This window comes from Streptomyces sp. NPDC002643 (assembly GCF_053592555.1).
Genome location: NZ_JBSFVY010000025.1, coordinates 57,108 through 114,778 on the forward strand (window position 1 = coordinate 57,108; position 57,671 = coordinate 114,778).

Genomic DNA, 57,671 nt, shown 5'->3' on the forward strand with positions numbered 1-57,671 from the left:
AAGGGCAAGGAGGCGAAGATAGCCACCCTCGACCTCGCGCCCGGCGTCTCCGTCGGCGTCCAGCGGCACGACGGCTTCCTGAAGGGCTTCGGCGCCACCGACGACGACGTACTGTGCGCCCAGGACACCGGCGGCGACCAGGCCAAGGGCCAGACGGCGATGGAGAACTGCCTCCAGAAGGAGCCGGACATCAACCTCGTCTACACCATCAATGAACCGGCCGCCCTCGGCGCGTACACCGCGCTCAAGGCCAAGGGCCGGGAGAAGGACGTCCTGATCGTCTCCGTCGACGGCGGCTGCACCGGCACCCAGGCCGTCAAGGACGGCAAGATCGCCGCGACCTCGCAGCAGTACCCGCTGAAGATGGCCGCCGAGGGCGTCAAGGCCGTCGTGACCTACGCCAAGGACGGCAAGAAGGCCTCCGGTTACACCGACACCGGCGTCACCCTGATCTCCGACAAGGCCGAGGACGGGGTCACCTCGAAGGACACCGCCTACGGCCTGGAGAACTGCTGGGGCTGAGCCGCTCGCGCACCAGCCACCGCCGCCCCTTGAAACCCCTCAGCGGGGCGGCCGGCCCTTCTCTCCGACCAAGGGCGGCCGCCTCCTCGTCCGCGTCTCCTCCGACAAGGACTTCGCTTGACCTCATCCCCTTCGTGAATGAAGGGGATTCCTTCCCTCGCGGGTTGGGCTTTCTGCTTCACAGCCCGCAGCCACCTGGGGTTACCAACAAGGGACGGTGTACCGCCCATGGTCTTACGCAAGCTCCACAGACCTGACTTCCCGCCAGCCCGGCGGTAGGCCCGCCGACTTGGTTGCCGCCAGCGGGCGCGACACAGCGTGGCGCATACCGGACGCCGCGTGTCCGGGGATGTTTCCACGCAAGGAGTTCTTGATGACTGCCACGTCCACGCCACCGTCCACAACCAAACCGTACGCCGAACTCAAAGCACCGACCACGGTCCGCAGACTGCTCACACAACCGACCACCGGCCCGCTGGCCGCTCTTCTCCTGGCCTGTGCGTTCTTCTCCCTGTCCACCGACCAGTTCCTCACCGGCGGGAACTTCTCCCTGATCATTCAGCAGGTCATGGTCGTCGGTACGCTCGCCATCGGGCAGACCCTGATCATCCTCACGGCGGGCATCGATCTGTCGTGCGGTGCCGTGATGGCGTTCGGCAGCATCGTGATCGCCAGGATGGCGGCCGAGGGTACGCTGCCGCCGCTGGTCGCGATCGCCCTGGGCCTGGTCGTCTGCGGTGGATTCGGGCTGCTCAACGGGGTGTTGGTGCAGAAGATCCCGCTGCCGCCGTTCATCGTCACCCTCGGCATGCTCAATGTGGCGTTCGCGCTGACCCACATCTACTCCGAGGAGCAGACGGTCACCAACCTGCCCGGCCCGCTGACCGCGCTCGGCCAGACCTTCCCGCTCGGCTACACCGACGTCACCTACGGCTCGCTGGTCACCATCGCCCTGTTCCTGCTGCTCGCCTACGCGCTGAGCAGCACCGGCTGGGGCCGGCACGTCTACGCGCTGGGCAACAGCCCGGAGGCGGCGCGGCTGAACGGTATCCGCACCTCCCGGCTGACCATCGGCGTCTACACGGTCGCCGGTCTGCTGTACGGCATCGCCGCTCTCCTCCTCATCTCCCGTACCGGCGTGGGTGATCCGCAGGCCGGGCAGACCGACAACCTCGACAGCATCACGGCCGTGGTCCTCGGCGGTACCAGCCTCTTCGGCGGGCGCGGTTCGGTCCTGGGCACCTTCATCGGTGTCCTGATCGTGGGTGTCTTCCGCAACGGCCTGCAGCTGATGGGTGTCGCCTCGATCTACCAGACCCTGATCACCGGTGTCCTGGTGATCCTCGCGGTGACCGTCGACCAGATCTCCCGGAAGAAGGCCCGATGACCACCACCGGCTCCCCCGCCTCCTCCACCCCCGGCTCCCCCACTCCCGTTCTGCAGGCCCGTGGTCTGGTCAAGCGCTACGGCCATGTGACCGCCATCGACGGCGCCGACTTCGATCTGATGCCGGGCGAGGTGCTGGCCGTCATCGGTGACAACGGCGCCGGCAAGACCAGCCTGATCAAGGCCCTCACCGGGGCGCTGGTCCCGGACGCGGGCGAGATACGTCTCAACGGCGAGCCCATCACCTTCTCCGGTCCGCAGAGCGCCCGCGCGCACGGCATCGAGACGGTGTACCAGGACCTCGCGGTGGCGGCCTCCATGGACATCGCCTCGAACATGTTCCTCGGCCGCGAGTTGCGCCGGCCCGGTGTCCTCGGTGATGTCTTCCGCATGTTGGACAAGAAGCGCATGCGTCAGGAGGCCGCCGAGCACATGGCCGACCTGAAGATCGGGCTCCGGTCACTGACCCAGTCGGTCGAGACCCTGTCCGGTGGGCAGCGGCAGGCGGTCGCGGTCGCCCGTGCCGTCGCCTGGGCGCGCAGCGTGGTCGTCATGGACGAGCCCACCGCCGCCCTCGGTGTGAAGGAGTCCGGCCAGGTGCTGGACCTGATCCGCCGGGTCCGGGACAAGGGCATGCCGGTGGTGCTGATCAGCCACAACATGCCGCATGTCTTCGAGATCGCCGACCGGATTCATGTCCACCGGCTGGGCAGGCGTGCCGCCGTGATCAAGCCCTCCGACTACTCCATGGCCGAGGTCGTCGCCATCATGACCGGCGCGCTCAGCGTGGACGCGGCCGGAGCTACTGTCGTAGCGGACTCGGAGGCGGCGAAGGCCGCCGGAGTACAGGCCACCTGACAGCACAACCCCGCTCTCACGTCTCCGGCCGAAGGCCGCGGCCGGAACGGAGAGCCCCGAGGAGACGGTTTCCTCCATGGCAGCGAACCGCCGCCCCACCCTGGCCGATGTCGCCCGAGAGGTCGGCGTCAGCGCCAAGACGGTCTCACGCGTCCTCAACGAGGACGGGCCCGTCTCGGCGCGGACGAGGGAACAGGTACTCGCCGCGGTGGCCGAGTTGGGCTTCCAGCCGAACCTCATGGCACGCAACATGCGCGTCGGTGGCCCCGACACCACCATCGGACTGGTCGTCCCCGACCTCGGCAACCCCTTCTTCGGAGCCGTGGCACGGGGCATCGAGGACAGCGTCCGCGAACGGGGGCTGACGCTGCTGATGGGCTCGTCCGCGGACGACCCCGACCGTGAGCGCGCCCTGACGGCCAAGTTCCTGGCCCGGCGCGTCAGCATCCTGATCGTCGTGCCGTCGGTCGGCGCCGACCACTCCCACCTCAAGTCGCACCGTACGGCGGGGCTGCCCGTCGTCTTCCTCGACCGGCCGGGCGTGGGGCTGTCCACGGACAGCATCGTCAGCTCCAACCGTGCGGGGGCCCGGGACGGCGTCGCCCATCTGATCGCCCACGGGCACCGCCGTATCGGCTTCGTCGGCGATCTGCCCGTGAATCTGTACACCCGCCGGGAGCGTCTCACCGGGTACCGCGCGGCTCTGCGGGACGCCGGCATTCCTTACGACCGGTCGCTGGTCGTCAGCGCACACGACCAGCGGGGCGCCGAGGCCGCGACGGCCGGGCTCCTCGAACTGCCCGATCCGCCCACGGCGTTGTTCGCGGGGAACAACATCATGGCCCTCGGTATCGTCGCCGAACTGGCCCGCGGCAAGCGCAAGGAGGTCGCCGTCGTGGCCTTCGACGACATCGCCCTCGCCGAGGCGCTGGAACCCGCCCTGACCGTCGTCGCCCAGAACCCCGAGGAGATCGGCCGCACCGCCGCGACCACCGCCCTGGCCCGCCTCGACGGCGACCGCTCCCGGACACGCACCCTCACCGTCCCGACCCGGCTGATCGTCCGGGGTTCGGGGGAGCAGACGGCGCCCGCGCCGTAGGCCGCCCGCCCGAGTCCGCGGTGGCTCAGCCGGCGAGTGAGGCGAAGCCGCCGACCAGGGACCCGTAGGCGACATGGGCCAGTACGGTGACGAGCGGTGTGCTCGGGCCGTAGTTGAGCATCAGGAAGCCCGGCGGTTCCAGCAGCGCGCTTCTGGGGGCGCTCGTCAACGGGCTGCCCATGCGGGGGTGGACGAGCGGTAGCAGCGTGTTGACCAGGGCGGTTCCGGCGAACAGGCCGTGCAGCAGGCCGAACAGCGCGCCGAGCCACCATCCGCCGCGGTCGATGGCCAGGAAGACGGCGTAGTAGACGAAGGCGAAGACCTGCCCGTTGACGAAGTGCATCAGGTAGCCGATCGCCTTGGCGCGGGCGCGGTCGGCCGTGACGGCCGTGCCGAGCAGGAACGGCAGGTCCATGCGGGTCAGGCCGAATTCGCCGGCCGCCCGTAGGACGGTGGTCAGCAGCAGCGTGCCGACGAACCCGCCCGCGGCGACGCCCGCCGGGTTCATGCGTGCGCCCCCGTGCGGGCCGCGTCGATGGCGCAGGCGGCGCTGATCAGCGCGAGATGGCTCAGGGCCTGGGGGAGATTGCCGAGGAAGGCGCCGGTGGCCGGGTCGATCTCCTCGCTGTACAGGCCGACGTCATTGGCGAGGCCGACCAGGTCGTCCATCAACCGCGTGGCGTCCTCGACCCGTCCGGTGCGGGCCAGGGCTTCCGCCAGCCAGAACGAGCAGGCGACGAACGCCCCTTCCGTACCGCTGACACCGTCGTGCCCGGCGTACCTCATGACGTACGGGCCGTGCCGCAGCCCGCGATCGACGGCGTCCACGGTGGCGCGGAGCCGCCGGTCGACCGCGTCACCGTCGCCGTGGCGATCACCGTCGCCGTGGCGATCACCGTAGCCGTGACGATCACCGTCGCCGTAGCCGTACAGCAGACCGAGCAGTACGGCGGCGTCCAGGTCGTCGCTTCCGGCGGACCGTACGTAGCTGTCGTGCTGCCGGGAGAAGCAGTGGCTCTCGATGAACTCGCGGACCGCTCGTCGGCCCTCGCGCCAGCGGGTGATGTGCCGGTCGGGGATCAGCCGCCGTTCGGCCAGGTCCACGGCCCTGTCGAGCGCCACCCAGCACATCATCTTGGACTGGGTGAAGTGGACGGGCGGGCTGCGCACCTCCCAGATGCCGGAGTCCGGTCGCCGCCAGGTCGCGCACACCAGGTCGGCCAGCTCCGCCACCCGGCGTGCGACATCGGCGTCCAGGCGCCCGGCGGCCCGTGCGTACAGCCAGGCCGTCTGCAGCAGTTCGCCGTAGGTGTCGAGTTGGATCTGCCCCACGGCCGCGTTGCCGATCCTGACCGGCCGGGAGCCGCGATAGCCCTCCCAGGGCAGGGTCCGCTCCGGGGTGCGGTGGCCGCCGTCCAGGCGGTAGAGGACGTGCAGGTCGGGGTGGGTGAGCTGGGAGGCGTGCATCAGCCACCAGAAGTAGGCATGGGCCTCGGCGGGGCAGCCGAGCTTCAGGAAGGCGGCCAGGGTGAAGGCGGCATCGCGCACCCAGGAGAAGCGGTAGTCCCAGTTGCGCTCGCCGCCGATCTCCTCCGGGAGCGAGGTCGTCACCGCGGCCGCGATGGCGCCCGAGGGGGCGTGGACCAGCAGCTTCAGCGCCAGCAGGCTGCGCGTCACCGCTTCCCCCCACTGCCCCTCGTACGGGCGGTCCCGTGCCCAGCTCCGCCAGGTCGCGCAGGTGTGGTCCAGGCGGGCCTCGCACTCGGAGCGGGAGGGCAGGACGAGCGGCTCCTGACCGGCGAACGGCATCGCGATCATCGCCCGGTGGCCGTGGGCGAGCTCGAAGTGGCCGCCGATGACATCACCGGCGCGGCCGTCGCTCCGGGGCTCTCGCGCGTCAGTGTCGCGGTGAGGTTCGCCCGCGTCACCGTCGTACTGGGGCTCGCCCGCGTCACCGTTGTACTGCGGCTCGCCCGCGTCCCATGCGCAGATCGCCAGTGCGTCCCGCCCGGCCGTCGCCACCGGGACGCCTGCGCGGCGGGTGAACCTGGTGCGTCGCGTGCCGTAGCCGAAGCGGGGGCGCACGCTCCACCTCATGGGCACGGTCCCGGCGAGCCCGTCCACGCGGCGCAGCAGTTCCCTCATCGGGGTGAGTACGGCGTCGTCGTACAGGCTGAGGGCGTCGGTGACCCGCACGGTGCCGTGACCGGTGACGAAGGTCGTCTCCAGCACGTTGGTGCCGGGCAGGTAGCGGCGTTCCGTGCGGTGGGGCACGGAGGGGTCGAGGGTGAACCGGCCGCCGTGGGCGGCGTCCAGCGCGGCGCCGAACACGGCGGGTGAGTCCAGATCGGGCAGTCCCAGCCAGTCCACCGATCCGTCGCGGGCGACCAGGGCGGCGGTGCGGCCGTCGCCGATCACCGCGTAGTCACGCAGGGGCACATACTCCCGCGCGGGTGCCCGGCCGGGCAGGGGGGCGGGGCCCGGAGGGGAGGCGTGGCCCTTGGCTGTTGCCATGACACCACCTTCCCACCGGGCCCGATACGTCACGACCGGTCCGTCGGACGCCGGCTCGGACGCCGCTTGCCGTGGTAGCGCTGGGCGAGCCGGGCGAGGGCGACCGCGCCGAGGAGCAGGCCGAAGTCGCGCAGCGCGATGTCGTAGTAATCGGGGATCGACAGCAGGTTGACGATGATGCCGGCCAGCCAGCCGGCCACCAGCCAGCCGCCGAAGCGCGGGGCGACGGCCACGACGACACCGGCCACGATCTCGATGACACCGACGGCGTACATCGCCGCCTGGGCGCTGCCCGGAACGATGTCGTCGATCCACGGGGCCAGGTAAGTGGGCCAGTCGACGAGCAGATTGGCGAACTTGTCCAGCCCGAACAGGATCGGCGCCACGGTGAACCCGGTGCGCAGGATGACGAACGCCTGGTAGCCGGGGTCGGTGAGCGCGGCCCGCCGACCGGTGGCGGACGGGGTGCTCGTGGGGGTTGTGGTTGCGGACGACATGACGCCCTTCCTTCTATTGACAACTCTCACTAACGATAGAAGCGCGGAATATCTCTTTAGTCAATGGCTCTGGGTTTTACACTGGTGTTCGTGGACCACCCGAACGAAGCACCCCACCCCGGCGTCTCCGCCGTCGCCGCCCTGGACGAGCCGACCCGCAGACGGCTCTACGACCACGTCGTGCGCCAGTCGGCCCCGGTCAGCCGTGACGAGGCGGCCGCGGCGCTCGGCCTCGCCCGGCAGACCGCGGCCTTCCATCTGGACCGCCTGGCCGACGAATCACTGCTGGACGTGGTCTACGAACGACGCAGCGGTCGCACCGGGCCGGGCGCGGGCAGACCGGCCAAGCTCTACAAGCGCTCCACCGAGCAGGTCACCGTCAACCTGCCCGAGCGCCACTACGAACTGGCCGGACGCCTCCTCGCGCAGGCCCTGGAAGAGTCCGAGGCCACGGGCGAGCCGGTGCGCCCGGTACTGCACCGCAAAGCCCATGAACTCGGCACGCGACTGGCCGACCAGGAGCGCACAGGGGTGTTCGGCCTGCTGGAGCGGCAGGGGTTCGAGCCCCGCCACGACGGCGGTGCCATCGTCCTGGGCAACTGCCCCTTCCACGCGCTCGCCCGCGAACACACCCAGACGGTGTGCGGCATGAACCTCCACCTGCTGCGGGGCGTGCTGGAAGGACTCGACGAAGCCGGCTTCCAGGCGTGCCTCGCACCCGAACCCGGCCGCTGCTGCGTCCGTCTGGAGCCGAAGGCGACCGCAGGTCCCTGATCGCTCGACGATCGTTCAACTGGCCATACTTGTATGGGTGGTTGGGGGCGCAACTCCTTCACATGCGTCACACTGCCTTCAAGGGTGTGCCATGGGGACGGGAGTGGTGGATGACCGGGTGGAGACGGGTCGTGGCCGGGGCGGTCGGGGGGCTGCTGCTGACGGGATGTACCGGCGGGTCCGGAGGCGGGGACGAGGATCAAGGGGACGCCGGGGACCGGAAGGGGAGCGCCGCTTCGGCCTCGGCCGATGCCTCCCCCGAGGCCTCGGCCGCGCCGTCGTCGTCCCCGTCGCCCGTCGATGAGCCGTACACACTGGCCGAGGACCGGGCGCCCCGGACACGGGCGGAGGCGGTCGCGTTCGTACGGGAGCTGGAGGTGCGGCCGGACTTCTTCGGCCCCGGGTATCGCAAACGCGACCCCTTCGAGAGCGATCCGGACCAGTGGGCCGTGCTCGGGGAGGACTGTCTGTGGCGGCGCGAGGCGCTGCCGGGGAGCGTACTGGCCAGCCTGACGCGGTCGATCGAGTTACCGGCGCGGGGGTCGACGGGGCCCGTGTCCGTGTCGTTGACCGTCACCGTCCACGAGGACGTGGCGGCGGCGCGGCGGGACATGGCCGGGGCGCTGGAGTCGGCGCTGCGCTGCCCCGAGCAGCGGCTGAACTCCACCGATGTCGTCCAGGGGTTGTACTCGCGGATCGACGCCTTCACCGACGCGCGGAACGCCGTCGCCGAGGACGATCTCACCGAGACCGGGGAGTGGGTCTCCGAGGCGGCGGGGGGCGCGGCGAAGGCGCTGCCCTTCGACTGGTTCAAGTTCCGGATCGGGCCGGTGACCGTGGGGGCCACGGCGCGGCACGGCGCGGGGCGGACCGAGGAGGAGGACGCCACCATCTCCTCGAACGTGACCAAGGGAGTGAGCTTCGTCGCCTCCGAGATCGACACCTGGGGTGAGGCCGGAGGTTCGGGTGGGTCCAGCGATGCCGGTGGGTCAGGTGGTACCGGTGAGGCGGACGGTGGGGACGAAGCCGGTGCGGACGAGGGGGCGGGGCAGTGAGCGAAGCGTTGTGGGCCTCCGATCCGTCCCGTGTCGCGGGGTTCCGGTTGCTGCGGAGGCTCGGGGCGGGCGGCATGGGCGTCGTCTATCTGGGCCGTACGGAGACGGGGGCGCTCGCCGCGGTCAAGGTGATCCGGGGTGAGAGCGCCCGGGACGAGGGGTTCCGGGCCCGGTTCGAGCGGGAGGTGGAGCTGGCCCGGCGGGTGGAGAGCCCCTGGGTGGTTCCCGTACTGGACGCGGACGCGGGCGCCCGTGAGCCGTGGTTGGCCACCGCGTACGTTCCCGGGCCGTCCGTCGCCGAGGCGGTCACCGCGCACGGGGCGTTGCCGGAGCGTGCCGTACGGATTCTCGGCCGGGCGCTGGCGGAGGCGCTGGACGCCGTGCACACCGCCGGGCTCGTCCATCGCGACGTCAAGCCCGGCAACGTCCTGCTCGCCCTCGACGGGCCCCGGCTCATCGACTTCGGCATCGCGCGCGCCGACGACGACACCGCGCTCACCGCGTCCGGGATGGTGATCGGCACGCCCGGCTTCCTGGCGCCGGAGCAGGCCGAGGGGCGGCCGGCGTCACCGGCGAGCGATGTGTTCGCGCTCGGCTGTGTGCTGGCGTACGCGTCCACCGGGGTCCCGCCCTTCGGTACGGGGACGCCGGACGCGCTGCTGTATCGGACCGTTCACGACGAGCCCGAACTCGGCGGTCTGGAGGGCGAGTCGAGGGATTTGGTGGAGCGCTGTCTGGCCAAGGAGCCCGAGGCTCGGCCCACGGCGGACGAGATACGCCGGCTGCCGGCCGGGGACGCGCCGGGCTCTCCGGGCCCCTCCGGTGCGCCGGACCCCTCCGGTGACTGGCTGCCGGACCCCGTCGCCGCGATGGTGGCCGCGCGCGCCGCCGAGGGACTCGCCCTGCCGGACATCGAGCCCACGGCTGTGGACCGGCAGGACGGGGACGGGCGGGACGGGGACGGGCAGGACGGAGAAGGGCGGGAGGACGGGGCTGGGGCTGGGGCTGGGCCCGGGGACGGAGACGAGGCCGGTGCCGGAGCCGGGCCACAGGATGAAGCCGGGCCGGTCGATGAGGCGGGCCGGGGGCTCGGGCGGCGGCGGTTGTTGCTCGCCGGGGGCGCGTTGTTGCTCGCCGGGGGCGGGGCCGGGGCGGCTGTGTGGGCGTCGTCCGGGGGCGAGGGTGAGGAGGCGGACGGGGGCGGCGGACGGCCGACGTATGTGCTCGGGGTGCACGCGACCTCCGGCGCGGCCGAGGTCACCGTCAGCCGGGCCGTCGAGCGGGCCGCGCGGCTGGCCGTCGCCGAGCACAACGCCTCGCCGAAGCGGTCGTACGACCTGAAGGTGAAGGTCCTCGCCGACCGGGGTGACCCGGACAGCGCGCGGGCGGTGGCCGAGGAGTTCACCGGTGACCGGGGGGTCGTCGCCGTGCTGGGGCCGGTCGCCGAGATCCCGATGCGGGCCGCCGCGCATGTCTACGGCACCGCCGGGCTGACCCATGTGTCCAGCACCACGGGCCAGCAGGACTACTTCGTGACGTCGCCGACGAGTTCGTTCCAGAGCGGCGCCCCGCACGCCGCCCTCGGCACCTGGATCGTGTTCCACGCCCTGGTGTCCGGCAAGGTGGCGCGGGCCGGTGTCGTGATCGACCGGGCCGGGGGCGGGACCGTGCAGGACCAGGGCGCGCCGCTGATCGGCGCATGGCGCGAGACCCTCGGGGCCGAGGTGGTCCCCCGTGTCGTCGCGGAGGAGACCGACGACCGCGCCGGGGCGGTGCGCGACCTCCTCGCCGCCGATGTCGGTGTCCTCGCCTACCTCGGCCCCCTGGACGCCACCGTCAGCACGGCCCGCGAACTGGCCGCCGCCGGTTTCACCGGGCCGCGCTGGATGCAGCACCAGTTGTACGGCTCGGACTTCCCCCGTCTCGCGGGGGCCGCGGGCGAGGGCTGGTACGTCGTCACCTCGGCCGTGGACGCCTCGGCGTTGACGACCGCGCCGGGCAGGAGCTTCACCGCCGCCTGGCGCGAGCGGTACGGCGAGGCCCCGGAACCGTACGCGGCGGAGGCGTACGACAGCGCGCGGATGCTGCTCGGCGAGTTCGGCCGTACGGTTCCGGCCAAGGGGCGGCGCCGGCCGGTGCGCACCGATCTCGCCGAGCGGCTGGCCGGGGCGACGTACAAGGGCATCGCCCGGACCTATGCCTTCGGCGACCTCCACCAGTACGAGCAGAGCGGGCCGGGCTGGACCGAGGCGACCTATGTCCACGAGGTACGGGACGGCCGCTTCGTGCAGCTGGGGTCGTTGGCGGACCTGGACGCGGAGGCGAAGGAGCGACAGGGTCAGCAGGGGTAGGCGCCGGCCGGACGGCCAAGGGCCCCGCCCCGCTCGTGCAGGCCGCGGCGACACCGGCATGGGCCAACGGGTGTGTGGAGGGAGGGTGGTGGGGTGGAGCGCTTGGCTGTGGTCGATCCGTCCGTGATCGGGGGGTATCGGCTGGCCGGACGGCTCGGCGCCGGGGGGATGGGGGTCGTGTATCTCGCGCGGTCGCCCCACGGGGCCTGGTGCGCGGTGAAGGTGATCCGGGCCGAGCATGCCGGTGATCCCGGGTTCCGGGCGCGGTTCCGGCGGGAGGCCGAGCTGGCGGCGCGGATCGGTGGGCGGTGGACCGTACCGGTGGTGGGGGCTGACGCCGAGGCCCGTTCGCCGTGGCTGGCCACCGCCTATGTGCCCGGTCCGTCGCTCGCCGAGGCCGTGGCGTCGCACGGGCCCTGGCCCGAGGGGCGGTTACGGGGGCTGGGGACGGCGTTGGCCGAGGCGTTGGAGGAGGTGCACGCGGCCGGGCTGGTGCACCGGGACGTCAAACCGGCGAACGTCCTGCTGGCCGTCGACGGGCCACGGCTCATCGACTTCGGTATCGCACGGGCGGTCGGCGCCACCGCGCTCACCACGGACGGCACGATCGTCGGCTCCCCCGGCTATCTCTCCCCCGAGCAGGCCCGGGGCCGTACGGTCGGTCCGCCCAGTGACGTCTTCTCCCTGGGCTGCGTCCTCGCCCACACCGCCACCGGCCGCCCCCCGTTCGGCTACGGCGGCGCCGCGGCCGTCCTCTACCGGACCGTGCACGACGAACCCGACCTGGACGGCGTACCGGACGGCCTCGACGAGACCGTACGGCGATGTCTGGCGAAGGAGGCGGAACGGCGGCCGAGCGCGCGGGAACTCCGGGAGGTGCTGGGGGAGTTCGTGGCGGAGGGCTGGTTGCCGGAGGGACTGCCCGCACTGGTCGCCGCCCGCGCCGCCCGCGTCCTGAACCTGCCGGTGCCCGATCCGACGGTCGTCGGCGGGGCGCCGCCGGTGGGCAGCGGGGCGGCGCCGGTGGACAGCGGGGCGGCGCCGGTGGACAGCGGGGCGGCGCCGGTGGGGGACGGGGCGGCGCTGCTCGGTACCGGAGCAGCGCCGGGCGGGGGCGGCGCGCGGCCGGGCGGGGCCGACGCTTCGCCGGTGCCGGTCGGTACGGCTCGTGTCGCCGCAGGCGCTTCCTCCACCGCCGACGAGGCGTCCCGCTCGGCCGCCGGGAGGCCGCCGTCCCCCGCCGGGCCCTCGTCCATGGCCGCCGGGGTGCCGCCCGACGCGGCCGAGCCCTCGTCCCGGCCCGCCGATCCTGCGCCCCGGCCCGGCGGGGCCTCTCCCAGGAGCGCCGGGGCATCCCGCCTGGGCACCGGGAGGTCGCCGTCCGCCCAAGGGGCCTCCCCCACCGCCGACCGGGTACCGCCCACCGCCGACGGGGTGTCACCCGGCGCCGCCACCCCCACCTCCCCTGCCGCTCCCACCCCCGTCGACCCCCCGACCTCCCCCACCCGGCGGCGGCTGCTGGTCGCGGGGGCCGTGGCCGGGGTGACGGCGGCGGGCGGGGCGGGAGCGTGGTGGCGGTGGGGAAGAGGGAAGGCGACCGCGAGTGCGGGGGGTGTGCGCCGGGCCCGGTATGTCGTCGCGTTGCTCGGCAGTCCGGGCGGGCCCTTCTTCGCGGACCATGAGCGCGGTGCCCGGCTCGCGGTGGAGGAGCACGGCGGGGACGACCGGCGCACGGTGGACCTCGTCCTGCGCACCGTCGACGACGGCGGCACCGAGGCGGGTTCCGCGAAGGCGGCGGCGCGGCTGGCCGCCGACCCGGATGTGTCCGTGGTGATCGCCACGGGGGCCAACGCGCCCGTCCTCGCGGCCCTGCCCCCGTGCACCGAGGCCCGGCTGACCGTACTGGTCACCCGCGCCGACGCCGAGGAGTTCAACAACGTCAACACCACCTCCGCGCTCGTACTGCGCTCCACCCGGACCCTCGGCCCGCCCGCCGTGCTGCGTCATCTGAACCGGGTCGTGAAACCCGCCCGTACGGTGGTCGTGCACGACCTGGCCGACGAGGCGGAGGGCCTGCCCACGGTCCGGATCGCCACCCTGTACGACGAACTCGACAGCGAGACGGCCGTGGAGGAGGTCGCCGCCGACGAGGACTTCACCGGGGTCGCACGCCGTATCGCCGCCCGCCCCCGCGACGCGGTCCTCTTCGCCGGGGTCACCCCCGAACGCGCCGCCGCCTGCGCCCGCGCGCTCCTGGACGCGGGCCATGAGGGCGCACGGGTGGGGGGTGAGCACATCCTGGGCACGCCGTTCCTCTCCGTCGGCGAGGGCTGGCGGATCGGTACCGGCTACACCGACGGCGACGCGGACCCCCGTACGAAGGAGTTCGCCGCCGCGTTCCGGACCCGGCACCGCCGTGCGCCCGGGCCCTGGGCGGCCGAGGCGTACGACGCCGTCCGGTTCGCCGCGGAGGGGCTCGCCTCCGTGGGCGACACCGGCCGCTCCGCCCTCCGCTCGGAACTCCTGCGCCGCCCCTGGCAGGGCATCACCCGCCGGATGGCCTTCGACGCCGCCTCGCAGTTCTTCCGGTCCCAGGAGGACGGCGGCGGCTTCCTCTTCCGGGTGGCGGACGGGGCGGCGCGGTTCGTCGCGCGGACGGACGACATCGGCGAGGAGAGCTGAGACCGCAGCACGGGAGACGGGTCAGGTCAGGTCAGGTCGGGCCGGGTCGGTTCGGGTCAGTTCGGTGTGCTCGCGGGTGCCGAAGCGGTGGAAGGTGGCGAGGGCCTGGGCGTGGGCCGTCGCGGCGGCGGCCGGGTCGCCTCGGCGGCGGTGGAGTTCGGCGAGGTCGCGGTCGGTGCGGGCCCGGAACAGTTCGAGGCGCAGGGCCGTCCAGCGGTCGCGCGCGCCGGTGAGATGGGTCAGGGCCGCGTCCAACTCGCCTGCCGCCAGGTGCAGTTCGCCGATGGTGCGGGTCACCAGGGCGACACCGAAGCGGTCGCCGAACGCGGTGCACACATCGAGCGCCTCGTGCAGGAGGGCGGCGGCCTCGTCGTACCGGTGCTGACGGACCCGGACCTTGCCGAGGCTCTGCATGCCGTAGGCGAGGAACTGGCGGTCCCCGTCGGCGTCGAAGACGGCGATCGCCTCGTGGGAGAGCCGCTCGGCGTCGTCGAGTTCGCCGCCGGCCCGGTGCACCATGGCGAGCGAGCGCAGGGTCTTGCCCTCGCCGCGCCGGTCACCGGCCCTGCGGTACGCGGCCAGCGCCGTCCGCAGGGCCGAGGCGGACTCGGTGAGGGCGCCGGTCTCGCGGTGGATGTAGCCGATGCCGTACGCGCATTCGGCGAGCCCGGCGGGGTCGTCCAGCCGGGAGCAGATGGCGTCGGCCTCTTCGAGGAGCTTCAGGGCCTCGCCGAAGCGGCCCTGCTCACGGTGGGCGGAGGCCTCTCCGATCAGACAGTCGGCCTGGCCGCGCGGGTCGTCCAGTGCGCGGAAGATCTCCAGCGCGGCACGGTGGTACTCGGCGGAGTCGTCCAACCGGTCCTGGTGGTACCGGAGTTGAGCGAGCCCGAGCAGGAGGCTCGCCTCCCCCGGCCGGTCGCCGGCCGCGCGTACGGCGCGGAGCGCGCAGTCGTGGGTACGCCACCACGCGTCGAAGGTGTTGCGGACCCGGAACCAGTGGAACAGGGCCGTGGTCAGCTCATGGGCGAGCCGGTGCAGCCCGAGCGAGCCCGCCTGTTCGACGGTGTGGACGAGCAGCCACTGCTCCTGGTCCAGCCAGGCGTGCGCGTCGACGGAGGGGGCGGGCTGGGCGAGCGGGTCGGAGTCGGGCGGGCCGGTGTCCGGGGCGGCGGCGGGGACGCCCTGGGGGCTCGGGCGCAGGGCGGCGATCGCGGTGAGCAGATGCCGGCCGAGTCGTTCCACGGTCCGGCGCTGGTCGTCCGGTGGTTCCTCCGCCTGGGCGCGTTCGCGGGCGAAGAGCTGGATGAGGTTGTGCGTGCCGTAGCGGACCTGGCCGTCGGGGCTGATCCCGACGGGGTCGACGAGTTGGGCGTCGGCGAGCTGTTCGGCGTAGTAGTCGGCCTTGGCGGCGGTGACGTCGAGGAGGGAGGCGAGCAGCCAGGGCGAGAACTGGGCCGGGCCGACCACGCCGAGGCGCCGGAAGACCAGGCGGATGGGGTCGGGCAGCCGGGAGTAGCTCAGTTGCAGGCTGGCCCGGACCTCCAGGTCTCCGGCGACGAGTTCGTCGAGGCGCCGGTGTTCGTCGCGCAGTCGTACGGCGAGGACGCTGAGCGGCCAACGCTGGCGGGCGGCGAGGCGGGCGCCGACCGTGCGCAGGGCCAGGGGGAGCCCGCCGCACAGGTCGACTATCTCGGCGGTGGCCTCCGGTTCGGCGGCGACCCGCTCGGTGCCGACCAGACGGGCCAGCAGGCGGGTCGCGTCGTCGGGTTCCAGGACGTCGAGGCCGAGGTTGCACTGGGATTCCAGGCCGACGAGGGCGGTGCGGCTGGTGACCAGGACCGCGCCGCCGCCGTGGGCCGGGAGCAGGGGGCGGACCTGGGCCTCGGTGGCGGCGTTGTCGAGGACGATCAGGATGCGGCGGCCGGTGATACGGCTGCGGAGCAGGTTGCTGCGCTCCTCCAGGGTGTCGGGGAGCCGGGAGGCGGGCTCGCCGAGGGCACGCAGGAAGGCGCCGAGGATGTCGTGGGTCTCGGCCGTGTCGGACTCGGCGTCCTTGCCTCGGAAGGCCGCGTACAGCTGGCCGCCGGGGAAGTCGTCCCGGGCGGCGTGCGCGACGACGTTGGCCAGGGCGGTCTTGCCGCTGCCCGCCTTGCCGGTGATGACACAGCACACGGCACGGTCGGCGCCCCGAACACCCTCCAGCGCGTGCCGCAACTCGGCCGTCTCCTTGTCCCGCCCGATCAACTCCCCGATCCTCGGAGGGAGTTGCCGGGGCGGCCCGTCGAGAGCCAGGGGCCAGGGGCCGACTCGGTCTTCCGCACCGGAGGTTCCCGCGACGCCGGGCCCGGCACCGGCTGCGAGTCCGGCCCCGAGTCCAGCTCCGATGCCGACCCCGGACCCGGACCCGGCTTCAGGCCCAGGCCCAACCCCAACCCCGGCACCGGCACCGGCACCGGCACCGGCACCGGCACCACCGACGTCTGCCCCTGCCGCCTGGCTCGGCGCCCCACGTACGGCTACTCCCTCTACTCCCTCGGACCGGCCCCCGGCCGCCGAGTCGATCCCGCCGACGGCCGCGCCTGGGGCTTCTCGCCCCGCCGAACTCATCGGGGCTCCCCCGGCCCGGCCCGCAGCCCCGCCTTCGAACCCTCCTCGCCCCGCCCCCTCGCCGTCAACGCCCCCCGGCCCGCGGCCCCCCACCGCCGCACCACCCCGGTCTGCGGCCTCTCCCTCGGCCCCGGCCATGGCTTCGCCCGTCGGGCCCGGTCTGGTCTCGGCCGCTCCCCCAGGTTCGCCGGCCCCCGGCCCGCCCCACGTCGTGGTCGTGAGGATCGGGCTCGGGGGTGGGGCGAGGGCCGGGTCGGCGTTGAGGATGGCCTGGTGGGTGCGGCGGAGTTCGGGGCCGGGCTCGACGCCGAGGTCGGAGCGGAGTACGTGGCGGGCCTGGCGGAACGCCTCCAGCGCGTCCGCCTGACGGCCGAGCCGGTAGAGGACGAGCATCTGGTGGACGCGCAGCGTCTCCCGCAGCGGGTGCGCGGCGACGAGCCCGGCCAGTTCGGCGGCGAGCGGCCCGACCCGGTTGAGCCTCAGATCCGCGCTGATCCGCTCCTCCAGGACGGTCAGCCGGTGCTCCTCCAGCCCGTCGGCGGCCTGCCGCAGCACCGGGGTGTCCAGCCCGTCGAGCGCGGGCCCGCGCCAGATGTCCAGCGCGGCCCGCAGCGTCTCGGCCGCCGGGCCGTGGTCACCGGCCGTCGCGGCCGCGCGGCCCTCCGCGGCCAGCGCCTCGAACCGGCCGATGTCGAGGTCCCCGGGCCGCACGTCGACGAGATAGCCGGGCGCACGGGTGACGATCACCTGCCGTCCGTCCACGTGCAGGACCCGGCGGAGGTTGGAGACATACGTCTGGAGCAGCCCCGAGGCGCTGGTGGGCGGATCGTCGCCCCACACGGCGTCGACGAGGTTCGCCGCCGAGACGACCCGGCCCGCCCGCAGCAGCCCGGCGGCGAGGAGGGCCATGGGCTTGCCCGCCGTGAGGCGGAGCTGCCGGCCGTCGAGCCACACTTCCGGCGAGCCGAGTAATCGGAACTCCACTGCATCCCCCGTGAACGCACCATGCCGAGCAGCGCTGAGGACCCAGTCTCCGGAAGCGACAGATGATTGGCAAGGTGTTGGCAAGGTGTTCGGGGCATGTCGGGAACAGCTGTCGACGGTCTGTCAAGTCCTCCGTCAAGTCCCTTGGGGCAAAGGGCCGTTGATCGCGGCAGGAGCACCCGTGACGACCGCCCAGTACCGGTCGCCGTACGACCAGTGCCACCACTCCGTGGGGTAGTTGACGAAGCCCCCGGCGGTCAGGGCGTCCACCAGGACGCGCCGGTGCGCCCGGCCCTCGGGGTGCACGTTCTCGGCGTCGGTGTAGCAGGCGCCGTCGCTCTCCTCCGGGGAGGCGTACACCTCGGTGCCCATCCAGCACAGTTCGCCGGCGGGGCCGCGCAGGGTCACGTCGACGGCGCCGCCGGTGGTGTGGGGCGCCACCTCGGGCGGCGCCGCGTACCGTACCGCCGCCTCACGCACCCTGCGCGCGGACCAGCCGGGGTGGAGTGCGTTGAGGTGGGCCACGTGCTCGTCGAAGTACCGCCGTTGCAGCTCCGGCGGCCGGTATCCCTCGACGACCACCAGCCGGTAGCCGCCGGGCAGGGCGCGGCACACGGTCCTCAGCCGCTCGCGCACACCCGTCCGCACCCGGGCGTACAGCCCGTCGGCGTCGGCCTGTCGGCCGTCGACCTCCAGCCATGGCTCGGCGCGCAGATCCACCAGGGGTTCACCGCGGTCCTCGACGGGCACCGCGTCCATCCGCTCGTCGTCGAGCAGCACCAAGGGGCTCACTTACGTCCTCTCGTTCGGTCGGGGGGTGTTCGGGGTCCGGTGCGGGACGCACCACGGGCAACGGTGTTCGGGGGCGCTTCACGATCGCTTCAGTTCCGCTGCAGCGGGGGGCTGAAGCCCCGCACGCCGGTTGGGTGAGGCCCCACACGCCGGACGGTGAGGCCCGCACGCCGGGCGGCGGGCCCTCCGGGAGAGGGCCCGCCGTCGTGGGGCGCGGTGTGCGGTTGCCGGTCGATCAGGGGGTGAGGGTGGCCTGGTGGAGGTCGCCGTTGGGGGTGGTCGCGGCGGCGATGCCGATGATGCTGCCGTTGCCGTCGGCGAGCCCGGCCCCGCTCCAGGAACCGTCCACGGCACGAAGGTTGTGGTACACCCGGCCGCCCGCCAACGTCACCATGTGCACCTCACCGTTCGGCCCACCGGCGACGGCGATGTCACCCACGGAACCGCCCCCGTCCACCAGCACCGCACCCGTCCACGAACCGTCCACGTGACGGGCGTTGAGGTAGACCCGGCCGGCGGTCAGCGTCAGCAGGTTCAGGTCACCGTTCGGGGTGGTCGCGGCGGCCACGCCGGTGATGCTGCCGTTGCCGTCGGCGAGCCCGGCCCCGCTCCAGGAACCGTCCACGGCACGGAGGTTGTGGTACACCCGGCCGCCCGCCAACGTCACCATGTGCACCTCACCGTTCGGCCCACCGGCGACGGCGATGTCACCCACGGAACCGCCCCCGTCCACCAGCACCGCACCGGTCCACGAACCGTCCGCATGACGGATGTTGAGGTACACGCGTCCGTTCAGCAGCGTGAGCACCTGGAGGTCGCCGTCGGGTGTGGTGGAGGCCGCCACCTTGGAGATGGCGCCGTTGCCGTCGACCAGGGAGGCACCGGTCCAGGAACCGTCCGCGTAGCGGAGGTTGTGGTACACGCGCCCGCCGGTCAGCGTCAGCACATGCAGATCGCCGTTGGGGGCGCCGGCCTCCGCCGTGTCGGCGATGGAGCCGTTGGGGTCGGCGACGCTCGCTCCGCTCCAGGAGCCGTCCGCGTAGCGGAGGTTGTGGAACACCCGGCCCGTCGTGGGTGTGGACGAGGTGCCGGACTCCAGCCCGGCCGGCTTCACATAGCCGGAGATCGCCAGGTCGTCGGTGCCGCCCACGGCGGTACGGGGGTTGATGGTGCGGCGGGCGACCTTGTCGCCGTAGTTGCCGTCGACGGTCGTGATGGTGCCGTTGTCGTGCACCGCCGTCACGATCGAGACATGCCCGCCGACGGCGTTGGCCGGGGCGCCGTAGACCACGATGTCGCCGGGCTCCGGGTTGCCCACGCCGCCCGAGGGCCTGGCGCTGAACTGGCCGCGCTGCTGGCCCCACAGCCCCACCCCACGGGCGACCGCGGTGGTCGGTACGTCGGCGACACCGGCGGTCCGCCACACCCATGAGGCGAAGTAGGCGCACCACGCGGTGGTGGTGCAGGGCCCGTACTTCGTGCACTGCCCGTTCGCCTCCGATGCGCCGACCTCCGCCTCGGCGACCGCGGCGATCTGGGTACGGGTGGCGGCGTGACCGGTACCGGCGCCCACCACGAGGGTGCCGGTGGCCACCGCCAGCACGACGGCGAGGCTGAGGACGAGTCGTACGGCCCTCAGGAGGAGCGGCGCGCCTGCCGTCAGGGGAACGGGCCCGCCGGCCGTCATGGGGACCGGGACGGACAGCACGCCACGGAAGCGGGACTCGGACGCGGACACGGATGCGGACTCGGACTCGGACGCGGGCACTGCTGCGGATGCGGGCTTCGGGCCCGTTGCTGTGGTCATGACCTCAGCCTCGAAGAGCGCCCTTCAGCGCGTCTTCAGCGGCGCTGCACCGCGCTTGAGGCCGTCTGCATGATTCCTGGAGGGGCCGCTGCCGGAGTGACCGGGGGTGGGCAGGGGCGGGCCGGGTCAAGCTCAGCGCCGTCGGGCCGGGCCGGGGTCAGTCGGCGCGGCGGCCCCGAGGTGGGGTGAAGACGTACAGGTCGAGGATCGGGGGCATGGGGGCGAGGCCCGGTCCCCCGGCGCGTACCCAGTCGACGACGTCCTCGATCGCGTCGGGGTCGTTGACGAGCCCGAGCCAGACGGGACGGCCCCCGGCCGCGCGCCCCCGCGCGGAGGGCTGTACGACGACCACGTTCGCCTGGTCGCAGACGTCCAGGCAGGTGGAGACCCGGGTGGGGACGGTCTGCCGGAGGCGTGCGGTCTGGGCGTCGTGATCGACACCGGGGATCTTGGGGGAGCCGCAACAGCAGTCCCGGCAGACGACGACACGGGAGGGGGCGGAGCCGGGAGCGGAACCGGTGGCGGGAGCACTGGGCCGACCATCCGCGTACCCGCTGAACACGCCGCCCCCCACTCCCTCGCACGACACCGGACGGTCTAGCCGCCCGAACGCCCCGACCGCCCGACGATCTTAGTCACCGGTGTCAGGGAAGCGGCTGCTCGGTCCAGATGGTCTTGCCGTCCGGGGTGTAGCGCGTGCCCCACCGTTCGGTGAGCTGGGCGACGAGGAACAGGCCCCGGCCTCCCTCGTCCTCGCTCCGGGCCCTGCGCAGCCTCGGTGAGGTACCGCTGCCGTCGAAGACCTCGCAGATCAGGGCGCGGTCGCGCAGCAGTCGGAGTTGGAGGGGGCCGGTGGCGTGGCGGATGGCGTTGGTGACGAGTTCGCTGGCGACGAGTTCGGTGGTGAAGGCGAGGTCGTGCAGACCCCACTCGGCCAGCTTCTCGGTGACCGCGACCCGGGCACGGGAGACCACGGCGGGATCGCTCGCGAGGTCCCACTGGGCGACCCGGTCGGACCCGATCACATGGGTGCGGGCGACCAGCAGGGCCACGTCGTCGGCGGGCCGGGCGGGCAGCAGCGCGTCGAGAACGGCCTCGCAGGTCTCCTCGGGTGCGCGGTCGGTGCGGGCGAGGACGGTACGGAGCAGGTCGAGCCCGGTGTCGATGTCGCGGTGCCGGTCCTCGATCAACCCATCGGTGTACAGCACGAGTTGGCTGCCCTCGGCCAGCTCCAGTTCGACCGTCTCGAAGGGCATGCCGCCGAGCCCGAGCGGCGGCCCCGAGGGCAGGTCGACGAAGTCCACGGTCCCGTCGGGCGCCACGATCGCGGGCAGCGGGTGCCCGGCGCGGGTGAGGGTGCAGCGCCGGGACACCGGGTCGTACACGGCGTAGAGGCAGGTCGCGCCGACGATGCCGGTGTCCTGGTGGGTGTTCTCCACGGCCCAGCCCTCGCCGCGGTCGAGTCGGCCGACCAGGTCGTCGAGGTGGGTGAGGAGGTCGTCCGGGGGCAGGTCGAGGGAGCAGAAGTTGTGGACGGCGGTACGCAGTCGGCCCATGGTGGCGGCGGCGTGCAGTCCGTGCCCGACGACATCGCCGACGACCAGGGCGACCCGGGCCCCGGACAGCGGGATCACATCGAACCAGTCGCCGCCGACCCCCGCCTGCGCCGGCAGATAGCGGTAGGCGACCTCGACCGCGCTCTGTTCGGGGCGGCCCCGGGGCAGGAGGCTGCGCTGCAGGGCGAGGGCGGTGTTGTGTTCGCGGGTGTAGCGGCGGGCGTTGTCGATGCAGATGGCGGCCCGGCCGACGAGTTCCTGGGCGAGGGAGAGGTCGTCGTCCTCGAAGGGGGCGGGCTGTTCGGAGCGGTAGAAGCTGACACAGCCGAGGGTGGTGCCGCGGGCCCTGAGCGGGAGCGTGATCAGGGAGTGGATACCGGCGGCGAGGGTCTGTTCCAGCCGGGAGGGGTCCTGGGCGAGCCAGCCGCCGGCCTCGGCGAGGACGGGTTCGAGGACGGGGCGTCCGGTCTCCAGGCTGCGGGCCTGGGGGGTGGTCGGCACGTACTCGACGGGGTCGCCGACCTCGTAGAGATGCGACTCCTCGTGCACGGCACCCAACGCCACCCGCCGCAGCGACATCCCGACGCCGAACCGCTCCGGCTCGTCCCCCCTCAGCACACAGTCCGGCAGATCCACCGCCGCGAAGTCCGCGAACCGGGGCACGGTCACCTCGGCCAGCTCCTCGGCCGTACGCGTCACGTCCAGCGTCGTCCCGACCCGCACACCGGCGTCGTGCAACAACTCCAGCCGCCGTCGCGCCAACACGGCCAACCGCCCGACCCCGGGCTCCCCGACCAGCAGCAGCCATCCATCGGCAGCGGAGTCGGAGCCGGGGGGCGGGGCACCGCCGGGCCCGTACGGGGTGGTCCGCCCCGGCGGGGGTGGCGCGGAGGGGACGTATGGGGCGTCCACGGGCGCGGGGGGCACGACGGTCTGAAGCAGCACAGCGGGGGAGGGGACGGGCTGGGTGGGGGGTTGGGGTTGGGTCGTGGGCGGCTGCTGGGTGGTGGAGGGTCGGTGAGGGGTGGTGGTGGAGGGTTGCCGCAGCGGTGTGGGGGGCCGCTCCGTGGTGGGGAGCCCCTCGGACGAGATGGGCGCGGCGGGCGGCACGGCCGACGTGGAGGGCACCGCCCCAGGCGTCCCCGGCCGCGCTCCGTCCGGCGGCCCGCCCGATGTCCTACTCGGTGTCCCGGCCGATGTCCCACTCGGCGTCCCCGCGACCCGCCCCGCCGTCCGCCCGGTCACCGAACCCACCGTCCGGCCGGTCGCGGCCCCCGGCCCCGTGGGCTGCCCGGTGCCCGGCAACGTCATGCTCGCCGTCGTCGTACTCGGCACCGCCGAGCCCGGCGTCGTCGTGCCCGTCAGTTCCGTGTGGCGTAGGTGCGGGCCGCCCAGGACGCGGGCCTCGACGACCACTCCCGTCTCCCCCGTGGCCGTCATCACCGGGCGGCGGAGGAGGGTGGCGGTGCGGCCGCCGGAGAGGGCGACCTCGTCGAGGGTGCGGTGCGGGGAGGCGATGAGTTCCTCGGCCTTCTCCCGCAGGACGGCGAGGTCGACGCGGCCGAGGGTGGAACCGTCGCCGGGAGGCCCGCCGCGCGCGGCGGACGGGTCCACGGGCTGGCGCGGCCAGACACCGGCGGCGGTCCCGGCGGTACGCGTCGGGTCGTACGCGGCGGCCCTGCGGTACGCGGCGAGCAGCGCCCGCTCCCGTTCCGTGGCCTGTTCCAGCAGCCCCGCCTCGATGTCGTGCGCGGCCTCCCGCACCAGCCGCACCATCCCGGGGTCACCGTCGTCCCGCAGACACGTGAGATCCAGTACGGCCTCGATCCGGCCGCTCAGCGGATTGCGTACGGGCGCCCCGGCACAGGCGAACGGGGAGAGGCAGTCGGCGAAGTGCTCACGGCCGAGGACGAAGACGGGCTGGCGCTCGGCGAGGGCGGTGCCGACGCCGTTGGTGCCGGCGGCGGCCTCGGAGGCGCAGAAGCCGGGGGCGAAGTTCACCTCGTCGAGACGGGCCAGAAGCCGTCGGTCGCCGCCGTGCCGCTGGACCATCCGGGCCTGTGCGTCGCAGAGCACGATGGTCATGCTGACGTGGGCGAGGGCGGCGGTGAGCCGGTCCAGCACCGGGTCGGCCGCGCGCAGGAAGGGGTCGTCCATCGCGAGGTCGGGGGCGTAGGGGATCAGCAGCCGATGCGGTTCGAGGCCTGCGGAACGGCACCGCTTCCAGGAGTCGAGTACCGGGTCCCGGACGTCGGAGTCGACCCGCGCACCGGCGAGAAAACGCTCATGGGCATCGACGAGACCGCCGATGTCGTCCCAGGCGACGGACAACGGGATCACTTCCCTCACCTGGAGATCGCCCCGTCGCGCACCGCCGCTCGGCCCGCCCCCGGGGCCATCTGCCAAGCGCTATCCACCGTAGACCTTGCGTGACTCGAATCACAACATGAGCCGCAGAAGCGTACTGGGGAGTACAAAGTACCTGCGTGTGCGCCTGACGGTGGCCCCGGCGGCGGGGGGAATTCGGTTCCGCCACACTTGCGCGTCACGTCGAGCGGGAACGGTCCTGTCGTCCCCCTCGTTCTTGTCTCGCCCTGCCTCCGCCGGTGCGGTCCCCCGCCGTACCGGCGCGACGCGGAAGGACGACGTGCCCCTTGTTCCCGCTCCCGCTCGACGCGCCGCCCCCCTCGCGGCCCACCGCTCCCACCGTCCCTGAGACGACCCCCACGGTCCCTGAGACGACCCCTGCCACCCCTGAGACCGCTCCGGCGCGCCGCCGAGCCCGGCTCCGCCTCGCTTCCGGCCGGTGGACCCGGCCCACGGCCGAGGCCGCCGGCCGACGGAGCCGATCGACGGCCGAGGAGCAGCGGTCCCCGCTCCCCGCCATCCCCCGACAGCCCCAGCCCCACACCGGCCCACAGCCCGCGGCCGCGGCGGGGCGGCACACCATGCCCACCCCCGAGCCGGAGACCAAGCGCCTCCACACCCCACCCCGGCTCCCGCTTCCCACCGAGGCACACCCCGAGAGCCTCAGCGCCGACCCACGGCCCGAGCGAACAGGCCCAGGCACCGCACCGCAGTCCGAGGACGCCAGTGCCGGTCGCCGGGCCGAGCAGACCCAGGCAGATCCTCGGGCCGAGCAAACCTGTGCCGGTCCGCAGACCGAGCAGACCCACGCCAATCCCCCGGCCGAGCGGACCTATGCCCATCCCCGGGCCGACCAGACCTGTGCCCATCCCCAGACCGACCAGACCTGTACCCAAGTCGCCGGTGGGCTTCGGCGGCTGCTCCCCGCCCCCGTGCGGCGGCTCCTCCCGGCCCCCTCCCCCGCCAACGCCCGTCGGATACGCCTCGCCATCAGCCTGTTGCCCTTGGCGTTCCTCGGTGTGTGGGCGGCGGTCGACTGGCGCACCGTCCACGAGGGGGCCCTCCACCTGGCCTCGGCCGACCCCCTGTGGCTGCTGGCCGGGGTCGTGTTCACCGCCCTGTGCTCGGTGTCCTGTGCGTTCATCCGGCAGGGCGCGGTGCCCGAGCGGCTGCCGCCGGGGCAGTTGCTGGCCACCCAGTTCGCGGCCGGTGCCGCGGGCCACGCGCTGCCGGGCAACATCGGCGCCCACGCCGTCGTCCTGCGCTTCCTGCGCGCACGGGGCATCCCCCTGGCCCGCTGCACCACCTCGCTCGCCCTGTACTCGGCGGTCAAACCGGTCGCCAAGACCCTGGTGATCCTCGCCTTCCTGATCGCCTTCCCGGGCACCCTCCGCCTCACCGAACTGCTCCCGAAGGGCGACACCCTCGCCCTGGTCGGCGCGATCACCGGCGTCAGCCTGGCCGCCCTGGTCACGCTGATCACGACCGTACGACCGCTGCGGCAGCCCCTGATCGGCGGACTGCGCACCGCGCTCACCGACACCCGGCTGGTGCACAGCCGCCCCGTCCGCGTGATCGCCCTGTGGGGCGGGGCCGCGGCCTTCCCGCTGTGCCAGGGCGCCGTCCTCGCCTCGGTCGGCTCCTCCCTCGGTCTGCCGCTGTCCTGGGTCCAGATGGTCTTCACGTATCTGGTCGCCAGTACCGCCGCCGGGGCGGTGCCCGCGCCGGGCGGCCTCGGCCCCATGGACGCGGCCCTCGTCTTCACCCTGGTCGCCTTCGGCGCCCCCGCCGCCCTCGCCACCACGACAGTCATCGGCTACCGCCTCCTGACCGTCTGGCTCCCCCTCCTGCCGGGAACGCTGGTGCTCTCGGCGTTGGTACGCGCGAAGGTGCTGTGAGGCCGCCGCAGACACCTGAAGCCGGAGCATGTCTCGGCTCCGTCTCGGAGCCACCGCGCCCCACGTGGTGCGCCCCCCGCGAGAGCGCACCCGCCCCACAGGCGTACCAGGGCTGTTGAACGGGAAACCATCTCTGCGAGCCGGCGGAGTCGGACGTGGCCGGTGCGCCGGGCGGGGCAGGGGGCTGGTTCATGTCGCACGCGGAGTCGGACTCGGACTCGTACTCGTACACGGCGGGGCGGCGGGTGGTCGTCACGGGGCTCGGCGCGGTGACACCGCTCGGCGTCGGGGTGAGTGCGCTGTGGCAGGGGCTGCTCGACGGCCGGTGCGGGATACGGGAGCTGGACGGGGAGGAGTTCGCGGAGTTACCCGTACGGGTCGCCGGAACGGTGCCCGGTGATCTCACCGACCTCCTCCCCCGCCCCCGTGCCCGGCGTATGAACCGCGCCGCCCGCTTCGCCGTCCTGGCCGCCCGCGAGGCATGGCGGGACGCCGGCCTCGCCCCCTCAGGCCCTGCCGCCGAGAGCGGACTGGCCCCCGAGCGGGTCGGGGTGTCCGCCGGAACCATCCTGGGCGACGCCTCCGTCCTGGTGGCCGGCGACCGGCAGTTGCGCGACCGGGGGCCCCGGGCCGTCTCCCCGCTCACCACCCCGATGTGCGTGCCCTCGCAAGCCGCCTCGCAGATCTCCCTCGACCTCGGGATCACCGGCGAGGCCCGTACCGTCACCAGCGCGTGCGCCTCAGGCACCGAGGCGATCGGCCAGGCCGTCGACCGCATCCGGTACGGCCGGATCGACGTGGCGCTCGCGGGCGGCGCCGAAGCGGTCGTCACGCCGGCGATCATGGCGTCCTTCGCCGCGATGCGGGCCCTGTCCCGGCACGAGCTGAACAGCACCGGGGAGAGCCCGTCCCGCCCCTTCGCCAAGGACCGGGACGGCTTCGTGAACGGCGAGGGCGCGGGGTTCCTGCTGCTGGAGGCGGAGGAGCACGCGCGGGCGCGGGGCGCCCGGGTGTACTGCGAGGCCGCCGGGTGGGGGCTGTCCGCCGACGCCCATCACATGGCTGCGCCCGATCCGTCCGGCGCGGGGGTGGCGCTGGCGCTGCGCCGGGCACTCAAGGACGCCGACGGCTCCCCGGCCGATGTCGTGCACGTCAACGCGCATGCCACCGCCACGGTCGACGGTGACGCCGCCGAGGCGAACGCGCTCGCCACGGTACTGGGCCGCCGGGTGCCGGTGACCGCGTTGAAGGGCGCACTGGGCCACCTCCAGGGAGCGGCGGGCGCGGTGGAGGCGATCGCCACGGCCCTCACCCTCCACCACCGTCTGATCCCACCCACGCTCGGCTGCGCCACCCCCGACACCCCCCTGAACATCGACCTCGTCACCCGAACCCCCCGCCCCCTCCCCACCCACGGCGACCTCGCCCTGAACAACTCCTTCGGCTTCGGCGGCCACAACGCGGTACTGACTCTCCGCCGAACGCGGTGAGCCCCGCCCGCCATCCCGCGCTCGGTTCGACACCGCCGACCACCACCGTGACACCGACCGATCGCCACACGGCCGACGCACCCCCACTCCTCCTCGTCCGCCCACCACGAAGACACTCGCCCGGCGAAAACGGCGCCTCGCCGCACGACCAGCCCCTCCCCACCCGGTCGCCCGCCCCACCCGGTCGTCCGCCGCGGCACCAGTCGGCCGCGGCCCATCGCTGAACCGGCCGGTCGTCGTAGGGCCGGGTCGTGGTCACGCCGTACGTTTGCGGGGCGTGGACTTCTTGGCCGTGGACTTCTTCGCGGTGCTCTTCTTCGCCGTCGACTTCTTCGCGGCCGTCTTCTTCTCCGTCGCCTTCTCCGTCGATCTCCCCGTCGCCTTCTCCGCCGATCGCGCCGTCGACTTCTTCGCGGAGGCGGCCGACGGGGCCGTGGCCTTCTTCGTCGCCGTGGACTTCTTGCCGGACGGCTGCTTGGGGGTGGAGCGGGACGACGGCATGGCGGTCACCTCGGCGGTCTCCTCGCCCCGGGATTCCTTGGCGTCCTTCACGCTCTTCTCCAGCGCCGCCATCAGATCCAGCACCTTGCCCCCGGCCGCCGGGGCGGGCGCGGACGGCGGCTCCTCGCCGGAGGCCTTCGCCGCGATCAGTTCCTCCACCGCCTCCCGGTAGTCGTCGTGGAGGGCTTCGAGGTCGACCTCGCCCAGCGTGTCCATGAGGGCGTCCGCGAGGTCCAGTTCCTTGTCGCGGACGGTGACACCGGTGTCCGGCGCGACCCCCTCGGGCTCCCGGATCTCGTCCGGCCACAGCAGCCCGTGCATGGCGAGGACATCGTCCACCACCCGGAGCATCCCCAGCCGCTCCCTCCCCCGCAGCGCGAACTTGCAGATGGCGACCTTCCCGCTGCGCTTCAACGCCTCCCTCAGCAGGGTGTACGGCTTGGCCGCCGGGACCCCGTTCGCCGCGAGGTAGTACGCGGCGTCCATCTGGAGCGGGTCCACCCGCTCGGCCGGCACGAACCCCTCGATCTCGATCGTCTTGGCCGTGGGGATCGGCAACGCGGCGAGATCGTCGTCCGTGATCGGGATCATCGTGCCGTCGGCGTCCTCGTACGCCTTCCCGATCTCCCCCTGTGTCACCTCGCGCTCCTCCAGCTCGCACACCTTGCGGTAGCGGATGCGCCCGCCGTCCTCCAGATGGATCTGGCGGAAGGACACGGAGTGGCTCTCGGTCGCGTTCACCAACTTGATCGGGATGCTGACCAGACCGAAGGAAATGGCACCGTTCCATATGGATCGCACAAGCAGCACACCTTTCCCGGACGATTTGCACCACTTCGTGCCATTCTCGTCCCATGACGCCGATCACGGAGGTCGAGGGCCACAGGGTCGCCCTGTCGAATCTGGAGAAGGTGCTCCACCCGGCGACCGGCTTCACCAAGGGCGAGCTGCTGCACTACTACGCCACGACCGCGAACGCCCTGCTGCCGCATCTGCGCGACCGGCCGGTGTCCTTCCTGCGCTACCCGGACGGCCCCGACGGCCAGGTCTTCTTCACCAAGAACGTGCCGCCCGGCACCCCCGACTGGGTCGCGACCGCCGAGGTACGCCGGATGGAGGGCCCCTCCCGGATGGTGCTGGTGCAGGACCTGGCGAGCCTGATGTGGGCCTCGAACCTGGTCGCCGAGTTCCACACCCCGCAGTGGACCGCGCACTCCCCCGAGGAGGCCGACCGGCTGGTCTTCGACCTGGACCCGGGGACCCCCGCGACCATCGTGGAGTGCTGCGAGGTCGCCCTCTGGCTGCGGGAACGGCTCGCGGCGGACGGCATCGAGGCGTACGCCAAGACCTCCGGCTCCAAGGGACTGCATCTGCTGGCGGCCGTAAGGGACGCCTCCTCCGAACGGGTGACCGAGTACGCCAAGGCGCTCGCCGTCGAGGCGGAAGAGGCCCTGCCCCGCCGAGTCGTCCACCGGATGACGCGCAGCCTCCGCCCCGGCAAGGTCTTCGTCGACTGGAGCCAGAACGCCGCCCGCAAGACCACGGCCACGCCCTACACCCTCCGGGCCCGCCCCGAACCCACGGTCTCCGCCCCGGTCACCTGGGACGAGGTCGAACAGTGCGCCTCACCTGCCCACCTCACCTTCCGCGCCCCCGACATCGCCCCCCGCCTCCAGGACTACGACGACCTCATGGCCCCCCTCCTGGACCCGGACGGCTCCCACCCGCTCCCCTGAGGCCACCCTCCTAAAGCCCCCCATGGACCGGCGCCCTACACCCGCGCCCACGTATGCCGGTCCCTCGCCACCGCGTACAGCGACTCCACGTCCGCCGTCTTCAGCACCCCACCCGCGCGGGCCAGTTCCGGCAGGTCCGCCTCCCGCAGCACCCGGCCCTCCCTCGGCGGCACGGTCACCCGTACATCCCCCGGCTCGGTGAGCACGAGGACGGGACGGACCTCGGCGGTCAGGGCGTACGAGGCCCGGTCGGCGTCGGCGCGCAGCCGGCGCAGAAGGGGACGCGGCTCATGACGGCCGACGGTGACCATGGGGTCGGAGACGGCGACGCGCTGCCGTCGGGCGTAGAGGGACCGTACGCAGTACAGGCCGCCGGGGCCGATCACCAAGTGGTGGATGCGGTCCCCGCCCGGCAGCGGCACGGAGTGCAGGGTGCGCCAGCCCGCGCCCTCCCACGCGTCGAGCGCCTCCCCCACGATCTGCTCGGCGGCCAGCGCACGCCGGCGCGGGTCCGGGCGGAGGCGGCGCTGCGGCCCGGGGTCGCGGTCGAGGGCGACGAGAAGTGCCTCGCCGGGGCGGTTGGGGGCGAGGTCGTCGTCGGGGTGGAGGCTCAGCCGGGCCAGTTCGGCGGCGGTCGGCACGGGCGGCGGGCCCACGGTGACGGGGCCGGTGAGAAAGGGGCGCAGGGCGGTGAGAACGTCGTCCCGCCGCTCCTCGCTCAGCAGGTTCACCCGGCCCGCCTCCCTGTCGTACCAGGCGACGTTCCGTCCGTCGGTCTCGCACACGTACAGGCGTTCCTGTCCGTGTCGCCAGGTCGGTATGACGCGCAGTCCGCTCATGCACCATCACCCCCGACCATGGGAACAGTTGGGGTGCTCCATCGGCAAGAAGCCCGTTACCTTTGAGGGGACGACCCGTCCTGAGGGGCTTGGGGAGGCCGCCGTTGCGGACGCGCAGGGAGCAACCCGATGTTCCGGCTCCGGCCGAGGCATGGAGCGAAATCGTGCCCGGTCTGTGGATGGGAGGGCACGCCTACCGGGGGAGGACCGGCGGCGGGGAGATCGAACTCGCCGTCGTACGCGATGAGTTCGACCTCGTCCTGACCCTGCTGCGGCTGCCCGGGTACGGGCCGGACGTCGGCGTCGAACACCATGTGTGGCCTATCCCTGACGGGCCGCTGGACGGTACGCAGGTGGCGGGTGTGATGCGGCTGGCCGAGGCGGCGTGCGACGCGCTGGAGGACGGCCGGAAGGTCCTCGTCCGCTGCTGCTCCGGGTACAACCGCTCGGGGCTGGTCGTGGCCCACGCCCTCGTGCGCGACGGCCACTCCCCCGAGGAGGCCATCGGGCTCATCCGCACCCGCCGCTCCCCCTGGGCCCTCCACAACGAACTCTTCGTGGACTACCTCCACACGGGCCTGCCCACGGTCCGCCTCCTGGAGGACCTGGCGGAACTCTCCGAGTAGGACCCCGACCACCGGGCGGGCCGCGTGCCGACCCTCCCGAGCCGCAAAAGGGAATTCCCCCCGAATAGGGTGTACGCGTTCACACCCGCCCCGCCCTGTCCTCAGGAGTCCCGTGGTGCCCAGCCGCCTCGTGCGCGCGGTCGTCGGCGTTCTGCTCGCCGTGGCCGTCGGGCTGCCGCTGGCGGGGTGCGGTGACTCCGGCGGCCCGGTGAGCGCGGGCGCGACCCCCACGGCGAGCGGCCCGACCCGGCTGTGGCCCGACCAGCCGGCCGCCTCCTCCCCGGCGTACGACTACGGCGAGGCCGAGACGGAGGTCGTCAAGGGCATCAAGGCGCCCGGCGACGACATCCACAAGGTGGACCCGGTGGCGGTCGTACGCACCGAGATCGCCGCCTATCCGAGCGTGTACGAGGGCTCGGAGTCCCTGTATCCGGGGACCGCGCGCCGTATGGCCGAGTGCGACCCGGGCGGCGACCGCGCCGAGTGCCCGGTGCTCAAGGCGTACTACCGGGACCTCACCGGTGACGGCCGTGACGACATGGTGCTCGGCTTCCGGCTACTGCCCGGCAACCAGACCGCGGTCCGGATGTACACCTTCCAGGAGGACCGGCTGGTGCAGGTGCTCTCCAGCGACGACGCGGTGATCGCCGTCGAACTGGCCGGCCGTACGGTCATCATCCGCTCCCCCGCCGGAATCGTCGGCTACGAGTACCGCACGCAGTGGACCTGGGACGAGGACCAGCTGGCCATGCTCCTCACCCGCGACGAGATCCTGCGCGTCAGCGCCTCGCCGTCACCATCGGCATCACCCTCCCCGTCGGCCCCGCCGTCACCGTCACCATCGGCCTCCCCCTCGTCCTCGTCCAGCGGCCCGAGGTGACCCAGTGGTGAGACTCCCCTCGAAACGGGCCGCGCTGCGGCGGTGGGCCGCCTCGCTCACCTGGAAGGCGCTGGCCTTCATCACGGTCATGTGCTGCGGTCTCGCCGCGCTGCTCGGCGCGCTCGTCCATGTCTCCGTCACCAACCAGACCGTCCACGACGCCCGCTCCCGCGCCCTCTCCCGGCTCGACGAGGCCGTACGGGCGTACGAGGAGGGCAGCCGGCTGGCACCCGACGCCGGGCTCGATCCGCCGGGGCTGCCGCGGGCGTTGCGGGAGCTGGCGGAGAGCGGGGAGCGGGGCACGATGGTCGCCGACGTCGACGGGAACCCCACGATGTGGGCCGCCGCCCCCGCCGACGGCGACCGGGCGATCGCCGTCCAGGTCGACTACGCGCAGAGCGCGTCCACGATCGAGGGGCTGGACCGGGCCATCCTCGGCTCCTCCGCGCTGGCGATCGGGGTGACCCTGGCGGTCGGGGCGATCGCCGTCACCGGGGTGACCCGACGGCTGCGGACGACCGCGCAGGTGGCCCGGCGGATCAGCGCGGGCGACCTCGACGCGCGCGTCGACGACCCCCGTACGACGGACCCCTCCCGGTACGGCGACGAGGTGGCCGCCGTGGCCGCCGCGCTCGACACGATGGCGTCCACGCTGCAGCGGAAGCTGCTGAGTGAGCAGCGGTTCACCGCGGATGTCGCGCATGAACTGCGGACTCCGCTCACCGGCTTGCACGCGGCGGCGGAGTTGCTGCCCTCGGGGCGGCCGACGGAGATGGTGCGGGACCGGGTCTCGGCGTTGCGGACGCTGACCGAGGATCTGCTGGAGATCTCCCGGCTCGACGCGGGAAGCGAGCGCGTGGAGTTGGAGGAGGTGTGGCTGGGGACGGTGGCGCGTCGCGTCGCCGCGTTCCTGGGGTCGGCGGCGGGGGGTGGGGCCGCCGGGACGGAGGTGCGGGTCGTCGAGGACGCGTATGTGGAGACGGACCGGCGGCGGCTGGAGCGGGTGTTGGGGAACCTGGTCGCCAACGCCCACAAGCATGGGGCGCCGCCGGTGGTGCTGACCGTGGAGGGGGCGGTGGTGACCGTGCGGGACCACGGGGGTGGGTATCCGGAGTATCTGGTGGCCGGGGGGCCGCAGAGGTTCCGAACGGAGGGCTCCGCCAAGGGGCATGGGTTGGGGTTGACCATCGCTGTGGGTCAGGCGGAGGTTTTGGGGGCGCGGTTGGAATTTGGGAACGCTCCCGAGGGGGGTGCATTGGCTGTGTTGCGACTGCCGGTGAGTGGGGGCTGGTCGCGCAGTTCCCCGCGCCCCTGAAAAGCAGGGGCTGCGCCCCGCTTTTCATCGGCCCACGCCCCGTGTGCTTTTCGGCCCGCAGGGCCATGCTTTTAGGGCCGCAGGCCCATGCTTTTAAGGGGCGCGGGGAACTGCGCGAGCAACCACGAACCACCCGCACCCGCCAACGCACCCGAACCCCCGAGCCATGAGGCGCCCCTCCTATGGCCCACCGCAACGGGCGTAGCCCACAACCTCCTCCTAGCGTGGCGAATAGTCAGCTTCGCCCCCTTTTATGGAGGAGCACCCTATGTCCCTGCGGATTCTGCTCACGCGGTTCGGTATAGCCGCTGCCGGTGGTGCGCTCTTGGCTCTCGCCGCCACCACGCCCGCCCTCGCCAACGACGACGACTTCCGGAACGATCCAGGCCGGCAGAACCAGATCGTGAAGGGGCAGGTCATCGCCCGATCCGGTCTGATCCTGCGCAGCGCCCCCAACCGGGGCGGTGCCGTGATCCGGGTCGCGCGTCAGGGCGAGATCGTCCGGATCTTCTGCCGGACGCCGGGCCAGAACATCGACGGCGACCGGAACTGGTATCTGCTCACCAACGGCACCTGGGCCTGGGGAGCGGCGCGCTACATCGTGGCCGAGACGACGCCACGCTGGTGCTGAGCTGAGCGAGAAGACCCACAAGACATCCTATTTGGGTAAGTTCCGGACATGAACACCGAGGTCGGAACGACCCTGGCGGCGGCTCCCTCGGACCCGTCCCCACCCGCCGTACGCCGCCTGCTCAGGCGCAGAGGCGTCGAGTTGACCCTCGTCGTCGTGGCCGTCCTGCTCTCCGTGTACGGCTACTGTGCCGTCGGCCTGGCGAAGCACGGCACCGTCCCGCCCGGCGCCGCCCACTACGGCGCCGGGCTCGGCGTGCTCGCGCTGGTGGCCCATCTCGCGGTGCGGCTGCGGGCGCCGTACGCCGATCCGCTGCTGCTGCCGATCGCCGTGCTGCTGAACGGGCTCGGTCTGGTCCTGATCCACCGGCTGGACCTGGAGACCCCGGGTGATCCGGCGGCGCCCACCCAGCTGAACTGGTCGACGCTCGGGGTGGCGCTGTCCATCGTCGTGGTCGTGCTGCTGCGGGACCACCGGGTGCTCCAGCGGTACGCGTATGTGTCGGGGGCGGGGGCGCTGGGGCTGCTGGCGCTGCCGATTCTCTTCCCGCCCGTCAACGGGGCCCGGATCTGGGTGCGGATCGCCGGGTTCTCGCTCCAGCCGGGCGAGTTCGCCAAGGTGCTGCTCGCTGTGTTCTTCGCCAGCTATCTCGCGGCCAACCGCAACGCGCTGGCGTACGCCGGGCGCCAGATCTGGCGGTTCAAGCGCCTCCAACTGCCCACCGGGCGCGTCCTCGGCCCGATCGTCACCATCTGGCTGCTGAGCGTCGGGGTGCTGGTCCTGGAACGGGACCTGGGGACCTCGCTGTTGTTCTTCGGGCTGTTCGTGATCCTGCTGTACGTGGCCACCGGCCGGACCGGCTGGATCGCGGTGGGGCTGCTGCTGGCCTGCGTGGGCGCGGTGGCCGTCGGCTGGCTGGAGCCGCATGTGCACAGCCGGGTCGAGGACTGGCTGCATCCGTTCGCGTCCATCGAGGCGGGGCAGGGGCCGGGCCAACTCGCCCAGTCCCTCTTCGCCTTCGCCGCCGGGGGGCTGCTCGGCACCGGGCTGGGCCTCGGCCACTCCATCCTCATCGGCTTCGCCGCCAAGTCGGACTTCATCCTCGCCACGGCCGGGGAGGAGCTGGGCCTCGCCGGTCTCGCCGCGCTCTTCCTGCTCTACGCCCTGCTGGTGGAGCGCGGCTACCGCACCGGGCTTGCCCTGCGCGACCCCTTCGGACGCCTCCTCGCCATCGGCCTCGCCTCGATCATCGCCCTCCAGGTCTTCGTGATCGCCGGCGGTGTCACCGGCCTGATCCCCCTCACCGGCATGGCCATGCCCTTCCTCGCCCAGGGCGGCTCCTCGGTCGTCACCAACTGGATCATCGTGGCCCTGCTGATGCGGCTGAGCGATTCGGCGCGGCGGCAGTACGAGACGTACGGGGACGGGGGCGGCCGGGTGGAGGCCGGTCCCGCCGCCGGTCCCAGCGCCGGGAGCGGCACGGGGCTCGGGAGGGGCGCGTGACCACGTACATCCGCCGGGCCGCCGCGCTGTGCGCCGTGCTGCTGGTCGCGCTCCTCGTCAACGCGACCCGCGTGCAGCTGTTCCAGTCCCGTACGTACGACGACAGCTCCGCCAACCGCCGCCCGGCGATCGCCCGTTGGGGCCAGCCGCGCGGGAACATCCTGGTCGGCGGCCGGCCGGTCACCGGCTCGAAGGACACCGGGGAGCAGCTGCGCTACGAACGCACGTACACGGACGGCCCGTTGTACGCGCCGGTCACGGGCTTCGCCTCGCAGAAGTACGGGTCGACGTTCCTGGAGCACGCGGCGGACCCGGTGCTCGACGGCAGCGACTCCGCCCTCGCCTTCCTTCCCCTCTGGAACGACCTCACCCGTGACCGCAACCCCGGCGGCGAGGTCGTCACCACCATCGACGCCGCCGCCCAGCGCGCCGCCTATCGGGGCCTCGGCGCACGCCGGGGCGCGGTCGCGGCGCTCGAACCGTCCACGGGGCGCGTCCTCGCTCTGGTCTCGCGCCCGTCGTACGACCCCGGGGTGCTGTCGGGCAACGGGCCGTCGGTGACGGAGGCGTGGACGCGGCTGAACGGGGACGAGGACAAGCCGATGCTCAACCGGGCGGTGCGGCAGACGTATCCGCCGGGGTCGACGTTCAAGGTGGTGACGACCGCCGCCGCGCTGGACGCCGGGCTGATCGACGATCTCGACGCCCCGACCCGCTCCCCCGACCCGTACACCCTGCCGGGCACCACGACCTCCCTGGCCAACGCGGTGGAGGGCTGCGAGAACGCCTCGCTGCGGCGCGCGTTCGAATGGTCCTGCAACACGGTCTTCGCCAAGCTGGGCGTACGGGTGGGCCTCGACGGGATGACGGACACGGCCCGCGCCTTCGGCTTCAACGACTCGACCCCGCGCATCCCCTTCTCGGTGGCCCCCAGCACCTTCGACGCGCGGATGGACCCGGCCCAGCTGGCGCTCTCCTCGATCGGCCAGTTCGACACCAGGGCGACCCCGCTGCAGATGGCGGTGGTCACGGCGGCGGTGGCGAACGGCGGCACGATCAGATCCCCCTACCTGGTGGAGCGCACCACGACCGCCTCCGGCCGCACCGTCTCCACGGGCGGCCCCCGCACCCTCCGCCGGGCCATGACCCCCGGCACCGCCCGGCTGCTCCGCGATCTGATGCGGGGCGTCGTGGAGCACGGCACCGGCACCAACGCCGCCATCCCCCGCACCACCGTCGGCGGCAAGACGGGCACCGCCCAACACGGCATCGGCAACTCCGGCACCCCCTACGCCTGGTTCATCGGCTGGGCCCAGTCGGCCGAGGCGCTGGAGCCGGAGGTGGCCGTGGCGGTGGTGGTGGAGGACACCGAGGCCCCCCGGGGCGACATCAGCGGGGGCGGCGACGCGGCACCGATCGCACGGGAGGTGATGGAGGCGGTGCTCAGGGGCCATGTCCCGTAGTCCATGACCACCAGGTGAGATACCCCGTGCCCCTCCCGCCCCGCCCGACCTATCGTTCGGTACATGAATCCCGCCACGGACGAACAGGCCCCCGAACTCCCCTACGAACTCGCCCAGGTCAACATCTCCCGGCTCAAGGCCCCGCTGGACTCACCCCTGTTGAAGGACTTCGTGGACGCCCTCGACCCGGTGAACGCGGTGGCCGACGCCGCCGACGGCTTCGTCTGGCGTCTGCAGAGCGAGTCCGGCAACGCCACCGACATCCCCGTCCTCGGCGACGACTGGCTGATCATCAACATGTCGGTGTGGCGGGACACCAACGCCCTCACGGCCTTCATGTACCAGGGGCAGCACCGGGAGTTGCTGTCCCGTAGACGGGAGTGGTTCGAGCGGTTGGCCGAGGCGGTCACCGCGTTGTGGTGGGTCCCCGCGGGCCACCGCCCCACGGTCGCCGAGGCGGAGGAACGCCTCCTGCACCTACGGGCCCACGGCCCGGCCCCGTACGCCTTCACCCTGCGGACGTCGTTCCCACCGGGCCCGGCGGAGCCGGTGACGGAGACGGAGCCGGTGACGGAGGCCGAGGCGGAGCCGGTTGTGGCGGGCGAGCCATTGGCCGACGCGCTCGGCTGACCGGCCGCCCCGCCCGCGCGGCCGAACCCGGCGAACCGGCGAACCAGCTCCCAAGGGCACACACCCAGGGGATTGACGGGCTTGCTGACAAGTAGTCTCATAACCGGTGACCGCCGGTGCTGCGTTTTCCCGGGGGATAACCCCCGGACCCCCAGCAGAAAAGAAGAACCATGACGACGGTGACCTCGACGTCCAAGAACTCCGAGATCTCCGAGACGGAGGTGCTGCGTGACGCGCTCGGGCTGCTCAAGGACCGGGAGCGGGTGGCCGAGCGGCTGCTCGTGTCCTCCGCGAAGCACTCCTTCGACCCGGACAAGGAGTTGGACTGGGACGCCCCCTTCGAGGAGGGGAAGTGGTTCTGGCCGCCGGAACTGGTGTCGCTGTACGGGACACCGCTGTGGCGGCGGATGCCCGAGGAGCAGCGGATCGCCCTCTCCCAGCACGAGGCGGCGGCGCTGGCCTCGCTCGGCATCTGGTTCGAGATCATCCTGATCCAGCTGCTCGTACGGCACATCTACGACCGGGCCGCGACCAGCGCGCATGTGCGGTACGCGCTCACCGAGATCGAGGACGAGTGCCGGCACTCGAAGATGTTCGCCCGGCTGATCGCCAAGGGCGGGACGCCGTACTACCCGGTGAGCCGTCTCCACCAGAACCTGGGCCGCGTCTTCAAGACGGTCTCCACCACCCCCGGCTCCTTCACGGCGACGCTGCTCGGCGAGGAGATCCTCGACTGGATGCAGCGGCTGGCCTTCCCCGACGAGCGCGTACAGCCCCTGATCCGGGGGGTCACCCGCATCCACGTCGTGGAGGAGGCCCGGCACGTCCGCTACGCCCGCGAGGAACTCCGCCGCCAGATGGTGACCGCGCCGCGCTGGTCCCGTGAGTTCACCCGGGTCACCTCCGGTGAGTTCGCCCGGGTCTTCTCCGTGGCCTTCATCAACCCCGAGGTCTACACGAACGTCGGCCTCGACCAGCGGGAGGCCCTCACCCAGGTCCACGCCAGCGGCCATCGCCGCGAGGTGATGCGGGGCGGTGCGAAGCGGTTGACGGATTTCCTGGATGACATCGGGGTCCTACGAGGTGTCGGCCGACGGCTTTGGCGGTCGTCGGGGTTGCTGTAGGGGGCCGCCGGGGCGCCTAATAGCTCGGGGGGATGGGGATTGGATGGCGACTGCGGGTGGTTTGTGGCTGGTCGCGCAGTTCCCCGCGCCCCTGAAAAGCAAGGGCTGCGCCCTGCTTTTCATCGCCGGGAGGCCGTTGCCCGAAACTTCGGGCCCGCCGGAGCTCGCTGAAAAAGCAGGGGCGCAGCCCCCCGCTTTTTCAGGGGCGCGGGGAACTGCGCGAACAACCCCCACCCACCCGCACCCGCCAAACCACCCCCCTCCCCCCGAGCTATTGGGCGCCCCGTCCCAGCCCGTAGGCTGAAAAACATGACCCCCGCCGCCCCAACCCCCACCTACCGCCGGCTCAGCGTCGAAGAGCGGCGCAGCCAGCTGCTGGACGCGGCCCTGGAGCTGTTCGCCCACCACGCCCCGGAGGACGTCTCGCTGGACGACGTCGCGGAGGCCGCCGGGGTCTCGCGGCCCCTCGTCTACCGCTACTTCCCCGGCGGCAAACAGCAGCTCTACGAGGCTGCCCTCCGCTCGGCCGCCGAAGAGCTGGAGCACTGCTTCGACGAACCCCCACAGGGCTCCCTCACCAGCCGCCTCTCCCGCGCCCTGGACCGCTACCTCACCTTCGTGGACGGCCACGACGCCGGCTTCAGCGCACTCCTCCAGGGCGGCAGCGTGGTGGAGACGTCCCGCGCGACCGCCATCGTGGACGGCGTACGACGGGCCGCCGCCGAGCACATCCTGCGGCACATGGAGGTCACGGACCCGGGCCCCCGCCTCCGGATGACCGTCCGCATGTGGATCACCTCGGTCGAGGCGGCGTCCTTGATCTGGCTGGACGAGGGCAAGCGGCCCGACGTCGCCGAGCTGCGCGACTGGCTGGTGGAGCAGTTCGCGGCGTGCCTGGTCGCCACCGCCGCCCGGGACGCCCAGACCGCCGAGGTCGTCCGACGCGCCCTCGCCCTGGAGACCCCCGACGGCGCCGTCGCCGGTCTGGCCCGCGCCGCCCTGCCCGTGCTCGGCGACACCGCCCACCTGCTGTGACACGGGTCCGCCCACGCCTGCCGTGCCACCGATCCGGCCCCCTGCTGTGACACTGGTCCGGTGAAAAGCCAAGACACCCCCTTCGAGGGCGGCCCCCTGGACGGTCGTGTCCTGCCCGTGCTGCTCGGCATCACCGGTCACCCCCCGAAGACGTACCGCGTCCCCGTGCCCGACCCGGCCGGCGGCCCTCCGACCGTGCTGGTGTACCGCAGGGTCGACGCGGGCCGGCGCGGGCCGCTGCACCAGCTGTGGAAGTACGAGTACGCCCCGGACGCCGACCCGAGCCGCCGCCCGAAGTGGCCGTGGTCGGGCCCGAAGAGGCAAGCCGCCACGCCGCCGGAGAAACCGCGCCCCACCGACGAGTGACCCCGGTGTGCCGGACGGACCGCCCGGCGCGCGCCCGCCTCCCGCTCCTCCCAGGCTGCCGGTGCGAGGTGGACGGCCCACCCGCGCACCGGAGGTGATGACATGTCAGGAAGGCTGCTGCGCCTGGTCTGTACGGCGACGGTGACGACCGCCGTGTTCCTCTCCCCCACGACCGCGCTCGCCGCGCCCCAGCCCCCCGATCCGGACCCCGCACGCATCGCACCGCCCCCCGACGCGCCCTCCCCCTCGTCCCCCATCCCCGACGCCCGCCCCCTCTCCGCCCTCCTCACCGACCTCCAACGCCTCTACCGCGAGACCGAGGAGGCCACCGAGGCGTACAACGCCACCGAGGAGAAGCTGAGGAAACAGCGCACGGTGGTCGCGAGGCTGGACAAGCGGCTGGCTCAGGCCCGGCTCTCCCTCCTCGACAGCCGGGGCGCCGCGGGCCGGCTGGCCCGTCAGCAGTACCAGAACAGCACCACCGAACTCTCCCCGTACGTACGTCTCCTCCTGGCCCGGGACCCGCACACCGCCCTGCGGCAGGGCCGTCTCATCGGCCAGGTGGCCCGGGAACGCGCCGAGACGGTGGCCCGGATGACCGGCACCGAGGAGGCGACGAACGCTCTGGCCCGCAGGGCCCGTGCCGCCCTGGACCGCCAACTCACCCTCACCGAACACCGCAAACGGGACCGCGACACCGTGCGTGACCGTCTGACCGAGGTGGAACGCCTGCTGGCCTCCCTCACCGCCGGCCAACTGGCCAGGATCGAGAAGCTGGAGCGGGACACGGCGGCCAAGGCCCAACGGAGCCTGGTCGCTTCGGGCGCCCTGAGCACCGACCGCCCCCCGAGCCGCGCCGGAGCCGCGGCCGTACGCTACGCGATGGCCCAGCTCGGCAAACCGTACGAGTGGGGCGCCGAGGGCCCCAAGTCATACGACTGCTCGGGCCTGACCTCGCGCGCCTGGACCAAGGCGGGCGTCCCCATCCCCCGCACCAGCCAACAACAGTGGACCCGCCTCCCCAGAGTCCCCCTGAGCCAACTCCGCCCCGGAGACCTGATCGTCTACTTCAAGAAGGCCACCCACATCGCCCTCTACGTGGGCGACGGCAAGGTGATCCAGGCCCCCAGACCAGGAACAAAAGTCAAGATCTCCCCCATGGCGGCCAACCCCATCCTGGGAGCGGTACGCCCAGACGCAGAAGCCAAGCCCTTGGAGAACTACACCCCGCCGGACCTCCTGTAATCAGGCCTCGGGACCAGCCAAGTCAGGGGCGCGGGGCTGCTTCGATGTGCGGCTCCGCCGCGTGGGCGCGACAAGCCACGACGAACCCGCAGCCTCGAACGCCCCCTCACCCCCTACGGCGCATAGGACCCAACAGCCTCAGAAATCCAGGCCGCAGTCGCCCCGGAGTCATAGAAGTACGCCTCAAAATCCCCCGGATCATCAAACCCATTGGCAAAACGATCCGCCACAACAGACAGCCCCTCAGCCGCCCCGAGCAACGACACAACATGCGAACCCGGCGGAGCCAACATCGTGTTGGTCCACTTCGTCACCGGCCCCGCCGTCTCCCAGAACCGCTCGAACGTCCGCCCCATCCACGCCTCGTCGAACTCCTTGTCCCCGTGTTCGACGATCGCGGACAGATACACGGCCGCGCACTTCGCGGCGGTGTTGGCCCCCTGCCCGGTCAACGGATCGTTCGCCACGACCACGTCACCGGCCCCGAGGGCGAGCCCTCCGCCGGGCAACTCGGCCACGGGGTGCCGTACGACCGGGGTGTACCGCCCCACGAGCGCGGCCCCGGGGTCCGTCGGCTCGACCCGGCGGGCCCGCTCGTACTCCCACGGCACATACCGTCGCATCAGCTCCAGCGTGACCGCCAAGTGCCCCTCGGCGTCCCGGACTTCACCGAACGCGTCGGCCGGGCCGCCGGGCAGCCCCAGCCAGAAGAGCGCGTCGGCCCGCCCGGAGGTCGTGAGGACCGGCTGCACGATGAGTTCGCCGACGCCGGGGACGAGGTTGCAGCGGGCCGCGTCGAACTCGGGGTGCTCGGGACGGGGGCCCAGACCGTGGACGTAGACGGCGGCCAGCGCCCGCTGCGGCGTCGTGTACGGGGAGCGGGAGGCGTCGCGGCGGAACATGTTCACCAGCTCGCCCTTGCCCGCGGTGACGACCACGAGGTCGTACATCCGCCAGAAGTAGTCGAGGTCGGAGACGGCGGCGCCGTGGATGACGAGCTGGCCGCCGCGCCGGGAGAAGGTGTCCAGCCAGCCCGCCATCTTCACCCGCTGGTCGACGGCCTGGGCGTAACCGTGGAGCCGGCCCACCCAGTCGATCTCGCGGCGGCCGTCGGGTCCGGCGACGGAGACTCCGACGCCCTCGATCCGGGGGGCCTGGGACTCCCAGAAGTTGAGGTCGAGGTCGCGCTCGTGGCGGAGGGCCGAGTCGAACATGCACTGGGTGGACATGATCCGGCCGGTGCGTATCTCGTCGGGCGTCCGGTTGGACATCAGCGTGACCTCGTACCCGCGCGCCTGGAGGCCCAGGGCGAGCTGGAGCCCGGACTGACCGGCTCCGACGACGAGTATCTTCCGCATCCGGGGTTCGTCTCCCACTTGGTCTTCGGTGCCCTCCGCGTCGCACCGGCCGGGACTGCCGGCCCGGCCCGGGCTACTCGGGGCTGAGGGATATCGCGTGCGCGCAGAGCGCCAACAGGGACTTCATGACCGAGGTGCGGTCGCGCGCGTCCATGATCATGACAGGTACATGGTCCGGTACGGACAGCGCGTCCCGTACGTCCTCGGTCTCGTAGGGCACGCTGCCGTCGAACTCGTTGACGGCGACCATGTACGGCAGGCCGCAGCTCTCGAAGTAGTCGAGGGCGGGGAAGCAGTCGGTGAGGCGGCGGGTGTCGGCGAGGACGACGGCGCCGATCGCGCCGCGCACCAGGTCGTCCCACATGAACCAGAACCGCTCCTGTCCGGGCGTGCCGAACAGATAGAGGACGAGGTCGTCGGCGAGGGTGATCCGGCCGTAGTCCATGGCCACGGTGGTGGTGTACTTCCCCGGCGTCGCGGAGAGGTCGTCCGTGGCGGCGCTGGCCTCGGTCATCAGCGCCTCGGTCTTCAGCGGGGTGATCTCGGAGACCGCGCCGACGAACGTGGTCTTGCCGACGCCGAAGCCGCCCGCGACCACGATCTTGGTGGCGATGGGCGCCCGGCTGAGATCGGTCTGCCAGGCCTGCAACTGCTCCTCGGACTCCGCCTCGATCCGGGGGTCCGAGCCGAACCGGGGGCTCGTGCCGCTACGCGGTTCACCCCCGACACGGGGCTCGGGCACGGTGGTGGCCAGACGGTCGAGCCCGTCGACACGAGGGGCGTCGCCCTTGACGCCCGGGGTGACGCCGGCCGAGGCGTCGGGGTCGACGCCTGCCGAGGCGGCGTCAGAGACGGCGGAGTCCACTCAGCACCCTTTCCAGCAGAGCACGGTCCGGCTGTCCCGGTCCGTGACCTGTTCCGTACACACGGATCTTTCCCTGGTCCGCGAGATCGCTGAGGAGGACGCGGACCACGCCGAGCGGCATCTTCAGCAGCGCGGCGATCTCCGCCACCGTCCGCATACGGCGGCAGAGTTCCACGATGGCCCGCATCTCGGGCATCACCTTGGAGTTGAGTGAACCTACCCCACCACTGGCCGAGTCGGTGGCACCCCCGGGCAACCGCGGCCTGTCGTGGGGGGTTTCGACGACGGCGACGAAGGTCTCCACGGCCAGGACATGCCCGAAGCGGGTGCGGCCGCCGGTGAGCGAGTAGGGGCGTACGCGGGCGGGCCTGCGGTCGCCGCCGCGCACGGGGAGTTTCTTCTGCGCGCCGCGCTGTATGCCGGGCCCCTTGGCGGCACCCGACTTGGGCGCGCGCGCCCGGGTCTTCTTGGGGCCGCTCATCGGCCGCTCCCGGCCGTCTCGGCCTCCCGGACGGCGCCGCCCTCCGCCTCCAGCGACTGGCGCAGCTCGCTGCGGAGTTCGGGGGTGAGGACATGTCCGGCGCGGCCGACGAAGAGGGCCATGTGGTAGGCGACCACGCTCATGTCGCAGTCCGGGGAGCCGTGGACGCCGAGCAGCGAGCCGTCGCTGATGGACATCACGAAGAGGCTGCCCTCGTCCATGGCGACCATCGTCTGCTTGACCCCGCCGAACTCCATCAGCTTGGCGGCGCCGATGGTGAGGCTGCCGATGCCGGAGACGATGGTGGCGAGGTCGGCGGAGGAGCCCCGCGGGCCCCGCGGCCGGTCGTCCTGGGCCTCGCGGGCCTCGGCGTTGCGGCCGGGGTCGGAGGAGAGCAGCAGCAGACCGTCGGAGGAGACCACCGCGACCGACAGCAGGCCCGGCACCTCCTCGACGAGGTTGGTCAGCAGCCAGTGCAGGTTGCGGGCTTCACTGCTCAGGCCGAAGGTCGTGGGCGCGGTCAACTGCTTGCCTCCTCGGAAGTGCCCCCCGTGGTGTCAACTGCCTCTGGTGCCTGTGGTGCCACACCGGGCGCCCTCATCTCGCCGGACTGCTCGGCGATCTCCGCCTCGACGTCCCGGCGCCCCTTGGCGGCCCCCTGGTGGAACCCGCCGAGCCTGCGCCGGAGTTCGTCGGCGTTCTTCACGCCTCCGGCGCGCTGCCGGGGTGCCGTGGGCGCGGGCGCGGTGATCCTCGGGGTGCGCTTGGGCAGCCCCTTGCCGGTGAGGCGCGGTGCCTCCTCGACCCCGGATGCCTGGGTCGGGAGCGCCGCGTCCCCCTCGTCGGCGGCGCGCTCATGGGTGTCGGGGCCGATGGCGTACGGGTCCTCGGGCTCGTCGTCGGCGGCGGTCTCCTCCACCGGCGCCGGGGCGAAGAGCTCCATGGTGGTCTCGGAGACGGACTCCACGGGTTCCTCACGCCCCGGCTCCGCCCCCTCGTCATGCCCTTCGTCGTGCCGTACGGGCGTGCCGGCGTCGAAGGCCGGTTCCCCATCGTCCATACGTACGACGCCGTCGTCCGCGCTCCCCGCGCGAACGGCCGTGTCCTGCGTGTCCTGCCTGTGCTGCGTTTCCTGCGTGTGCCGCGTGTCGTCGGGCGCGTCCGCGTTCCCCGCGCGTACGGCCGTGTCGGGGGCCTCCTCGTCCACGGCGGGTGTCGCCGCGTGTGTGTGGGTGTCGGTGGGTTCGGCCGTCCCCACGGCCTCGCGCGCCGACAGCATGCGTTCCGCCGCCTCGATCAGCGGGTCGCCGTCACCCTGCGCTTCGCGTACGGAGACCGTACGGGAGTGCAGGGCGCCGGAGTTGGCCTCGGCGTCGATGCCGGGCAGGGTGAGGTTCGGGGTGAGCCCGGCCGGGGTGCCCGCGGGCAGGTCCGGGGCCTGGGCCAGCAGTGCGGTGGGCAGCACGACGACGGCGGCGGTGCCGCCGGGGTGCTGCTCGCGCAGTTCGACGGTGGTGCCGAGGCGGTGGGCGAGGCGGGCCACGACATACAGGCCGAGGCCGAGACCCTCGCCGTCCTCCTGGTCGTAGGGGGCCTCGGGGTCGAAGTCGGTGATCCGGGCGTTGAGCCTCGCGATCCGCTCTGCGGGGATGCCGATGCCGCCGTCCTGGACGGACAGGGTGATCTCGCCGTTCTCCGTCAGCCGGCCGGTGACCTCGACGGACATCTCCGGCGGGGAGAACGAGGTGCCGTTCTCCATCAGTTCGGCGAGGAGATGGCTGAGGTCGTCGGCGGCGAACCCGGCGACATGGGCGTGCGGGGGCAGCGCGGCGATCCGGACGCGCTCGTACCGTTCGATCTCGCTGACGGCGGCGCGCACGACGTCGACCAGCGGGACGGGTCCCGCGTGGTGCTGGACATGCTCGTGCCCGGCGAGAACGAGCAGGTTCTCGCTGTGGCGGCGCATGACGGTGGCGAAGTGGTCGAGTTTGAAGAGGGTGGCGAGGCGGTCCGGGTCCTGCTCGCGCTCCTCCAGGGACTCGATGACGGCGAGCTGCCGCTCGACGAGACCGAGGGTGCGCAGCGCGAGGTTGACGAAGGTGGCGTGGACGCTGTGCTTGAGCTTGCCGAGGTGGGCGGTGGCCTCGGCAAGTTCGGCGCGGAGCCGGTCGCGGTCGTCGGCCATGGTCTGGCGCTGGCCGATGAGGTGCTTGCGGTCGCCCTCCAGGGGCGCGAGGCGCTCGTTGAGGGAGCGGGCGTGCGCGTGGAGCGCGTTGATGGAGCGTACGACCTGGGCGAACTCGTCGTCGCGGCCGGTGAACTTGATGGGGTCCTCGGCGAGCGGGTCCAGGGCGACCCGGGCGGAGCCGATGCGGACCACGGCGAGGGGGCGGGTGAGCGAGCGGGCCATGCCGGTGGCGACACCGACGGCGACCAGCATCAGAGCGCCGAGCAGGCCGATACGGATCTCCAGCGCGGTGACGTCGTCGTCGCGGAGCTGGGCGAGGTCCTTGGAGCGCCGGTCGTAGAGGGAGGACTCGGCGCCGCGCATCAGGTCGACCCGGGCGGAGAGGGCCGCATTGACCTTCTTGGCGCCGGTGCCGGCCTCGCCGTCGGCGAGGGTGGGCTGGTCGGTGAGATCGGCGAGGTACTCGTCGGCGGTGTCGGCCTCGGGGCCGGTGACGGTGGCGTCGTAGGAGGAGCGGGCGGCGGCCGGGGCGGTGTCGCGGAAGTCGGCGAGGGCGGCGGCGGAGCGGACCTGGGCCTGCTGGGCGGCGGCGGTGAGGGCGTCGCGCTGCTTCTTGTCGGCGGCGGTGATACCGGTCTGCGTGGTGGGCAGCCCGGTGATCGGGTCGGTGACGGTCTGCGTGGTCGTCGGGACGCTGAGCGCGGCGACGAGCAACCCTCGTACGGCGGCTGCCTGCTGGACGGCGGTGTCGAGTTCGGCGAGCGCGTGCGCGCCCGCGCCGGCGCGGGGCGGCAGCTGCTCGGCCAGTTCCTCGGCGAGGGCGTGGAGTTGGGTGACGACGGCGGTGTACGCCTCGTGCGCTTCGAGCGCGGTGCTCTCTCCGGAGAGCGCCGCTTCGCGTACGGCGGCGATGGACTCGGCGCTCTCGACGGTCTCGCGCATCGCGGCGGAGGTGTCGGAGTCGGCGCTCAACTCCTCGACCTGGAGGTCCACCCGGTCACTGTGCTGCTTGTCCGGCGTCCCCGACTTGGGCCGCCCGGCGGCGATGTAGGCCGTGACCGCGTCCCGCTCGTCCGCCAGCGCGTGCGCCAGCGTGAGCGTCTGCTCGGTGCGCTCGGCGAGCGTCACCAGGCTCTGGCTGTCGTGCAGTTGCTCGGAGGCCGCGAGGATCGAGGGTGCGCCGGCGCCCGCGATGGCGGCGGCCACCACGGCCACGGCGATGATGAGCCGGTTGCGGACATGTGCCTTGCGCCCGGTGCCGACGGTGGGAGCCCCCGGGTCCGCCGTCCCCTGCCGCTGGGTGGGGGAGGCTGCGGAGGCCTTCGAAGCTGCCTTCTTGGCCGTCTTCTTCTCTGCGCGCCGAGGCCGCGTCTTCTGCACCGGTGCTCGCATTCCTGACTCGTGTACCCATAAGCCCGGGTGACGTTCCGTCAACCATTCATGGCCGTCCCCCCGGTACGGCTCCCGACCCTCCCAGTGCCGGTGGGCAGTGGTCCCGCATCATCAGTCCCGCCACTCAAAGGAGTGAACATCGCCGGGGAGTTGGCGGGCAAGTTACTCCGGCGTGTGCCGATGCCCTGTGCGGCGGGCCGGTTGGACGTGGGCGACGCGCTTTGACAGTATTCGCCGCCGCGCCCCACCGCCCACGATCATTCCATGCCAAACCCGACGCCCGAGCTGAAGGGTCCGGTCCGTACGGCGACCATTGTCGGCCTTTCGTGGATCTTGCGCGGACCTCGTGCAAACTGGCCGAATGCGAACCGAAGTCGTATCGGAACCCGGTGACCCCGCCCGCCCCAACGAGGACTTCGCGTCGGTCGCGCTGCCCGCCGGTGGACAGGGCGGTGCCCTGGTCGTCCTCGACGGAGTGACCCCGCCGCCCACGGACTACGGCTGTCGACATTCGGTCGCCTGGTTCGTGTCCCGACTGGGCGGCACCCTGACCGAACTGTCCCTTTCCGAACGGGATTCCCCCCTCACGGAGGTCCTTTCCTCGGCCATTTCTCGTACCGCCGAATCCCACGCGCAAACCTGTGACCTTTCTCACCCGCGCACACCCCAGGCCACGGTGGTCCTCGCCCGCTGGTCCGAGGAGACCGTGGAGCATCTGGTCCTCTCGGACTCGGCCCTGCTGTTCGAGGCACCGGACGGCACGGTGACGGCCGTCCTGGACGACCGTCTCTCCCGTGTCCCGCGCGCCGCCCTGAGGTCGGCGGCCCTCACCGACGCGACCTTCCGCAACAAGGAGGGCGGCTTCTGGACGGCGGCGGCGGACCCGACGGTGACCGGCCGGGCCCTGGCGGGAACCGCCCCCCGCCACGAAGTGCACGCCCTGGCCGCCCTCACGGACGGCGCCACCCGCTGGGTCGAGAAGTTCCGCGAGGGCGACTGGACGGACTGCTTCACATTCATACGAAAGGAGGGCGCGTCGGCGCTGATCGGCCGGGTGCGCGACCTCGAACGCGCCGACGAGGAGCGGCGGTTCCTGGGCCGGGCGAAACGCCACGACGACGCGAGCGCGGTCTTCGTGGAGCCGTGACGCTTCACCTGCGATCGTCTTCGTGGCCCCTTCGGGCCGCTCCCCGTCGCCCTTCGCTTCAGCGCAGGAACGTCTCCCGCATGTGCTGGTCGATGCGCTTGGTCCAGGCGTCCTGGTCCAGTTCGGCGTAGGCGAACAGATGGGGTCCGGAGGCGCCGGTGATGAGGTCGAGGGAGTCGGGGCGGGCCACGAAAACGGACTCCAGCTGGAGGCCGTTGCCGTACTCGCGGGGGAACCAGGTCTCGATCTCCTGCCAGTAGTTCACCCGGGAGTTCTGCCCTCCCCTGGGCGTGCCCAGCTTCACCTCGGCCTCGTCGAAGCGGAAGCCGAGGTCGACGTACGCCTGCAGGATCGCGTCCTGGGCGGGCAGCGCGTACACCTGGAACTCGTCGAAGTCGCCCTTGTCGACGGAGTTGTCGATGGCCAGCTCGGTGCGTACGGCCACCCGGGCGCCGCGCAGCCGCCGGCCGCCGAGGACATGGGTGAGGGGCAGCTCCCAGGGCAGCCGCAGGGCGACCCGTTCCGTGCGCTCCTCGCCCGCGCGCAGGGTGAAGGGCCCGTCGACCGTGACCGTGACGATCGTCAGCGGATTGACCCAGCCGCTCTCGGTCTCCTCCCGGTCCTCCGCCCGCGTCACCACATCCAGCTTCAGCCGCTCGACCTCCACATCGGCGCCACCCCCGCGCAACCGCACGACGGCCTCCAGCACCTCCCCCGGCCGCACGACGGTGGCACCGAGCACCGTCTCCACCTCGGGCGCGTTGATACCGAGCGAACTCAAGAACTTACGGAACGCCATGAAGGCTTCCTCCCCGTGAGAGCCGATCGCCCCATCCGGTACTCGAACGATCTTTCGCGGCACCCTACGCTCACGCCGGCCGCCCCACACTGGCCCGATACCCCTCCCTCTGATCGCCCACAGCGAACGCCATACCCCCCTGGGAACATCCCGGGGCTCATCTGCATTGAGTCGGCATAGCTCAAGTTCGCTGCCGAGGGAGAGATCATGGCTTCGACGTCTGCACCGCTCACCCTGCCCGTACTGCCGCTCGACGACGAGGTCGTGCTGCCCGGCATGGTGGTGCCGCTGGACCTCAACGACACGGATGTACGGGCCGCGGTGGAGGCCGCGCAGGCGGCGTCGCGGGCGGAGCCCGGCAAGCCGCGGGTGCTGCTGGTGCCACGGATCGACGGGACCTACGCGAGTACGGGCGTGCTCGGCACCGTCGAGCAGGTCGGACGGCTCGCCGACGGCGACCCGGGCGCGCTGATCCGCGGCCATCGACGGGTGCGGATCGGCGCCGGTACGACCGGGCCGGGCGCGGCCCTGTGGGTCGAGGGCACCCGAGTGGAGGAGAGCCTGCCCGACCCGCTGCCGGGCCATGTCGCCGAGCTGGTCAAGGAGTACAAGGCCCTCGCCACCGCCTGGCTGCGCAAGCGCGGCGCCTGGCAGGTGGTCGACCGGGTGCAGGCCATCGACGACGTCTCCGCGCTCGCCGACAACTCCGGGTACTCCCCCTTCCTGACCACCGAGCAGAAGATCCGGCTCCTGGAGACCGGCGACCCGGTCGCCCGGCTGAAGCTCGCCACCCAGCAGCTGCGCGACCACCTCGCCGAACAGGACGTCGCCGAGACCATCGCCAAGGACGTCCAGGAGGGCGTCGACAAGCAGCAGCGCGAGTTCCTGCTGCGCCGCCAGCTCGAAGCCGTGCGCAAGGAGCTGCGCGAGCTGAACGGCGAGCAGGAGGGCGAGGAGTCCGACGACTACCGGGCCCGGGTCGAGGCCGCCGACCTGCCCGAGAAGGTCCGCGAGGCCGCACTCAAGGAGGTCGACAAGCTGGAGCGGTCCAGCGACCAGTCGCCGGAGGGCGGCTGGATTCGGACGTGGCTCGACACGGTGCTGGAGCTGCCGTGGAACGAGCGCACGGAGGACGAGTACGACATCCAGGGCGCCCAGCGCGTCCTCGACGCCGAGCACGCCGGTCTGGAGGACGTGAAGGAGCGGATCACCGAGTACCTGGCGGTGCGCAAGCGGCGCAGCGACCGGGGGCTGGGGGTCGTGGGCGGGCGGCGCGGAGGTGCCGTACTCGCCCTGGTCGGTCCGCCCGGCGTCGGCAAGACCTCGCTCGGCGAGTCCGTCGCGCACGCCATGGGGCGGAAGTTCGTCCGGGTCGCGCTCGGCGGCGTACGGGACGAGGCGGAGATCCGCGGCCACCGTCGTACGTACGTGGGCGCGCTGCCCGGCCGTATCGTGCGCGCGATCAAGGAGGCCGGGTCGATGAATCCGGTCGTCCTCCTCGACGAGATCGACAAGGTCGGGTCCGACTTCCGGGGCGACCCCGCCGCCGCGCTGCTCGAAGTCCTCGACCCCGCCCAGAACCACACCTTCCGGGACCACTACCTGGAGGTCGAACTGGACCTGAGCGACGTGGTGTTCCTCGCCACGGCGAACGTCCTGGAGGCCATCCCGGAGGCCCTGCTGGACCGGATGGAGCTGGTCCGCCTCGACGGCTACACCGAGGACGAGAAGGTCGTCATCGCCCGGGACCATCTGCTGCCGCGTCAGCTGGAGCGGGCGGGCCTGGACAAGGACGAGGTCACCCTCGACGAGGGCGCGCTGCGCAAGCTCGCCGGTGAGTACACACGCGAGGCGGGCGTCCGCAACCTGGAGCGTTCCATCGCGAGGCTGCTGCGCAAGGTGGCCGCCCAGCACGAACTGGGCGAACGGAAGCTGCCGTTCACCGTCACGGACGGCGATCTGCGCGGTCTCATCGGGCGCCCCCACCATGTGCCCGAGTCGGCCCAGGACCCGGCGGAGCGCCGTACGGCCGTCCCCGGTGTGGCCACCGGGCTCGCGGTGACCGGCGCGGGCGGTGACGTCCTGTACGTGGAGGCGTCGCTGGCCGACCCGGAGACGGGCGCGGCGGGCCTGACGCTCACCGGGCAGCTGGGCGATGTGATGAAGGAGAGCGCCCAGATCGCCCTGTCCTTCCTCCGCTCGCACGGCGCGGAACTGGAACTGCCGGTCGCCGATCTGAAGGACCGCGGAGTGCACATCCACTTCCCGGCGGGCGCGGTGCCGAAGGACGGCCCGAGCGCGGGCATCACGATGACGACGGCCCTGGCCTCGCTCCTCTCCGGCCGGCTGGTCCGCACGGATGTGGCCATGACCGGCGAGGTCTCGCTGACCGGACGCGTCCTGCCCATCGGCGGCGTCAAGCAGAAGCTCCTCGCCGCGCACCGGGCGGGCGTCACGACCGTGATCATTCCCAAGCGCAACGAGCCCGACCTGGACGACGTCCCCGCCGAGGTCCTCGACAGGCTCGACGTCCACGCGGTGACGGATGTCCGGCAGGTACTGGAGCTGGCGCTGGCCCCGGCGACCAACGGGGCGACGACGGAGGTGCCAGTGGCGGCGTGAGCCGAGCCGGCCGCCGACGGCCACCGGCCCGATCGGCGGCCCGGCCCGGCTCGGACAAGACTCCGGTGGTGGTGTGACGGACACCCACCGGACGAGGGAGGCCCGGGTTCCGTGAGGGGGACCCGGGCCTTTCCCTGTGCGGGGGGGCGGGGGCGCGTTACGGGGGGTGGCGGGGTGACGGGATCGCCGGGGGTGGGTGCGATCGGCACGGTCCCCCACCTGCGAAATACTTACGGCGCCGCCCGTACGGGTGGCCCACGACAAGAACCGCCGGGAACGCGGAAAGCACCGGGGAACGCCACATCGGAACCGGCCCGGGAACCGACATCGGAACCGGACACGGAATCAGGAGACGCTGACGTGCACGACGAGGGTGGAAACGGCGACGAGACCGGGGCCGGTTCGGACGGGCCGACGGCCGGAACCGGGGCCGGTTCGGTCGGGCCGGCGGCCGGAACCGGGGCCGGTTCGGGCGGGGCGGCGGCTGGGATGGATCAGGCGTTCCTGGCGTTGGAGCGGGAGCTGACGGTGCTGTTGCGCCGGGCGCGGGCCAAGTCCGGCGAGATGGCGCGGGCGGTCCACCCGGACCTGGAGTCCGCGGCGTACGGTCTGCTCGCCCGCCTCGACGAGGCCGGCCGCCTCCGCGCCACCGAACTCGCCGCCTACATCGGCGTCGGCAAGGCCACCATGTCCCGCCAGCTCCGCGCCCTCGAACACCTCGGCCTCATCGCCCGCGAACCCGACCCCGCCGACGGCCGCGCCTGGCTCGTCCACCTCACCGACGAGGGCCGAGCCCGCTTCCGCGCCGTCCGCGACGCCCGCCGCGGCGCCTACGTACGCCAACTCGCGGGCTGGGACCGAACCGAGGTCGCCGAACTGGCCCGCCTGCTGCACCAGTTGAACCGGGGCGGGGAGAGCTGAGGGCCGCGGAGCATCGGGCGGCTAGGCGAGGGTCGTAGCGCCCGGAGTCCGCCCCGCGCCCGCACCGGTCCCCGCCCCCATGCCCGCCCCGGCAGCCGCGCGGGCCCCGGCCTCCCGCGCCCACCTCCGCACCACCGGCCAAGTGGCGACCCCGATGGCCAGCGACATCAGATGCCCCCAGTTGGTCATGGGATCGGAGAAGGCGATCAGATCGTCGACGAGCATGCCGCCGAACAGCACCAGCACCGGCCGGCGCACCCACGCCGGCAGCAGCCCCGCCAGCGCCCCCGCACTCGCCGCCACACCGAAGCTGATGCCGTAGTCGAGGCGGTGGAGGGAACTCTCGGGAAGGTGCCCGACGGCGACCGCCAGACCGACCGGGACCTCCGTCGCGAGGGTGGCGAGGACATGGCCCAGCAGGAACACCGCAGCCGTACGCACCCCTCCGACACGGCGCTCCAGCGCGGTCAGCACCACCAGGAACCCGAGCACGTACGGCGACCCCACCCCGCCCGCGACCCACAAGGCGCTCGCCAACAGCACGAACATCGGGTTCTGCACGAGATGCGCCACATCCGTACTGGACCCCTGGTGCAACGCGTGCACCAGCGCGGGGTCCGCGTACCCGGCGACGACCGAGGTGACCACCAGCACCGTCGCGTAGCAGAACGTGAAGGGCGTGCCCTTGGGGCCGGGCGGCAACCGCCGGAGACGGAACCAGAAGCCGACGACAGGCCGAACCCGACGAGCGGGATCAACGGACTCGACCTTGGTCTCGGGCTCGGACACCACCGGAGCGGACCGCGCGACCACCCCCGGCTGCCGAGGAATCCCATCCAGAACAGGACCGCCCACCGGCGCCGCCCGCTCCCCGCTCTCCACCCTCTCAGCGGCATCCAAGGTGAACCGCCCCTTCCGTTTCACCCCACCTTCGACGCCCCGGTACCCCTCCGTCTGTGACCCCCACCACCCACGACCCGATTCACAGCAACCCGACAGCGCTACCCGCCGCCACGGGGCGGCTCCGACGCCCCGCCGTCCACCGCGATCCCCCGCGACACCCGCTCCACATAGGCCCGGAACCGCCCCGCCATGTCGAACCCCTTGGGGTCCAGCACCCACTGGATCTGCAGCCCGTCCATCACAGCGGCCAACTCCTGTGCCACGGCCACCACATCAGTGTCGGCCCGCGACTCCCCGGCGTCGACCGCGCGTCGCAGTACCCCGGACACGGTGTCCACCACCTCGGCGTACCGCTTGACGAAGTACGCATGGGCGGGATGCCCGGGGTCACCCGCCTCGGCGGCGAGGGCGTTGAACATCCGGGTGCGGCCCAGCCGCGTGCTGTTGTACTCGGCGAGCTTCACCAGCGCCGCGAACATCTCTCCCGCCGACGCGAACTCCCGTGCGAAGAACCGCTCCCGGTCGGTCTCGTCGATACGGGCCAGCACCTGCACGAGAAGATCCTCCTTGCTGGGGAAGTGATGCAGCAGCCCGCCCTGGGTGATGCCGACGTCCTTGGCGATCCGCGCGAGGGAGGAGGCGTGGAAACCCCACTGGGCGAAGTGCTCGACGGCCACATCGATGATCCGCGACCGCCGCTCGTCCCCCACGGCATACGTACCCCGCGCCCCGGTCCCACCGCACCCCCGCCCTCCCACTTCCCCTCCCTCCCCCCACCTCTCCACCCCGATGGCGCCCGCAAATCCCCTTCAGAAACCGGCGGTTACACGAGTAACGCCCACCCCTGCCACAACCCACCGGAAGCGTGATTCCGGCCACTTGACCAAAACCTAGTACCCACTCGGTTTCGCTGCTTCCCTGAACGAGCCAGCGCGGCGACGAAGCCGTCCCCGTCCCCAGGAGACACCATGGCCGTGACCCCGGACGCCGTCCCCTCGGCCACCGCTCCCCACCGCCCCGGCGACACCCCACCGCCCCCGGTCCCGGCCATCCTCGTGACCGCCCTGGCCCTCGCCCAGTTCGGCGCCTATCTGGCCGTACTGACCCCGGTGATGGTCACCCTCGCGCTCCGCGTGCACCAGATCGTCCCGGAGGCGGACCGCGGCGCGGCACTCGGCCAGGTCCTGTCCGTCGGCGCGCTGCTCGCGATGCTCGGCAACCCGGTCTTCGGCGCCCTCTCCGACCGTACGACCAGCAGATTCGGCCGCCGTCGCCCCTGGCTGCTCGGCGGTATGGCCACCGGTCTCGCCGGCCTGCTCGTGGTGGCGCTCGGCGGCGACGTCCTGACCCTCATGGCCGGCTGGGGGCTGGCGCAGCTCAGCATCAACGCCACCCTGGCCGCCTGACCTCCTGCGTACCGGACCTCGTGCCGGACGGTCAGCGGGCCCGGGGCTCGGGAATCGTCGGCATGATGCTGTCGCTGTCGATGATCGCCGGATCAGGCCTCGCCCAGGTCTTCAGCGGCTCGTTCTTCCTCGCGTTCCTCGTGCCCGGTCTCATCGGTGTCGTCTGCGTCGGCCTTCTCGTCGCCGTCGTCGGCGACCGCGACCGGCCCGCCCGCGCCGAGTCCTTCCAGCCGTACGGTTTCAAGGAGTTCCTGCGCAGCTTCTGGGTCAACCCGCGCAAGCACCCCGACTTCGCCTGGAACTTCGCCGGCCGCTTCCTGGTCTTCACCGGCGCCGCCTGCGTGACCAGTTACTCGGTCTACTTCCTGATGGACCGCATGGGCTACGAGGCCGCCGAGGTCGCCGACAGGTTCTTCCTGGCCATCCTCGTCATGGTGGCCGCGACCGTCGTCGGGTCGATCGTCGGCGGACAGCTCTCCGACCGTTCCGGCCGCCGCAAGCCGTACGTGCTCGGCTCGTCCCTCGGTATGGCCGTCGGGCCGGCGCTGGTGGCGACCTCGCAGTCGTTCGGGACGTATCTGCTCGCCATGGCGGTCTTCGGGCTCGCCGAGGGGCTGTATCTCTCGGTCGACATGGCGCTGGCCGCCGCCGTACTGCCCAACCCGGAGGAGTCCGCCAAGGACATGGGCGTGCTCAACATCGGCAAGCAACCCGTCAGCACCCCGACAAGGCAAGCGGCCCCACAAGGGCCCCACGCACAAGGAGATCCTGACGCTGCTGGACACCGTGCCCATACTCCCGAAGACAGCCAGCCGCTCAGGCCGCCGCCCTGACCGCCGACTACGGCGCGCCTCCGACACGGCCCTGCTGGACATCGCCTTCAGCCACGCCCGCGCCGAGGGCTCCCGCCCGGACATCCCCAACGACACCGAGGACCCGGTCTTCCCCTTACAGGCACGGACTGGAGCTGTCAACGTACCTGGGACTAAAGTCCCGGGCTTGCACAACGGGCGCCACTGGCTGTGGTGTTGCGTTTGCGTCTTGTCCCACGGCCCGGGTTCGGGGGTGGGTCTGGGACGGTTGACTGCGCCCCGCGTCGCCACAACTGTTCCACGCGGGCGCGGATGTTGCGGGAGCTGTTCCGATCTGCGTGATCAACGAATCCGCAGGACCGGCACGCGAACCAGGCATGGGAGACCCGGTTCGCCTTGTCGATGTACCCGCACTCGGCGCAGGTACGCGAGGTGTACGCCGGATCGACGTATACCACCGGCACCCCCGCCCGGCGAGCCTTGTACGCGATGAACTGCCCCAGCTGGGCGAACGACCAGCTGGAGTGGGTGGCCCGTTGGGGCTTTCGAAGCCGTACCCGCTCGCGGATGCCCGTCAGGTCTTCCAGGGCGATCCCGCGACCGGTGCTCCCCCACTGCCTTAAGGGCGTGGGAGGTACCCCCAGCCTCGGCCACCACATGCTTCGCGATCTTGTGATTGATGTCCTTCGCCCGTCGCGCCTCTTTACGACGCCGCTTCTTCAGCCGGCGTTTGGCGGACGGGGTGTTCTCGCGCTGAAGCTTGGTGCGCAGCACCCGTTCGCGCAGGCGTCCCCGGTTGAGGTGACGCCCTGCCATGATCTCGCCGTCCGAGGTGGTGGCGATGTTCACGATCCCCAGGTCGACCCCGAGGAACTCCTCCGCGTCGGTGTCGGGTTCGGCCTCGGGGACCTCGCAGGTCGCGTTCAGGAAGGTTCGCCTTCAGCGTCGTATACGCGTCGCAGGTTCTCTTGATGACATGCTGGGCGGCCTGCGCGCCGGGCCCCCACCGCTCCTTGACCTGGCTGAAGGTGTGCTCGCGCAGGGCGAAATTCCGCTTCACATCCTTGACGAAGGCCACTTCGGACACCCAGGACGCGGCCTCGTTACAGGCACGCAGGGTCGCCTCAAGTGCCGCCGCCTGCACGGGCGTCGGCAGGAGTCTGACCTGCACCACCAGCTTCACGATCAACGACGCTACACACCCGTGCGAGGCACCACCGCTCGTTCGCATCCGATCACCACATCGAGCGAATCAATCGGCCACACGTTCGCCATCCGCCTCCTCCCCCGGCCCTGCGAGACGCCCGACCGCTCCGCGGCCGAACAGACTCAGTACCGCCGCCACGCTCCGCGCCGCGGCCACGAGGATGCGATTCCTTCCAGGGCTGAAGCCCCGAGTTCCTCTTAGCCACCCCGGAAGCCGCCCCCACAGCGTCACCGGGCCGTCGTAATTCAGCCGTCCCCGCGCCAGGAACGCGTAAGGATGGGTACATGCCCATCTCGTACGACACACCTGACGCACCCGAGGTCATCGACCGCCGCGAGGGCCCGTACGGCGAGGTAGTGCTGCGGCGGCACGGGGAGTTGCTGCAGATCATCGCCAACGGGTGCTTTCTGATGGACACCTCGGACGGACGCTCGGAA

The 57,671-nt window shown here is 72.4% G+C and carries 45 protein-coding genes and 2 pseudogenes (2 of these 47 cut by a window edge); 28 read left to right on the forward strand and 19 right to left on the reverse strand.

Annotated features, from left to right (window positions below; translation table 11 throughout):
• From ACWD4G_RS32085 to ACWD4G_RS32100, 4 genes are all read left to right on the forward strand, one after another.
• Positions 1 to 522, forward strand: partial view of a substrate-binding domain-containing protein gene (locus ACWD4G_RS32085; protein WP_451299647.1) — the 3' portion only. The gene continues 501 nt to the left of window position 1, outside the view; the window shows 522 of its 1,023 coding nt (coding positions 502–1,023); its start codon lies beyond the left edge, outside the window; it ends in the stop codon at positions 520 to 522.
• Between the two features lie 373 nt (positions 523 to 895).
• Entirely contained in the window at positions 896 to 1,909 is a 1,014-nt protein-coding gene (locus tag ACWD4G_RS32090) for an ABC transporter permease (protein ID WP_451299649.1), read from the forward strand.
• On the forward strand, positions 1,906 to 2,766 hold the full coding sequence (locus ACWD4G_RS32095; protein WP_451299651.1) for an ATP-binding cassette domain-containing protein: 861 nt from the start codon (positions 1,906 to 1,908) through the stop codon (positions 2,764 to 2,766). The genes ACWD4G_RS32090 and ACWD4G_RS32095 overlap by 4 nt, the downstream gene beginning before the upstream one ends.
• A gap of 76 nt (positions 2,767 to 2,842) precedes the next feature.
• Positions 2,843 to 3,865 (forward strand): LacI family DNA-binding transcriptional regulator, encoded by a 1,023-nt coding sequence (locus ACWD4G_RS32100; protein ID WP_451299653.1) that lies wholly within the window; start codon positions 2,843 to 2,845, stop codon positions 3,863 to 3,865.
• A gap of 25 nt (positions 3,866 to 3,890) precedes the next feature.
• Here ACWD4G_RS32100 and ACWD4G_RS32105 read toward each other — a convergent pair whose 3' ends face one another.
• From ACWD4G_RS32105 to ACWD4G_RS32115, 3 genes are read right to left on the reverse strand one after another with little or no spacing between them, the layout of a single operon-like run.
• On the reverse strand, positions 3,891 to 4,373 hold the full coding sequence (locus ACWD4G_RS32105; protein WP_451299655.1) for a hypothetical protein: 483 nt from the start codon (positions 4,371 to 4,373) through the stop codon (positions 3,891 to 3,893).
• The gene (locus ACWD4G_RS32110; protein WP_451299657.1) at positions 4,370 to 6,379 is read right to left on the reverse strand and encodes a glycoside hydrolase family 15 protein; all 2,010 of its coding nucleotides are present in this window, start codon (positions 6,377 to 6,379) and stop codon (positions 4,370 to 4,372) included. The genes ACWD4G_RS32105 and ACWD4G_RS32110 overlap by 4 nt, the downstream gene beginning before the upstream one ends.
• Before the next feature lie 29 nt (positions 6,380 to 6,408).
• Entirely contained in the window at positions 6,409 to 6,876 is a 468-nt protein-coding gene (locus ACWD4G_RS32115) for a hypothetical protein (protein ID WP_451299659.1), read from the reverse strand.
• A gap of 84 nt (positions 6,877 to 6,960) precedes the next feature.
• On the opposite strand from ACWD4G_RS32115, the gene ACWD4G_RS32120 reads away from it, so the two are divergent.
• From ACWD4G_RS32120 to ACWD4G_RS32135, 4 genes are all read left to right on the forward strand, one after another.
• Positions 6,961 to 7,650 (forward strand): helix-turn-helix transcriptional regulator, encoded by a 690-nt coding sequence (locus ACWD4G_RS32120; RefSeq protein WP_451299794.1) that lies wholly within the window; start codon positions 6,961 to 6,963, stop codon positions 7,648 to 7,650.
• A 110-nt stretch (positions 7,651 to 7,760) separates the two neighbouring features.
• Entirely contained in the window at positions 7,761 to 8,705 is a 945-nt protein-coding gene (locus tag ACWD4G_RS32125; protein WP_451299661.1) for a hypothetical protein, read from the forward strand.
• Positions 8,702 to 11,056: a bifunctional serine/threonine-protein kinase/ABC transporter substrate-binding protein gene (locus ACWD4G_RS32130; RefSeq protein WP_451299663.1), complete on the forward strand. Its 2,355-nt coding sequence runs from the start codon at positions 8,702 to 8,704 to the stop codon at positions 11,054 to 11,056. Before ACWD4G_RS32125 ends, ACWD4G_RS32130 begins: the two co-directional genes overlap by 4 nt.
• 93 nt (positions 11,057 to 11,149) lie before the next feature.
• Positions 11,150 to 13,738, forward strand: coding sequence for a protein kinase domain-containing protein (locus ACWD4G_RS32135; protein WP_451299665.1), 2,589 nt, complete (start codon positions 11,150 to 11,152; stop codon positions 13,736 to 13,738).
• Positions 13,739 to 13,759: 21 nt separating this feature from the next.
• Here the strand turns inward: ACWD4G_RS32135 and ACWD4G_RS32140 are convergent, their stop codons facing one another.
• From ACWD4G_RS32140 to ACWD4G_RS32160, 5 genes are all read right to left on the reverse strand, one after another.
• A complete protein-coding gene (locus tag ACWD4G_RS32140; protein WP_451299667.1) occupies positions 13,760 to 17,329 on the reverse strand; it encodes a BTAD domain-containing putative transcriptional regulator in 3,570 nt (1,189 codons plus the stop codon).
• A 135-nt stretch (positions 17,330 to 17,464) separates the two neighbouring features.
• Entirely contained in the window at positions 17,465 to 18,121 is a 657-nt protein-coding gene (locus tag ACWD4G_RS32145) for a M15 family metallopeptidase (protein ID WP_451299669.1), read from the reverse strand.
• Positions 18,122 to 18,356: 235 nt separating this feature from the next.
• The gene (locus ACWD4G_RS32150) at positions 18,357 to 19,928 is read right to left on the reverse strand and encodes a CHAP domain-containing protein (protein WP_451299670.1); all 1,572 of its coding nucleotides are present in this window, start codon (positions 19,926 to 19,928) and stop codon (positions 18,357 to 18,359) included.
• A gap of 157 nt (positions 19,929 to 20,085) precedes the next feature.
• Positions 20,086 to 20,376 (reverse strand): hypothetical protein, encoded by a 291-nt coding sequence (locus ACWD4G_RS32155; RefSeq protein ID WP_451299796.1) that lies wholly within the window; start codon positions 20,374 to 20,376, stop codon positions 20,086 to 20,088.
• A gap of 196 nt (positions 20,377 to 20,572) precedes the next feature.
• Positions 20,573 to 23,824 carry a SpoIIE family protein phosphatase gene (locus ACWD4G_RS32160; RefSeq protein WP_451299672.1) on the reverse strand — a complete coding sequence of 1,084 codons (3,252 nt, stop codon included), beginning with the start codon at positions 23,822 to 23,824 and terminating at the stop codon, positions 20,573 to 20,575.
• 608 nt (positions 23,825 to 24,432) lie between these two features.
• On the opposite strand from ACWD4G_RS32160, the gene ACWD4G_RS32165 reads away from it, so the two are divergent.
• Both ACWD4G_RS32165 and ACWD4G_RS32170 read left to right on the forward strand, forming a co-directional pair.
• Complete coding sequence (locus tag ACWD4G_RS32165; RefSeq protein WP_451299674.1) at positions 24,433 to 25,749, forward strand: lysylphosphatidylglycerol synthase transmembrane domain-containing protein; 1,317 nt, start codon at positions 24,433 to 24,435, stop codon at positions 25,747 to 25,749.
• A 236-nt stretch (positions 25,750 to 25,985) separates the two neighbouring features.
• A pseudogene (locus ACWD4G_RS32170) lies at positions 25,986 to 27,239 on the forward strand (beta-ketoacyl-[acyl-carrier-protein] synthase family protein); the annotation flags it as partial.
• A gap of 255 nt (positions 27,240 to 27,494) precedes the next feature.
• Here ACWD4G_RS32170 and ku read toward each other — a convergent pair.
• On the reverse strand, positions 27,495 to 28,541 hold the full coding sequence (gene ku, locus ACWD4G_RS32175; RefSeq protein WP_451299676.1) for a non-homologous end joining protein Ku: 1,047 nt from the start codon (positions 28,539 to 28,541) through the stop codon (positions 27,495 to 27,497).
• Positions 28,542 to 28,594: 53 nt separating this feature from the next.
• On the opposite strand from ku, the gene ligD reads away from it, so the two are divergent.
• The gene (gene ligD, locus ACWD4G_RS32180; RefSeq protein WP_451299678.1) at positions 28,595 to 29,476 is read left to right on the forward strand and encodes a non-homologous end-joining DNA ligase; all 882 of its coding nucleotides are present in this window, start codon (positions 28,595 to 28,597) and stop codon (positions 29,474 to 29,476) included.
• A gap of 35 nt (positions 29,477 to 29,511) precedes the next feature.
• Here ligD and ACWD4G_RS32185 read toward each other — a convergent pair whose 3' ends face one another.
• Positions 29,512 to 30,315 carry a nuclease-related domain-containing protein gene (locus ACWD4G_RS32185; protein ID WP_451299680.1) on the reverse strand — a complete coding sequence of 268 codons (804 nt, stop codon included), beginning with the start codon at positions 30,313 to 30,315 and terminating at the stop codon, positions 29,512 to 29,514.
• A 104-nt stretch (positions 30,316 to 30,419) separates the two neighbouring features.
• Here ACWD4G_RS32185 and ACWD4G_RS32190 point away from each other — a divergent pair, with 104 nt between their 5' ends.
• The 11 genes from ACWD4G_RS32190 to ACWD4G_RS32240 all read left to right on the forward strand — a co-directional run bounded on the left by ACWD4G_RS32190 (position 30,420) and on the right by ACWD4G_RS32240 (position 41,133).
• Positions 30,420 to 30,941: a protein-tyrosine phosphatase family protein gene (locus tag ACWD4G_RS32190; protein WP_451299682.1), complete on the forward strand. Its 522-nt coding sequence runs from the start codon at positions 30,420 to 30,422 to the stop codon at positions 30,939 to 30,941.
• A 112-nt stretch (positions 30,942 to 31,053) separates the two neighbouring features.
• Positions 31,054 to 31,821, forward strand: a complete 768-nt coding sequence (locus tag ACWD4G_RS32195; protein WP_451299684.1) for a hypothetical protein — start codon at positions 31,054 to 31,056, stop codon at positions 31,819 to 31,821.
• Between the two features lie 7 nt (positions 31,822 to 31,828).
• Positions 31,829 to 33,136 (forward strand): ATP-binding protein, encoded by a 1,308-nt coding sequence (locus tag ACWD4G_RS32200; protein WP_451299686.1) that lies wholly within the window; start codon positions 31,829 to 31,831, stop codon positions 33,134 to 33,136.
• A gap of 268 nt (positions 33,137 to 33,404) precedes the next feature.
• Entirely contained in the window at positions 33,405 to 33,767 is a 363-nt protein-coding gene (locus tag ACWD4G_RS32205; RefSeq protein WP_451299688.1) for an SH3 domain-containing protein, read from the forward strand.
• A gap of 48 nt (positions 33,768 to 33,815) precedes the next feature.
• Positions 33,816 to 35,270 carry an FtsW/RodA/SpoVE family cell cycle protein gene (locus ACWD4G_RS32210; RefSeq protein WP_451299690.1) on the forward strand — a complete coding sequence of 485 codons (1,455 nt, stop codon included), beginning with the start codon at positions 33,816 to 33,818 and terminating at the stop codon, positions 35,268 to 35,270.
• Positions 35,267 to 36,733, forward strand: a complete 1,467-nt coding sequence (locus ACWD4G_RS32215) for a peptidoglycan D,D-transpeptidase FtsI family protein (RefSeq protein WP_451299692.1) — start codon at positions 35,267 to 35,269, stop codon at positions 36,731 to 36,733. The genes ACWD4G_RS32210 and ACWD4G_RS32215 overlap by 4 nt, the downstream gene beginning before the upstream one ends.
• A 63-nt stretch (positions 36,734 to 36,796) precedes the next feature.
• Positions 36,797 to 37,363 carry a DUF3291 domain-containing protein gene (locus ACWD4G_RS32220; RefSeq protein WP_451299694.1) on the forward strand — a complete coding sequence of 189 codons (567 nt, stop codon included), beginning with the start codon at positions 36,797 to 36,799 and terminating at the stop codon, positions 37,361 to 37,363.
• A gap of 170 nt (positions 37,364 to 37,533) precedes the next feature.
• Complete coding sequence (locus ACWD4G_RS32225) at positions 37,534 to 38,487, forward strand: AurF N-oxygenase family protein (protein ID WP_451299696.1); 954 nt, start codon at positions 37,534 to 37,536, stop codon at positions 38,485 to 38,487.
• A 309-nt stretch (positions 38,488 to 38,796) separates the two neighbouring features.
• A complete protein-coding gene (locus ACWD4G_RS32230; RefSeq protein WP_451299698.1) occupies positions 38,797 to 39,522 on the forward strand; it encodes a TetR/AcrR family transcriptional regulator in 726 nt (241 codons plus the stop codon).
• A gap of 60 nt (positions 39,523 to 39,582) precedes the next feature.
• Positions 39,583 to 39,888: a hypothetical protein gene (locus tag ACWD4G_RS32235; RefSeq protein WP_451299700.1), complete on the forward strand. Its 306-nt coding sequence runs from the start codon at positions 39,583 to 39,585 to the stop codon at positions 39,886 to 39,888.
• Positions 39,889 to 39,990: 102 nt separating this feature from the next.
• A complete protein-coding gene (locus ACWD4G_RS32240) occupies positions 39,991 to 41,133 on the forward strand; it encodes an NlpC/P60 family protein (protein WP_451299702.1) in 1,143 nt (380 codons plus the stop codon).
• A gap of 113 nt (positions 41,134 to 41,246) precedes the next feature.
• Here ACWD4G_RS32240 and ACWD4G_RS32245 read toward each other — a convergent pair whose 3' ends face one another.
• From ACWD4G_RS32245 to ACWD4G_RS32265, 5 genes are all read right to left on the reverse strand, one after another.
• Complete coding sequence (locus ACWD4G_RS32245; RefSeq protein ID WP_451299704.1) at positions 41,247 to 42,491, reverse strand: styrene monooxygenase/indole monooxygenase family protein; 1,245 nt, start codon at positions 42,489 to 42,491, stop codon at positions 41,247 to 41,249.
• Positions 42,492 to 42,564: 73 nt separating this feature from the next.
• A complete protein-coding gene (locus ACWD4G_RS32250; RefSeq protein ID WP_451299706.1) occupies positions 42,565 to 43,356 on the reverse strand; it encodes a GTP-binding protein in 792 nt (263 codons plus the stop codon).
• The gene (locus ACWD4G_RS32255; protein ID WP_451299708.1) at positions 43,337 to 43,837 is read right to left on the reverse strand and encodes a DUF742 domain-containing protein; all 501 of its coding nucleotides are present in this window, start codon (positions 43,835 to 43,837) and stop codon (positions 43,337 to 43,339) included. The genes ACWD4G_RS32250 and ACWD4G_RS32255 overlap by 20 nt, the downstream gene beginning before the upstream one ends.
• Positions 43,834 to 44,361, reverse strand: coding sequence for a roadblock/LC7 domain-containing protein (locus ACWD4G_RS32260; protein WP_451299710.1), 528 nt, complete (start codon positions 44,359 to 44,361; stop codon positions 43,834 to 43,836). The genes ACWD4G_RS32255 and ACWD4G_RS32260 overlap by 4 nt, the downstream gene beginning before the upstream one ends.
• A complete protein-coding gene (locus ACWD4G_RS32265; RefSeq protein ID WP_451299712.1) occupies positions 44,358 to 47,405 on the reverse strand; it encodes a sensor histidine kinase in 3,048 nt (1,015 codons plus the stop codon). Before ACWD4G_RS32265 ends, ACWD4G_RS32260 begins: the two co-directional genes overlap by 4 nt.
• A 373-nt stretch (positions 47,406 to 47,778) precedes the next feature.
• On the opposite strand from ACWD4G_RS32265, the gene ACWD4G_RS32270 reads away from it, so the two are divergent.
• On the forward strand, positions 47,779 to 48,564 hold the full coding sequence (locus ACWD4G_RS32270; protein WP_451299714.1) for a protein phosphatase 2C domain-containing protein: 786 nt from the start codon (positions 47,779 to 47,781) through the stop codon (positions 48,562 to 48,564).
• 58 nt (positions 48,565 to 48,622) lie between these two features.
• On the opposite strand, the gene ACWD4G_RS32275 is transcribed toward ACWD4G_RS32270, so the two are convergent.
• Positions 48,623 to 49,363, reverse strand: coding sequence for a sporulation protein (locus ACWD4G_RS32275; protein WP_451299716.1), 741 nt, complete (start codon positions 49,361 to 49,363; stop codon positions 48,623 to 48,625).
• Positions 49,364 to 49,570: 207 nt separating this feature from the next.
• On the opposite strand from ACWD4G_RS32275, the gene lon reads away from it, so the two are divergent.
• A complete protein-coding gene (gene lon / locus ACWD4G_RS32280) occupies positions 49,571 to 51,985 on the forward strand; it encodes an endopeptidase La (RefSeq protein WP_451299718.1) in 2,415 nt (804 codons plus the stop codon).
• Positions 51,986 to 52,345: 360 nt separating this feature from the next.
• Complete coding sequence (locus ACWD4G_RS32285; RefSeq protein ID WP_451299720.1) at positions 52,346 to 52,906, forward strand: MarR family winged helix-turn-helix transcriptional regulator; 561 nt, start codon at positions 52,346 to 52,348, stop codon at positions 52,904 to 52,906.
• 21 nt (positions 52,907 to 52,927) lie between these two features.
• Here the strand turns inward: ACWD4G_RS32285 and ACWD4G_RS32290 are convergent, their stop codons facing one another.
• Together ACWD4G_RS32290 and ACWD4G_RS32295 are read right to left on the reverse strand one after the other, a co-directional pair.
• Positions 52,928 to 53,806: a rhomboid-like protein gene (locus ACWD4G_RS32290; protein WP_451299722.1), complete on the reverse strand. Its 879-nt coding sequence runs from the start codon at positions 53,804 to 53,806 to the stop codon at positions 52,928 to 52,930.
• Positions 53,807 to 53,907: 101 nt separating this feature from the next.
• Positions 53,908 to 54,519 carry a TetR/AcrR family transcriptional regulator gene (locus tag ACWD4G_RS32295; RefSeq protein ID WP_451299723.1) on the reverse strand — a complete coding sequence of 204 codons (612 nt, stop codon included), beginning with the start codon at positions 54,517 to 54,519 and terminating at the stop codon, positions 53,908 to 53,910.
• A gap of 258 nt (positions 54,520 to 54,777) precedes the next feature.
• Between ACWD4G_RS32295 and ACWD4G_RS32300 the strand changes: the two genes are divergently transcribed.
• Complete coding sequence (locus ACWD4G_RS32300) at positions 54,778 to 55,215, forward strand: MFS transporter (protein ID WP_451299725.1); 438 nt, start codon at positions 54,778 to 54,780, stop codon at positions 55,213 to 55,215.
• A 62-nt stretch (positions 55,216 to 55,277) separates the two neighbouring features.
• Positions 55,278 to 56,048 (forward strand): MFS transporter, encoded by a 771-nt coding sequence (locus ACWD4G_RS32305; protein WP_451299727.1) that lies wholly within the window; start codon positions 55,278 to 55,280, stop codon positions 56,046 to 56,048.
• A 152-nt stretch (positions 56,049 to 56,200) separates the two neighbouring features.
• Here ACWD4G_RS32305 and ACWD4G_RS32310 read toward each other — a convergent pair.
• Positions 56,201 to 57,210, reverse strand: a pseudogene (locus tag ACWD4G_RS32310) (RNA-guided endonuclease InsQ/TnpB family protein).
• A 308-nt stretch (positions 57,211 to 57,518) separates the two neighbouring features.
• On the opposite strand from ACWD4G_RS32310, the gene ACWD4G_RS32315 reads away from it, so the two are divergent.
• Positions 57,519 to 57,671 carry the 5' end (the start) of a spermidine synthase gene (locus ACWD4G_RS32315; protein WP_451299729.1) on the forward strand. The gene runs 534 nt beyond the window's last position, so only the first 153 of its 687 coding nucleotides appear in the window; the start codon lies at positions 57,519 to 57,521; its stop codon lies off the right edge, out of view.

What these genes read in the sequence shown, in the direction of transcription:
- ACWD4G_RS32090 (WP_451299649.1), top strand. Translation starts at nt 896, where the DNA reads ATGACTGCCACGTCCACGCCACCGTCCACAACCAAACCGTACGCCGAA.
- ACWD4G_RS32095 (WP_451299651.1), top strand. Translation starts at nt 1,906, where the DNA reads ATGACCACCACCGGCTCCCCCGCCTCCTCCACCCCCGGCTCCCCCACT.
- ACWD4G_RS32100 (WP_451299653.1), top strand. Translation starts at nt 2,843, where the DNA reads ATGGCAGCGAACCGCCGCCCCACCCTGGCCGATGTCGCCCGAGAGGTC.
- ACWD4G_RS32105 (WP_451299655.1), bottom strand. Translation starts at nt 4,373, where the DNA reads ATGAACCCGGCGGGCGTCGCCGCGGGCGGGTTCGTCGGCACGCTGCTG.
- ACWD4G_RS32110 (WP_451299657.1), bottom strand. Translation starts at nt 6,379, where the DNA reads ATGGCAACAGCCAAGGGCCACGCCTCCCCTCCGGGCCCCGCCCCCCTG.
- ACWD4G_RS32115 (WP_451299659.1), bottom strand. Translation starts at nt 6,876, where the DNA reads ATGTCGTCCGCAACCACAACCCCCACGAGCACCCCGTCCGCCACCGGT.
- ACWD4G_RS32125 (WP_451299661.1), top strand. Translation starts at nt 7,761, where the DNA reads ATGACCGGGTGGAGACGGGTCGTGGCCGGGGCGGTCGGGGGGCTGCTG.
- ACWD4G_RS32150 (WP_451299670.1), bottom strand. Translation starts at nt 19,928, where the DNA reads ATGACCACAGCAACGGGCCCGAAGCCCGCATCCGCAGCAGTGCCCGCG.
- ACWD4G_RS32165 (WP_451299674.1), top strand. Translation starts at nt 24,433, where the DNA reads ATGCCCACCCCCGAGCCGGAGACCAAGCGCCTCCACACCCCACCCCGG.
- ligD (WP_451299678.1), top strand. Translation starts at nt 28,595, where the DNA reads ATGACGCCGATCACGGAGGTCGAGGGCCACAGGGTCGCCCTGTCGAAT.
- ACWD4G_RS32185 (WP_451299680.1), bottom strand. Translation starts at nt 30,315, where the DNA reads ATGAGCGGACTGCGCGTCATACCGACCTGGCGACACGGACAGGAACGC.
- ACWD4G_RS32205 (WP_451299688.1), top strand. Translation starts at nt 33,405, where the DNA reads ATGTCCCTGCGGATTCTGCTCACGCGGTTCGGTATAGCCGCTGCCGGT.
- ACWD4G_RS32210 (WP_451299690.1), top strand. Translation starts at nt 33,816, where the DNA reads ATGAACACCGAGGTCGGAACGACCCTGGCGGCGGCTCCCTCGGACCCG.
- ACWD4G_RS32220 (WP_451299694.1), top strand. Translation starts at nt 36,797, where the DNA reads ATGAATCCCGCCACGGACGAACAGGCCCCCGAACTCCCCTACGAACTC.
- ACWD4G_RS32225 (WP_451299696.1), top strand. Translation starts at nt 37,534, where the DNA reads ATGACGACGGTGACCTCGACGTCCAAGAACTCCGAGATCTCCGAGACG.
- ACWD4G_RS32230 (WP_451299698.1), top strand. Translation starts at nt 38,797, where the DNA reads ATGACCCCCGCCGCCCCAACCCCCACCTACCGCCGGCTCAGCGTCGAA.
- ACWD4G_RS32240 (WP_451299702.1), top strand. Translation starts at nt 39,991, where the DNA reads ATGTCAGGAAGGCTGCTGCGCCTGGTCTGTACGGCGACGGTGACGACC.
- ACWD4G_RS32245 (WP_451299704.1), bottom strand. Translation starts at nt 42,491, where the DNA reads ATGCGGAAGATACTCGTCGTCGGAGCCGGTCAGTCCGGGCTCCAGCTC.
- ACWD4G_RS32255 (WP_451299708.1), bottom strand. Translation starts at nt 43,837, where the DNA reads ATGAGCGGCCCCAAGAAGACCCGGGCGCGCGCGCCCAAGTCGGGTGCC.
- ACWD4G_RS32270 (WP_451299714.1), top strand. Translation starts at nt 47,779, where the DNA reads ATGCGAACCGAAGTCGTATCGGAACCCGGTGACCCCGCCCGCCCCAAC.
- ACWD4G_RS32275 (WP_451299716.1), bottom strand. Translation starts at nt 49,363, where the DNA reads ATGGCGTTCCGTAAGTTCTTGAGTTCGCTCGGTATCAACGCGCCCGAG.
- lon (WP_451299718.1), top strand. Translation starts at nt 49,571, where the DNA reads ATGGCTTCGACGTCTGCACCGCTCACCCTGCCCGTACTGCCGCTCGAC.
- ACWD4G_RS32300 (WP_451299725.1), top strand. Translation starts at nt 54,778, where the DNA reads ATGGCCGTGACCCCGGACGCCGTCCCCTCGGCCACCGCTCCCCACCGC.
- ACWD4G_RS32305 (WP_451299727.1), top strand. Translation starts at nt 55,278, where the DNA reads ATGATGCTGTCGCTGTCGATGATCGCCGGATCAGGCCTCGCCCAGGTC.